Annotated in this window: 61 protein-coding genes and 1 tRNA gene (2 of these 62 running past the window's edge); 40 read left to right on the forward strand and 22 right to left on the reverse strand. The window is 56.1% G+C overall.

Annotated features, from left to right (window positions below; all coding sequences use genetic code 11):
* The 12 genes from ACR3EH_RS00300 to ACR3EH_RS00355 form a co-directional block, all read left to right on the forward strand.
* A protein-coding gene (locus tag ACR3EH_RS00300) for a phosphatidate cytidylyltransferase (RefSeq protein WP_171183304.1) crosses the window boundary here: on the forward strand, positions 1-118 show its 3' portion. The gene continues 665 nt to the left of window position 1, outside the view; only the last 118 of its 783 coding nucleotides appear in the window; its start codon lies off the left edge, out of view; its stop codon occupies positions 116-118.
* Positions 118-1,290, forward strand: a complete 1,173-nt coding sequence (dxr, locus tag ACR3EH_RS00305) for a 1-deoxy-D-xylulose-5-phosphate reductoisomerase (RefSeq protein ID WP_171183301.1) — start codon at positions 118-120, stop codon at positions 1,288-1,290. The genes ACR3EH_RS00300 and dxr overlap by 1 nt, the downstream gene beginning before the upstream one ends.
* Before the next feature lie 4 nt (positions 1,291-1,294).
* Positions 1,295-2,647, forward strand: coding sequence for an RIP metalloprotease RseP (gene rseP / locus ACR3EH_RS00310; protein ID WP_171183299.1), 1,353 nt, complete (start codon positions 1,295-1,297; stop codon positions 2,645-2,647).
* 79 nt (positions 2,648-2,726) lie between these two features.
* Complete coding sequence (locus ACR3EH_RS00315; RefSeq protein ID WP_171090153.1) at positions 2,727-2,870, forward strand: hypothetical protein; 144 nt, start codon at positions 2,727-2,729, stop codon at positions 2,868-2,870.
* 127 nt (positions 2,871-2,997) lie between these two features.
* Positions 2,998-5,358, forward strand: a complete 2,361-nt coding sequence (bamA, locus tag ACR3EH_RS00320) for an outer membrane protein assembly factor BamA (protein ID WP_171090152.1) — start codon at positions 2,998-3,000, stop codon at positions 5,356-5,358.
* A gap of 57 nt (positions 5,359-5,415) precedes the next feature.
* Positions 5,416-5,943, forward strand: coding sequence for an OmpH family outer membrane protein (locus tag ACR3EH_RS00325; protein WP_480634827.1), 528 nt, complete (start codon positions 5,416-5,418; stop codon positions 5,941-5,943).
* 72 nt (positions 5,944-6,015) lie between these two features.
* Positions 6,016-6,489: a 3-hydroxyacyl-ACP dehydratase FabZ gene (gene fabZ, locus ACR3EH_RS00330; protein WP_171183296.1), complete on the forward strand. Its 474-nt coding sequence runs from the start codon at positions 6,016-6,018 to the stop codon at positions 6,487-6,489.
* Positions 6,486-7,271, forward strand: a complete 786-nt coding sequence (lpxA, locus tag ACR3EH_RS00335; protein WP_171183294.1) for an acyl-ACP--UDP-N-acetylglucosamine O-acyltransferase — start codon at positions 6,486-6,488, stop codon at positions 7,269-7,271. Before fabZ ends, lpxA begins: the two co-directional genes overlap by 4 nt.
* Before the next feature lie 4 nt (positions 7,272-7,275).
* Complete coding sequence (locus ACR3EH_RS00340; protein ID WP_171183293.1) at positions 7,276-8,070, forward strand: LpxI family protein; 795 nt, start codon at positions 7,276-7,278, stop codon at positions 8,068-8,070.
* Positions 8,070-9,236, forward strand: coding sequence for a lipid-A-disaccharide synthase (gene lpxB, locus ACR3EH_RS00345; protein WP_171183291.1), 1,167 nt, complete (start codon positions 8,070-8,072; stop codon positions 9,234-9,236). Before ACR3EH_RS00340 ends, lpxB begins: the two co-directional genes overlap by 1 nt.
* Positions 9,229-9,804 (forward strand): hypothetical protein, encoded by a 576-nt coding sequence (locus tag ACR3EH_RS00350; protein WP_171183290.1) that lies wholly within the window; start codon positions 9,229-9,231, stop codon positions 9,802-9,804. The genes lpxB and ACR3EH_RS00350 overlap by 8 nt, the downstream gene beginning before the upstream one ends.
* Before the next feature lie 98 nt (positions 9,805-9,902).
* Entirely contained in the window at positions 9,903-10,448 is a 546-nt protein-coding gene (locus tag ACR3EH_RS00355) for a carboxymuconolactone decarboxylase family protein (RefSeq protein WP_171183288.1), read from the forward strand.
* On the opposite strand, the gene mnmA is transcribed toward ACR3EH_RS00355, so the two are convergent.
* On the reverse strand, positions 10,445-11,590 hold the full coding sequence (gene mnmA, locus ACR3EH_RS00360; RefSeq protein ID WP_171183286.1) for a tRNA 2-thiouridine(34) synthase MnmA: 1,146 nt from the start codon (positions 11,588-11,590) through the stop codon (positions 10,445-10,447). The two genes, ACR3EH_RS00355 and mnmA, sit on opposite strands and share 4 nt — an antisense overlap.
* A 187-nt stretch (positions 11,591-11,777) precedes the next feature.
* Between mnmA and ACR3EH_RS00365 the strand changes: the two genes are divergently transcribed.
* The 5 genes from ACR3EH_RS00365 to ACR3EH_RS00385 all read left to right on the forward strand — a co-directional run bounded on the left by ACR3EH_RS00365 (position 11,778) and on the right by ACR3EH_RS00385 (position 17,512).
* Entirely contained in the window at positions 11,778-12,038 is a 261-nt protein-coding gene (locus tag ACR3EH_RS00365; RefSeq protein ID WP_253762020.1) for a DUF1153 domain-containing protein, read from the forward strand.
* 59 nt (positions 12,039-12,097) lie between these two features.
* Positions 12,098-12,814 (forward strand): response regulator transcription factor CtrA, encoded by a 717-nt coding sequence (gene ctrA, locus ACR3EH_RS00370; protein WP_171183282.1) that lies wholly within the window; start codon positions 12,098-12,100, stop codon positions 12,812-12,814.
* Between the two features lie 123 nt (positions 12,815-12,937).
* Entirely contained in the window at positions 12,938-15,190 is a 2,253-nt protein-coding gene (gene ligA / locus ACR3EH_RS00375; protein WP_171675569.1) for an NAD-dependent DNA ligase LigA, read from the forward strand.
* A complete protein-coding gene (gene recG, locus ACR3EH_RS00380) occupies positions 15,187-17,277 on the forward strand; it encodes an ATP-dependent DNA helicase RecG (RefSeq protein WP_171183279.1) in 2,091 nt (696 codons plus the stop codon). Before ligA ends, recG begins: the two co-directional genes overlap by 4 nt.
* Before the next feature lie 112 nt (positions 17,278-17,389).
* On the forward strand, positions 17,390-17,512 hold the full coding sequence (locus tag ACR3EH_RS00385; RefSeq protein WP_256368419.1) for a hypothetical protein: 123 nt from the start codon (positions 17,390-17,392) through the stop codon (positions 17,510-17,512).
* Between the two features lie 184 nt (positions 17,513-17,696).
* Here ACR3EH_RS00385 and ACR3EH_RS00390 read toward each other — a convergent pair whose 3' ends face one another.
* Positions 17,697-18,335, reverse strand: coding sequence for a MarC family protein (locus tag ACR3EH_RS00390; protein WP_216600394.1), 639 nt, complete (start codon positions 18,333-18,335; stop codon positions 17,697-17,699).
* A gap of 58 nt (positions 18,336-18,393) precedes the next feature.
* Entirely contained in the window at positions 18,394-18,846 is a 453-nt protein-coding gene (locus ACR3EH_RS00395) for an iron-sulfur cluster assembly scaffold protein (RefSeq protein ID WP_171183275.1), read from the reverse strand.
* A 48-nt stretch (positions 18,847-18,894) separates the two neighbouring features.
* On the opposite strand from ACR3EH_RS00395, the gene hisI reads away from it, so the two are divergent.
* Positions 18,895-19,284 (forward strand): phosphoribosyl-AMP cyclohydrolase, encoded by a 390-nt coding sequence (hisI, locus tag ACR3EH_RS00400; protein WP_171183273.1) that lies wholly within the window; start codon positions 18,895-18,897, stop codon positions 19,282-19,284.
* 9 nt (positions 19,285-19,293) lie between these two features.
* Here hisI and gluQRS read toward each other — a convergent pair whose 3' ends face one another.
* The 4 genes from gluQRS to ACR3EH_RS00420 all read right to left on the reverse strand — a co-directional run bounded on the left by gluQRS (position 19,294) and on the right by ACR3EH_RS00420 (position 23,205).
* Positions 19,294-20,175 carry a tRNA glutamyl-Q(34) synthetase GluQRS gene (gluQRS, locus tag ACR3EH_RS00405; protein WP_171183271.1) on the reverse strand — a complete coding sequence of 294 codons (882 nt, stop codon included), beginning with the start codon at positions 20,173-20,175 and terminating at the stop codon, positions 19,294-19,296.
* Positions 20,172-20,786, reverse strand: coding sequence for a class I SAM-dependent DNA methyltransferase (locus tag ACR3EH_RS00410; RefSeq protein ID WP_171183269.1), 615 nt, complete (start codon positions 20,784-20,786; stop codon positions 20,172-20,174). Before ACR3EH_RS00410 ends, gluQRS begins: the two co-directional genes overlap by 4 nt.
* A 37-nt stretch (positions 20,787-20,823) precedes the next feature.
* The gene (trmFO, locus tag ACR3EH_RS00415; protein WP_171183267.1) at positions 20,824-22,164 is read right to left on the reverse strand and encodes a methylenetetrahydrofolate--tRNA-(uracil(54)-C(5))-methyltransferase (FADH(2)-oxidizing) TrmFO; all 1,341 of its coding nucleotides are present in this window, start codon (positions 22,162-22,164) and stop codon (positions 20,824-20,826) included.
* Between the two features lie 255 nt (positions 22,165-22,419).
* On the reverse strand, positions 22,420-23,205 hold the full coding sequence (locus tag ACR3EH_RS00420; RefSeq protein WP_171183265.1) for an enoyl-CoA hydratase: 786 nt from the start codon (positions 23,203-23,205) through the stop codon (positions 22,420-22,422).
* 58 nt (positions 23,206-23,263) lie between these two features.
* Here ACR3EH_RS00420 and ACR3EH_RS00425 point away from each other — a divergent pair, with 58 nt between their 5' ends.
* Positions 23,264-23,707, forward strand: a complete 444-nt coding sequence (locus ACR3EH_RS00425) for a PaaI family thioesterase (protein ID WP_171183263.1) — start codon at positions 23,264-23,266, stop codon at positions 23,705-23,707.
* 61 nt (positions 23,708-23,768) lie between these two features.
* Here ACR3EH_RS00425 and ACR3EH_RS00430 read toward each other — a convergent pair whose 3' ends face one another.
* Positions 23,769-23,996, reverse strand: coding sequence for a DUF1127 domain-containing protein (locus tag ACR3EH_RS00430; RefSeq protein WP_171090112.1), 228 nt, complete (start codon positions 23,994-23,996; stop codon positions 23,769-23,771).
* Positions 23,997-24,095: 99 nt separating this feature from the next.
* On the opposite strand from ACR3EH_RS00430, the gene ACR3EH_RS00435 reads away from it, so the two are divergent.
* From ACR3EH_RS00435 to rpsI, 3 genes are all read left to right on the forward strand, one after another.
* A complete protein-coding gene (locus tag ACR3EH_RS00435) occupies positions 24,096-25,499 on the forward strand; it encodes an aminotransferase-like domain-containing protein (RefSeq protein ID WP_171183261.1) in 1,404 nt (467 codons plus the stop codon).
* Positions 25,500-25,661: 162 nt separating this feature from the next.
* Entirely contained in the window at positions 25,662-26,120 is a 459-nt protein-coding gene (rplM, locus tag ACR3EH_RS00440; protein WP_170324880.1) for a 50S ribosomal protein L13, read from the forward strand.
* 6 nt (positions 26,121-26,126) lie between these two features.
* Positions 26,127-26,612, forward strand: coding sequence for a 30S ribosomal protein S9 (rpsI, locus tag ACR3EH_RS00445; RefSeq protein ID WP_171090107.1), 486 nt, complete (start codon positions 26,127-26,129; stop codon positions 26,610-26,612).
* Positions 26,613-26,679: 67 nt separating this feature from the next.
* Here the strand turns inward: rpsI and ACR3EH_RS00450 are convergent, their stop codons facing one another.
* The 9 genes from ACR3EH_RS00450 to ACR3EH_RS00490 form a co-directional block, all read right to left on the reverse strand.
* Positions 26,680-27,840: an ABC transporter substrate-binding protein gene (locus ACR3EH_RS00450; RefSeq protein ID WP_171183259.1), complete on the reverse strand. Its 1,161-nt coding sequence runs from the start codon at positions 27,838-27,840 to the stop codon at positions 26,680-26,682.
* Positions 27,841-27,865: 25 nt separating this feature from the next.
* Positions 27,866-29,752, reverse strand: a complete 1,887-nt coding sequence (locus tag ACR3EH_RS00455; protein WP_171183257.1) for an AMP-dependent synthetase/ligase — start codon at positions 29,750-29,752, stop codon at positions 27,866-27,868.
* A gap of 5 nt (positions 29,753-29,757) precedes the next feature.
* Entirely contained in the window at positions 29,758-30,531 is a 774-nt protein-coding gene (locus tag ACR3EH_RS00460; RefSeq protein ID WP_171183255.1) for an ABC transporter ATP-binding protein, read from the reverse strand.
* Positions 30,528-31,292, reverse strand: coding sequence for an ABC transporter ATP-binding protein (locus tag ACR3EH_RS00465; RefSeq protein ID WP_171183253.1), 765 nt, complete (start codon positions 31,290-31,292; stop codon positions 30,528-30,530). The genes ACR3EH_RS00460 and ACR3EH_RS00465 overlap by 4 nt, the downstream gene beginning before the upstream one ends.
* Positions 31,289-32,386: a branched-chain amino acid ABC transporter permease gene (locus tag ACR3EH_RS00470; RefSeq protein WP_171675567.1), complete on the reverse strand. Its 1,098-nt coding sequence runs from the start codon at positions 32,384-32,386 to the stop codon at positions 31,289-31,291. The genes ACR3EH_RS00465 and ACR3EH_RS00470 overlap by 4 nt, the downstream gene beginning before the upstream one ends.
* Before the next feature lie 3 nt (positions 32,387-32,389).
* Positions 32,390-33,265 (reverse strand): branched-chain amino acid ABC transporter permease, encoded by an 876-nt coding sequence (locus ACR3EH_RS00475; protein WP_171090095.1) that lies wholly within the window; start codon positions 33,263-33,265, stop codon positions 32,390-32,392.
* 73 nt (positions 33,266-33,338) lie between these two features.
* The gene (locus ACR3EH_RS00480; RefSeq protein ID WP_171183250.1) at positions 33,339-34,367 is read right to left on the reverse strand and encodes an alcohol dehydrogenase catalytic domain-containing protein; all 1,029 of its coding nucleotides are present in this window, start codon (positions 34,365-34,367) and stop codon (positions 33,339-33,341) included.
* Positions 34,368-34,562: 195 nt separating this feature from the next.
* Positions 34,563-35,087 carry a hypothetical protein gene (locus ACR3EH_RS00485; protein WP_171090091.1) on the reverse strand — a complete coding sequence of 175 codons (525 nt, stop codon included), beginning with the start codon at positions 35,085-35,087 and terminating at the stop codon, positions 34,563-34,565.
* Positions 35,088-35,333: 246 nt separating this feature from the next.
* Positions 35,334-35,423, reverse strand: a tRNA-Ser gene (locus ACR3EH_RS00490).
* Positions 35,424-35,606: 183 nt separating this feature from the next.
* Between ACR3EH_RS00490 and ACR3EH_RS00495 the strand changes: the two genes are divergently transcribed.
* The 9 genes from ACR3EH_RS00495 to ACR3EH_RS00535 all read left to right on the forward strand — a co-directional run bounded on the left by ACR3EH_RS00495 (position 35,607) and on the right by ACR3EH_RS00535 (position 42,994).
* A complete protein-coding gene (locus ACR3EH_RS00495; protein WP_253758533.1) occupies positions 35,607-36,389 on the forward strand; it encodes a DUF2059 domain-containing protein in 783 nt (260 codons plus the stop codon).
* Complete coding sequence (locus ACR3EH_RS00500) at positions 36,389-37,189, forward strand: DUF2059 domain-containing protein (RefSeq protein WP_171183246.1); 801 nt, start codon at positions 36,389-36,391, stop codon at positions 37,187-37,189. Before ACR3EH_RS00495 ends, ACR3EH_RS00500 begins: the two co-directional genes overlap by 1 nt.
* Before the next feature lie 209 nt (positions 37,190-37,398).
* The gene (locus ACR3EH_RS00505; protein WP_171183244.1) at positions 37,399-38,013 is read left to right on the forward strand and encodes a 50S ribosomal protein L21; all 615 of its coding nucleotides are present in this window, start codon (positions 37,399-37,401) and stop codon (positions 38,011-38,013) included.
* An 11-nt stretch (positions 38,014-38,024) separates the two neighbouring features.
* Positions 38,025-38,294, forward strand: coding sequence for a 50S ribosomal protein L27 (rpmA, locus tag ACR3EH_RS00510; protein WP_039535512.1), 270 nt, complete (start codon positions 38,025-38,027; stop codon positions 38,292-38,294).
* Positions 38,295-38,389: 95 nt separating this feature from the next.
* Complete coding sequence (locus ACR3EH_RS00515) at positions 38,390-38,998, forward strand: LysE family translocator (protein WP_171183242.1); 609 nt, start codon at positions 38,390-38,392, stop codon at positions 38,996-38,998.
* Entirely contained in the window at positions 38,995-39,531 is a 537-nt protein-coding gene (locus tag ACR3EH_RS00520) for a GNAT family N-acetyltransferase (RefSeq protein WP_171090081.1), read from the forward strand. Before ACR3EH_RS00515 ends, ACR3EH_RS00520 begins: the two co-directional genes overlap by 4 nt.
* Positions 39,532-39,569: 38 nt before the next feature.
* On the forward strand, positions 39,570-40,604 hold the full coding sequence (obgE, locus tag ACR3EH_RS00525) for a GTPase ObgE (protein WP_171675565.1): 1,035 nt from the start codon (positions 39,570-39,572) through the stop codon (positions 40,602-40,604).
* Positions 40,592-41,698, forward strand: coding sequence for a glutamate 5-kinase (proB, locus tag ACR3EH_RS00530; RefSeq protein ID WP_171183239.1), 1,107 nt, complete (start codon positions 40,592-40,594; stop codon positions 41,696-41,698). Before obgE ends, proB begins: the two co-directional genes overlap by 13 nt.
* 33 nt (positions 41,699-41,731) lie before the next feature.
* Entirely contained in the window at positions 41,732-42,994 is a 1,263-nt protein-coding gene (locus ACR3EH_RS00535) for a glutamate-5-semialdehyde dehydrogenase (protein ID WP_171183237.1), read from the forward strand.
* On the opposite strand, the gene ACR3EH_RS00540 is transcribed toward ACR3EH_RS00535, so the two are convergent.
* Positions 42,991-43,587 (reverse strand): histidine phosphotransferase family protein, encoded by a 597-nt coding sequence (locus ACR3EH_RS00540; protein WP_171675563.1) that lies wholly within the window; start codon positions 43,585-43,587, stop codon positions 42,991-42,993. The genes ACR3EH_RS00535 and ACR3EH_RS00540 overlap by 4 nt on opposite strands.
* A gap of 43 nt (positions 43,588-43,630) precedes the next feature.
* Between ACR3EH_RS00540 and ACR3EH_RS00545 the strand changes: the two genes are divergently transcribed.
* The 5 genes from ACR3EH_RS00545 to tsf all read left to right on the forward strand — a co-directional run bounded on the left by ACR3EH_RS00545 (position 43,631) and on the right by tsf (position 47,424).
* Positions 43,631-43,813, forward strand: a complete 183-nt coding sequence (locus tag ACR3EH_RS00545; RefSeq protein WP_050602459.1) for a DUF3553 domain-containing protein — start codon at positions 43,631-43,633, stop codon at positions 43,811-43,813.
* A 103-nt stretch (positions 43,814-43,916) separates the two neighbouring features.
* The gene (gene olsB, locus ACR3EH_RS00550) at positions 43,917-44,672 is read left to right on the forward strand and encodes an L-ornithine N(alpha)-acyltransferase (protein ID WP_171183233.1); all 756 of its coding nucleotides are present in this window, start codon (positions 43,917-43,919) and stop codon (positions 44,670-44,672) included.
* 5 nt (positions 44,673-44,677) lie between these two features.
* Positions 44,678-45,514 (forward strand): lyso-ornithine lipid O-acyltransferase, encoded by an 837-nt coding sequence (gene olsA, locus ACR3EH_RS00555; protein WP_171675561.1) that lies wholly within the window; start codon positions 44,678-44,680, stop codon positions 45,512-45,514.
* 166 nt (positions 45,515-45,680) lie between these two features.
* Positions 45,681-46,472 carry a 30S ribosomal protein S2 gene (gene rpsB, locus ACR3EH_RS00560; protein ID WP_171090068.1) on the forward strand — a complete coding sequence of 264 codons (792 nt, stop codon included), beginning with the start codon at positions 45,681-45,683 and terminating at the stop codon, positions 46,470-46,472.
* Positions 46,473-46,548: 76 nt separating this feature from the next.
* Entirely contained in the window at positions 46,549-47,424 is an 876-nt protein-coding gene (gene tsf / locus ACR3EH_RS00565; RefSeq protein ID WP_171090066.1) for a translation elongation factor Ts, read from the forward strand.
* 381 nt (positions 47,425-47,805) lie between these two features.
* Here the strand turns inward: tsf and ACR3EH_RS00570 are convergent, their stop codons facing one another.
* From ACR3EH_RS00570 to ACR3EH_RS00580, 3 genes are all read right to left on the reverse strand, one after another.
* Positions 47,806-48,561, reverse strand: coding sequence for an autoinducer binding domain-containing protein (locus ACR3EH_RS00570; protein WP_171183226.1), 756 nt, complete (start codon positions 48,559-48,561; stop codon positions 47,806-47,808).
* The gene (gene aroQ / locus ACR3EH_RS00575; RefSeq protein WP_171090062.1) at positions 48,558-49,007 is read right to left on the reverse strand and encodes a type II 3-dehydroquinate dehydratase; all 450 of its coding nucleotides are present in this window, start codon (positions 49,005-49,007) and stop codon (positions 48,558-48,560) included. The genes ACR3EH_RS00570 and aroQ overlap by 4 nt, the downstream gene beginning before the upstream one ends.
* 129 nt (positions 49,008-49,136) lie before the next feature.
* Positions 49,137-50,132, reverse strand: coding sequence for an NADPH:quinone oxidoreductase family protein (locus tag ACR3EH_RS00580; protein ID WP_171183224.1), 996 nt, complete (start codon positions 50,130-50,132; stop codon positions 49,137-49,139).
* Positions 50,133-50,281: 149 nt separating this feature from the next.
* On the opposite strand from ACR3EH_RS00580, the gene ACR3EH_RS00585 reads away from it, so the two are divergent.
* Positions 50,282-51,100, forward strand: coding sequence for an SDR family oxidoreductase (locus tag ACR3EH_RS00585; protein WP_171183222.1), 819 nt, complete (start codon positions 50,282-50,284; stop codon positions 51,098-51,100).
* 14 nt (positions 51,101-51,114) lie between these two features.
* Positions 51,115-52,149: a phosphotransferase gene (locus ACR3EH_RS00590; RefSeq protein WP_171183220.1), complete on the forward strand. Its 1,035-nt coding sequence runs from the start codon at positions 51,115-51,117 to the stop codon at positions 52,147-52,149.
* Positions 52,150-52,167: 18 nt separating this feature from the next.
* Here the strand turns inward: ACR3EH_RS00590 and ACR3EH_RS00595 are convergent, their stop codons facing one another.
* Positions 52,168-52,779 (reverse strand): 2-hydroxychromene-2-carboxylate isomerase, encoded by a 612-nt coding sequence (locus tag ACR3EH_RS00595; protein WP_171183218.1) that lies wholly within the window; start codon positions 52,777-52,779, stop codon positions 52,168-52,170.
* A gap of 196 nt (positions 52,780-52,975) precedes the next feature.
* On the opposite strand from ACR3EH_RS00595, the gene ACR3EH_RS00600 reads away from it, so the two are divergent.
* Both ACR3EH_RS00600 and ACR3EH_RS00605 read left to right on the forward strand, forming a co-directional pair.
* Positions 52,976-54,208, forward strand: a complete 1,233-nt coding sequence (locus ACR3EH_RS00600) for a serine hydrolase domain-containing protein (protein WP_171183216.1) — start codon at positions 52,976-52,978, stop codon at positions 54,206-54,208.
* A gap of 52 nt (positions 54,209-54,260) precedes the next feature.
* Positions 54,261-54,874, forward strand: partial view of an acyl-CoA thioesterase gene (locus ACR3EH_RS00605; protein WP_171183214.1) — the 5' portion only. 256 nt of this gene lie beyond the right edge of the window; the window shows 614 of its 870 coding nt (coding positions 1-614); the start codon lies at positions 54,261-54,263; its stop codon lies beyond the right edge, outside the window.

A 54,874-nucleotide genomic window follows, 5' to 3' on the forward strand; every position in this document is an offset into this window, starting at 1 on the left:
AGACAGTTCAAATCTGATCCCGGGCCACGGTGGCTTTCTGGATCGCTTCGACGGCATGATGGGCGCTGCTTTATTTGTTCTGATCGCAGGGTTGTTTTACGCGCCAGGTGGTATGTAATGCGCAAAGTAACTGTTTTGGGGGCCACAGGATCGATTGGGCAAAATACAATTGATCTGATCGCCCGCGCGCCAGACGACTACGACGTTGTGGCTCTAACCGGTGGTGCGAATATCCAGCAATTGGCCGACGATGCGCGCCGCCTTGGGGCCAATCTGGCCGTGACAGCGCATGAAGATAAGTTGGACGACCTGCGCAGTGCACTTGCAGGTAGCGGCGTGGAAGTGGCGGCTGGATCGCGTGCTATTGCCGAGGCCGCGGCGCGCCCGGCGGACTGGGTTATGTCGGCCATTGTAGGTTCAGCGGGCCTTGCGCCGGGGATTGAAGTGCTCAAACAAGGGGCGACGCTGGCGCTAGCCAATAAGGAAACGCTGGTTTGCGCTGGGGCACTGGTTCTGGAAACAGCCAAGGCCCACGACGCGCGGTTGCTGCCCGTCGATAGCGAGCACTCGGCCGTGTTTCAGGCGCTGGTCGGCGAAGACATCGATGCGGTCGAGCGCGTGATCATTACGGCAAGCGGCGGAGCCTTTCGGGACTGGCCGCTGGAAGACCTGGCCAATGCAACGGTTGAACAAGCGTCTAGCCACCCGAATTGGGACATGGGCCAACGCATTACAATCGACAGCGCGTCAATGTTCAACAAGGCGCTGGAAGTCATAGAAACCAAAGAATACTTTTCGGTCTCCCCGACGCAGATCGAAGTTGTAGTTCATCCGGAATCCATCGTGCATGCGATGGTTGGATACCGGGATGGGGCGGTGATTGCCCATTTGGGCGCACCCGACATGCGCCACGCCATTGGCTATGCCTTGCATTGGCCCGAGCGCCGCAACCTTCCTGTGGAACGGCTTGATCTTACGAAACTGGGCCAACTGAACTTCAAGTCGCCGGACCTGACGCGGTATCCTGCACTGAAACTGGCTTGGGATGTCATGGATCGCGGTGGTTTGGCGGGCTCGGTTTTCAATGCTGCAAAAGAACGGGCGCTGGATCATTTCATTGCACGCCATATCTCATTTACGGATATGGCCGATGCGGTTGCTGCCGTTCTCGACAGATTTGACGCATCAGACGGCCTTATTGATGCCGAGATGACCCTTGATAACGTGCAGAAAACGGACCATTTGGCACGTCAATGGGTCGATGACACCGTGGTGGAACGAGCAGGATAGAATTTTGGACGTACTTTCGCTGATCCCTCAATTTGGCAATCTTCTTTGGACGATTGTTGCCTTCGTCATCGCCTTGTCGGTCATCGTGGCCGTGCATGAATACGGCCACTATATCGTGGGCCGGTGGTCGGGCATCCATGCCGAAGTGTTCTCGATCGGGTTCGGTCCGGTCCTGTGGAGCCGCGTCGACAAACGAGGCACGCGCTGGCAGATCGCGCTGCTCCCATTTGGCGGATATGTGAAATTCCTGGGTGACGCCAATGCTGCGTCTGGCAAGGATGAAGAGGCGATGGGTGAAATCGCCACCCAAAGCCCGGAAGAGTTGCGGCGCACCATGCACGGAGCCCCTCTGTGGGCGCGGGCTGCCACCGTGGCGGCTGGACCGGCGTTCAACTTTGCCATGTCCATTTTGGTTTTCGGCATGATCTTCTGGTCTCAGGGCGTGTCGCGCGAACCCTTGACCGTGGCCTCCCTACAGCCTTTGCCGGGAACGGTACAGGAACTGCAGGAAGGTGATGTGATCACCGCAATCGCTGGTATTCCGACGCCGGACTACGATGAAGAAGGCGCCTGGCAGGATTTCATCGACGCGTTGCCGGTGCAACCGGTTCTGGATTACACGGTCATTCGCGATGGACAGACACTGGACGTTCAGGCCCCCTGGATGTTCCCACCGCTGATCCGTCAGGTTGCCCCGCGCAGTGCGGCTATGGACATTCAGTTAGAGCAAGGTGATGTGATCACCGCCGTAAATGGCGAACCGATCTTTGCTTTTGATCAGCTGAAGGATTTTGTCGAAAGTTCGGATGGGCGCGTTTTGCTATTGAATGTATGGCGGGACGGCTCGGATCTTGAGTTCGCGCTTGCCCCACGCCGTACGGATGAACCAAAGCCGGAAGGCGGGTTTGTCACACATTGGCGGATCGGGATCATCGGCGGCATGATGTTGGAGCCCGCCACCGAGCCCGCCGGTTTTGTGGATTCACTGCGTGGCGGCGTCGTTCAGACCGGCCGTATCATCGAAGGGTCTCTGTCCGGCATGTGGCACATGATTACGGGAGCGATCAGCACCTGTAACATTTCCGGGCCAATCGGGATTGCTGAAACCTCGGGTGCAATGGCCAGCCAGGGGGCGCAGAACTTCATCTTCTTTATCGCGGTCCTGTCGACGGCTGTCGGTTTGTTGAACCTGTTCCCGATCCCGGCCTTGGATGGCGGTCATCTGGTATTCTACGCGTATGAAGCGGTCGCCGGAAAACCACCCAGTGATGGCGCGCTGAGGATTCTTATGGGGCTGGGGATCACTATCATCCTTACGCTCATGCTGTTCTCGGTCAGCAACGATCTGTTCTGCTAAATGTGGCGGTTGGTGCAAGTTTAGGCCGCATTCCTGCCTCAATTCATGGCTATACTTTTTGCGTTGAAAGGGTATCGCCATGACCAAAGCGCTTAAAAAATCGTACCAGGGGTTCAGCTTTCTTTTCATGCTGAACCGTGACGTATTGTTGAGCTTTGCCATGACAGCGCTGGCGTTGACTGGCGCAATGTATCTGGCCGGGGTTTATCTGGCCGGATTCTGATTCTCACCGAAATGCAGAAAGCTTGCTGTGCGGCGTCGCGCTGGAATGCTTCTATTTCGCCTTTTGACAAGCTCATTTAATCTCGTTACTCAGCATTAAAGTCTTAAAATTCTGGGTAGAGCACAAAATGACTGACAGGCGAGACGCGGGCACATCCTGCGGGGGGCAAATGCCGACAAACAATATTTTGTGGCAGGCGCTAACGGTTCTTTTCCTTTTTGTTGCGGCGTGTTTGGTGGCTTTTCCGAATGCAGCGCAGGCGCAGAACTTCACGATCAATTCGTTTCAGGTGGAAGGCAATCGCCGGATTGAAACGGGTACGATCATCGCCCGAACCGGAATCGAACCTGGACAAACAGTCAGCGCTGGTCAAATCAATGATGCCTATCAGCGTTTGCTTGACAGTGGTGTATTTGAAACAGTCGAGCTGACGCCGCGTGGCACGACTCTGGTGATCGAAGTTCAGGAATATCCTACGATCAACCAGATCAGCATTGAAGGAAACGCACGCGTCAAAGACGATGTTTTGCTGGACGCCATCGAGTCTGAACCGCGCCGAGTCTTTACCCCTCAGGCGGCGGAAGCAGACGCCGACCTGATCGCCGAAATTTATTCTGCGCAAGGCCGGGTCGCGGCAACAGTCATCCCGCGGATCATCCGCCGCAGTGACAACCGCGTCGATCTGGTTTTCGAAGTATCGGAAGGCACCACCATCGAAGTTGAACGCGTTAGCTTTGTTGGCAACCGCGCCTTCTCGGATCGCCGGTTGCGCCGTGTTCTCGAAACCAAGCAGGCGACGTTCCTGCGGACCTTCTTCCGCAATGATACATTTATCGGCGACCGCATCGAATTCGACAAACAGGTCATTCGCGATTTCTACCTGTCGCGCGGCTATGTCGATTTCCGCGTAAACAGCGCCAATGTGGAATTCACCCGTGAACGCGACGCCTTCTTCCTGGTGATGAACGTCACCGAAGGGCAGAAATTCTCGTTCGGCAAGATCACAACTGTCAGTGAAATCCCCGGCGTGAATGCGGCTGAATATCAGGATGCACTGAAGATCAAGCCGGGCGTGACTTATACGCCATCGCTGATTGAAAACTCGATTGCGCGTCAGGAACGTCTGGGCGTCAAACAGGGTGTGGACTTCTTGCGGGTCGAACCTCGCATCACGCGCAATGATCGCGACCTGACACTGGACGTCGAATTCGTTCTGACAAAAGGGCCGCGCATCTTTGTTGAGCGGATCGACATTGAAGGAAACACCACCACGCTGGACCGTGTCATCCGACGTCAGTTCGACACTGTAGAAGGCGACCCGTTCAATCCGCGCGAAATTCGTCAGGCGGCCGAGCGGATCAATGCTCTGGGCTTCTTCGCCACCGCAGATGTCGAGCCGCGCGAAGGGTCTTCGCCCAGTCAGGTGATCCTAGATGTGGATGTTGAAGAACAACCGACAGGCTCGCTTAGCCTTGGTGGTAGCTACTCGGTCACGGACGGTTTCGGGATTGCAATCGGCCTGAACGAATCCAACTTTTTGGGACGTGGTCAAAACCTGGGTCTGACCATTTCAACCGCGCAGGACTCTGAGCAGTATGCCATAAGCTTTACAGAACCCTATCTTTTAGGCCGCAAATTGCGTTTTGACTTGGGGCTGGGGCTGTCGGGAACGAACTCTGGTTTTGCCAGCTATGACACAAGCTCGCTGTTCTTCACGCCGCAGCTGACCTACGCCATCGGCGAGTTGTCATCGCTGCGCTTGCGCTATGGTTGGGATCGCAGCGAGATGACCCAACAGGACAACGAAACCAATGGCGCCGTTATTTCGTCCGAAATTGCGCAAGGCAAAAGAACCTCTAGCTCGTTGGGTGTATCTTACGTGTATGACAGCCGACTCGGTGGTCTGGATCCGAATTCCGGTGTTCTGTTCGAGGTTGGCGTTGATGCGGCCGGTCTTGGAGGAGACAACAAGTACTTCAAAACCACAGCGCGCGGTATCGCACAAACCCGTGTTTGGAACGAAGAAGTCGTGCTGCGGGCGACCATGGAATTGGGCGCACTGCATTGGAGAGGCAACGACTTCAGCCGTACTGTCGACCGTTTTGTATTGGGCCCGAACACCTTCCGTGGCTTTGAGCCCGCTGGTATTGGCCCACGTGACTTGTCCAACGGTCAGGACGATGCCATCGGCGGCAACTACTACTGGGTTGCCCGGTTCGAAACCGACTTCCCGCTTGGCTTGCCAGAAGAACTGGGTCTGCGCGGTGGTTTGTTCTATGACGTCGGCAACCTCTATAACATCGACGATGTGAACACGGCAGGCGCAACTATTGTGGGTGCGAGCGGATCAATCCGCCATGTGATCGGCATTTCGGTTCTGTGGGACACGCCGTTTGGGCCGCTGCAGTTCAACTTCTCTCAGCCTCTCAAGAAAGAGTCCTTCGACAAGGAACAGAATTTTGACTTTACCATTCAGGCTCGGTTCTGATCCCAGATGCTGAACATGCTCGTTAGTATAGCACGGGGCCCATTACGGGCCCTGTGTGTGTTTTCGGCCCTTATGATGCCGCTTGCATTGGACGCGCAACAACTTGGCGTGCCGCAGGCCAGCGTCGTTACGCTTTCCAGCGAAGAACTTTTTGCCGACTCGGCTTTCGGGCAGCGCGTTCTGCGAGAGATCGAGGTTGAAAGCGCTTTGTTGGCAGAAGAAAACGAACGGATTGTGGTCGAGCTGAGCCAGGAAGAAAAGGAACTGACGGAACAGCGCGCGACCTTGCCCGCTGAGGAATTCCGCCCGTTGGCCGAGGCTTTTGACACTAAGGTTCAGTCCCATCGAGAAGGCCAGCGCGCCAAGCTGGACGCATTGGCGCGGCGCAGCGAAGAAGCGCAACAGACTTTTTTTGAGATCGTGCGCCCAATTCTTGTTGATCTGCTGCGCGAGTTCGGTGCCAGTGTGATGATCGAACGGTCGAATGTGGTGGTTAGTACGACAGACATTACCGAGGCTGCGATCGCTCGCATCGACGCCGCAATCGGTGATGGCAGCACGCTGCAAGAAGGCAATGGCGAATAGGGTCGCTTGCTCTTGGAATGCGGTATTGTTAACCACGCGCAAAAGAAACATCCAAAACGGGATACCTGATCAATGACCACGGAAACCAAAAGCGCCGACATTCAGCTGATCCAAAGGATCTTGCCGCACCGCTATCCGTTTTTGCTGGTCGACAAGGTCGTGGACATCTCGGGCTATCAGTCGGCGCGCGGCATCAAGAACGTGACCATGAACGAGCCGCACTTTCAGGGGCATTTCCCAGGCACACCGATCATGCCGGGCGTCACAATTGTTGAGGCCATGGCCCAGACCGCAGGTGTAATGCTGGGTGTTGGCATGGACGTCATCGACACCGAGCTGCTGATCTATTTCATGAGCATCGACAAGTGCAAGTTCCGTCGCAAGGTTGTACCCGGTGACGTTCTCCAGATGCATGTTGAAACCGTGCGCGGCAAAAAGGGCGGCAAGCTGTTCAAGTTCAGCGGCCGGGCCACTGTTGAGGGCGAAGTGGCGGCCGAGGCCGAATTTTCGGCCTATGTAGATTGGGACATGGAAAAAACGACATGAGCGGAATCCATCCCAGCGCAATTATCGAAGAGGGCGCGCAGATCGGGCAGGACTGCTCGATCGGTCCATTTTGCTATGTGGGTGCGCAGGTCAAACTTGCGGATCGGGTTGAACTGAAATCCCATGTGGTCGTGACCGGTGACACTTCGATTGGTGAAGATACTGTTATCTTCAATTTCTCGGTGATTGGTGAAATTCCTCAGGACCTGAAGTTTGGTGGCGAAAACACCCGTCTGGAAATTGGTCAACGTAACCGGATCAGGGAACATGTGACGATCAACACCGGTACCGACGGTGGCGGCGGTGTGACGCGGATTGGCGACGATTGCTTGTTTATGGCGGGCGTTCACGTGGCGCACGACGTGCAGATCGGCAACCGGGTCATCATGGTCAATCATGCAGGAGCAGCCGGTCACTGTATCGTGGAAGACGATGTGATCGTCGGCGGCATCTCGGGATTGCATCAATGGGTGCGCGTCGGGCGTGGCGCGATCATCGGGGCGCTGACCATGGTGCCCAAAGACGTTATTCCCTACGGTCTGGTGCAGGCCTCACGTGGTGAGCTGGACGGCTTGAACCTTGTAGGTCTGAAACGCCAGGGTGTTTCGCGCGAGGATATCTCGGCATTGCGCGCGGCCTTCAAGGAACTGTCCGAGGGCGATGGTACCTTCATGGACCGCGCCAGCCGGATCGGCGAAGGCAATGAAAGTGATTACGTGCAACGGATCGTTGATTTTGTCACCGGCCACAGTGATCGCTCATTCCTGACACCAGGGAAATAAACCCATGCTGGCGTTGATTGCGGGAACAGGGGCATTGCCAACCGAAGTTGTGGCTCAGCTCGCCGACCGACCTTTGATCTGCGCAATGGAAGGGTTTCCACCTGACGATCTGACCGTGGACATAGAATTCCCGCTGGAGCAGCTGGGCAGCTTCATTGCCGATCTCAAGGCGCGGGGCGTGACGCAGATTTGTCTGGCTGGTGCAGTTCAGCGCCCGCCCATCAACCCAAGCCGCATTGACGCAGCGACCCTGCCGTTGGTTCCGGTGATCCAAAAGGCGATCATGTCCGGGGATGATAGCGCGTTGCGTGCGGTCATCGGAATCCTTGAGGATGCTGGGCTGCAAATGCGCGCCGCACATGACATTGCGCCCGGTTTGCTTCCGCCTTTGGGCTGTCTGACGGATGCGCAACCCTCTGAGGCTGACATGGCCGATGCAGACCGTGCGGCTGGTATTCTGCGCGCAATGGGGGCTGCTGATACCGGACAGGCATGTGCGGTCTCTAAAGGTCAGGCGCTTGCGATAGAAGGGATATTCGGCACTGCCTGGATGCTGAAGTCTTTGACCCAACGACCAGACACGGGTGGAGGCATACTGTTCAAAGGGCCCAAACCCGATCAAGACCGGCGCGCCGATCTACCTGCCATCGGACCCGATACCGTCACAGACGCGGTCGCGGCCGGGTTGACCGGGATCGTATTGGAAAAAGGCGGCGTGCTTGTCCTGAGGCAAGAGCAGGTCATTGCAGAATGTAACCGACTGGGTCTGTTCCTTTTCATCCGCGAGCGGGCAGCCTGATGCGCGTCTTTCTGGTCGCCGGAGAACCTTCGGGCGACCGGCTGGGTGGCGCGTTGATGGAAGGCTTGAAAACTCTGGTCCCAAATGTGGAATTTGACGGGGTCGGTGGCCCGTTGATGGAGGCACAGGGCCTCACAAGCCAGTTCCCTATGTCTGAACTGTCGGTCATGGGGCTTGTCGAAGTTCTGCCGAAGTTCTTTCATCTCAAGCGTAGGATCTCCGAGACTGCGCAGGCCGTTCTGGACACGAACCCAGATGTGTTGATCACCATCGACAGCCCGGATTTCAGCCTGCGTGTGGCCAAGATCGTAAAGGCCGCAAGCAACACCCGCACGGTTCACTACGTCGCCCCAAGTGTGTGGGCCTGGCGACCGGGGCGGGCCGACAAGATGGCCAAGGTTATAGACCATGTGCTGGCGCTGCTGCCGTTTGAGCCGCCGTATATGGAACGGGCAGGGATGGAGTGCGACTTTGTCGGCCATCCGGTGGCCAGTGAACCGGTTGCCACTCGGGACGAGATCGCCGCATTTCGGAGTCGTTTTGATCTGGGAGACGCGCCGATCCTTCTGGCTTTGCCCGGATCACGTCGGGGAGAGATCGAACGGCTTGCGGAGTCCTTTGCTGGCGCATTGCGGCTGTTTGCCAAGGACCATCCGGGCTACCGCGTGGTGATCCCGACAGTTGGTGCGACAACGGACCTCGTGAAAGACTTGGTCACGGACTGGCCCGGAGACCCGGTTGTGCTGGACCCACGCCACGAAGACGCGGATCAAGCACTGGCCAACAAGCGTTCCGCGTTTGGCGCGGCCAGTTTGGCGCTTGCGGCGTCAGGGACTGTGTCACTTGAGCTTGCTGCGCAGAACACGCCGATGGTCATTGCCTACAAGCTTAACTGGCTGACACAGAAGATGGCTGAACGGATGGTCAAACTGGACACCGTAACGCTGGTCAATCTGGTGTCAGATACGCGCGCGGTGCCTGAATGTCTGCTGGATGACTGCCGACCCGAAAAGATCGCTCACGCCTTGCACAATGTGATCAACGCCCCGGATGCGCAGCAGCTTGCCATGAGCCTGACCATGGACCGATTGGGCCGAGGTGGCGAAGCCCCCGGTCTGCGGGCAGCACGGGCTGTATTGGAAAGAATGCAGGTCCACAATGCTTGATCATGCGCTGTTCGCGGTGTCTGCCGGGATTGCGATGGTGTCCACCAATCTCGACAATCTGGCTGTCTTGCTTGGCCTGATATTGGTTATGGAGCAACGCCGCGCCATTTTAGGTTTTGCGGTCGCACAGACACTTGTTCTGACTCTGGCTTTGACCGTGGCGTTGGGGTTGAACCAAAGCGGTGTGCCCTTCTGGATTGGGTATCTGGGCATCGTACCATTGGCATTTGGCTTGCGTGGTATTTGGAAGCAATTTCGGGAAGAGGAAGTGGAAGAGGCAGAACCGAAAGGTGCCGTAACCTCGGTCGTCACGCTTTTCCTGAGTCTCTCGATCGACAGTTTTGCGGTTATGACCCCTCTGCTTGCGGACTCCGCGCCCTCCTATCGCGTGGCAGCACTGGTTGGTGCGGTAGCGGCCGCCGCCGGTCTGATCGCTGTTGCGACATGGGGGGCGCCCCGCGCCAAAAGCCTCGGCCCTCGTGTCGCACGTCTGGATCGGATCGCTCCTTACATCATGGTCTGCGTTGGGCTTTACATTCTCTTTAACTCGCCCACAGATATTGTGTAGCAGGTTCAAGACGCGCCCGTGTCGCGCATAAGTGATCTCAGCCCGGTTGTTGCAGCGGCGTGGGCCTGAGATATCTTGATCGAAAAAGGAGCTTAGCCATGACCCGCATTCCCCCGTTGTTGGATCATGAGATGACGGAAGAAGCACGCGCGTCCCGTGAAGCTTTGGGCGCGTATGGCCCGTTCGACAATTGGGCTCGCGTGGCTGCCTATTGCCCGCCCGTTCTGGACCATGTCACCGGAATGCTGACCACGTTGCGCGAACAGCAGAACCTGCCACGCCGCGCACTGGAATTGGCAATGGTAACGGTGTCAAAGCTGAATGCTTGCGACTACTGCGTTTCCCATCATACGCCGCTGCTAACGGTCGCGGGCCTTAGCTCGGAAGGGGCTGCGCGCCTCCCGGATGTCGAGGATCATCCTGAGCTGGATGCCTGTGACAAAGCTGTTGTGCGTTATGCCGAAGCCGTGACAACACGGTCCGGTCGTATGCGGGACGCCGAAGTGTCCGACCTGCGAGAATGGTTCAGCGATGCACAGATCGTTGAATTGACCTGGCGCATCGCGTTGTGCGGAGCGTTCAACCGGTTCAACGATGCGCTGCAAATCCAGATCGAGTCTGAGGTCGAACCTGTATCGGCTTAGTATCCGCGCCAGATCCAGCCGCCGCCAAAAATGCGGCTGCCTTCACTTGCATAAAACACACAAGCCTGACCCGGAGAGATGCCTTCTTCCGGCGTCAGCAGTTCAACTTCTGCTGATGTGTCGGACAGCGGACGAATGATGGCTTCACGCGGCGGGCGGGTTGAACGAACTTTGACCTTCAGGTGCCATTCATCGCGCGAGGTAAAAGGTTCATCGCCCAGCCAGTTGATCTCGCGCACCGGTACAACGCGGGTGGCCAGCATCTCTTTGGGGCCGACAACAACCTGTTTCTGGTCGACGTCCAGTTTGACGACGTAAAGCGGTTCGCTCAGGCCACCGATGCCAAGGCCGCGCCGTTGCCCGATGGTGTAATGGATCACACCGTCGTGCTGCGCTAGAACGCGGCCATCGGCGTGTACGATTTCGCCGGGTTCCGCTGCACCGGGGCGAAGCTTTTCGATGACACTGGCGTAGTTGCCATTGGGTACGAAACAGATGTCCTGGCTGTCAGGCTTGTCCGCAACGGACAACCCGTATTGCGCCGCCATTTCACGCGTCGCGTCTTTGGACGGCAAGTGGCCCAGAGGAAAACGCAGGAAGTCCAACTGTTCCGGCGTGGTCGAGAACAGGAAATAAGACTGATCGCGGTTCGCATCCTCTGCGCTGTGCAGTTCCGGCCCGTTGGGGCCCATCTTGCGCTGGATATAGTGACCGGTGGCCATGCAGTCGGCCTCGAGATCTTTGGCAGTCTCCAGCAGATCCTTGAATTTTACCCGTTCATTGCAGCGAATGCAGGGCACAGGGGTCGCGCCCGCCAGATAGCTGTCAGCAAATTCGTCGATCACGGCGTCTTTAAAGATGTTCTCATAATCCAAGACGTAATGCGGAAAGCCACGCTCCTCGGCCACACGGCGCGCGTCGTGGATATCGATCCCGGCGCAACACGCGCCTTTCTTGGCCAAAGCCGCTCCGTGGTCATAAAGCTGCAACGTAACCCCAACGACGTCATACCCCTGATCCGCCAGATAGGCCGCCACAACCGAGCTGTCGACGCCACCGGACATCGCAACAACCACCCGCGTTTCCGAGGGCGGTTTAGCAAAACCAAGCGAGTTCAGCGGGGTCTCGGTATCGAGGGCCATGATCAGTTCCGTTTCGGGTTAAGGAAGACCGCCGGAATATAAGAAAATTCTACACATTCTCAAGGGGCGGTTTCATGCGGTCTTAAGTAGCCTGATGTCAGTAACGGAGCAGGAAGAAAAGGGTTGAAAGATGTTTTTGCACAAAGTTGAGGGCCCAAGGTCCGTGACACTGCCCGATGGGTCCGTTTTGACACGCGCGGATCTGCCGCCTGCAAATACGCGCCGCTGGGTGGCCTCACGCAAGATTTTGGTTGTGCGTGGCGTGCTTTACGGCCTGATCGGCTTGTCTGATGCCAAGAAAAAGTACGGGATCAGTGATGAAGAGTTCAACAGCTGGGTGTCTCTTGTCGCTGAACATGGTGTCGAGGCGTTGAAGGCCACCGCTTTAAAAAAAATCGACAACCTAAGGGAGAGTGTGAAAAATGATTCAACGGTAACGTCAGATTAACCATTCTTGTTCAGGTTTAATTTTAATTGGAATTGTTGACCGAATTGGAGCAGTGAAAAATGCGCGTACTTCTTGTCGAGGATGATCCGACCACGTCTAAAAGCATCGAATTGATGCTGACCCATGCAAACCTGAACGTTTATGCTACGGATCTTGGCGAAGAAGGCATCGATCTGGCGAAACTCTATGATTACGATCTGATTTTGCTGGATCTGAACCTGCCGGACATGAACGGGCACGAGGTTCTGCGTCAGTTACGCATCGCACGTGTTGAAACACCGATCCTGATTCTTTCAGGGGCCGATGATACCGAAAGCAAGATCAAAGGCTTTGGTTTTGGTGCAGATGATTACCTGACCAAACCCTTCCACCGCGAAGAGCTGGTGGCGCGTATTCATGCCATTATCCGCCGGTCGAAAGGGCATTCGCAATCTATCATTCATACCGGTCGGGTTGCGGTAAACCTGGATGCCAAAACCGTGGAAGTGGATGGAAAAACTGTTCACCTGACCGGCAAGGAATACCAAATGCTCGAACTGCTCAGCTTGCGTAAGGGTACGACCCTCACCAAAGAGATGTTCCTGAACCACCTCTATGGCGGCATGGATGAACCTGAGCTGAAGATCATTGATGTGTTTATTTGCAAACTTCGCAAAAAGCTCAGCAACGCAACAGGCGGCGAGAATTATATCGAAACCGTCTGGGGGCGTGGATATGTGCTGCGCGACCCGCAAAGCAACAGTTTGGAAGAAACACGGATGGCTGTCGGCCTCTGATTTGAACCACCTGTGCTGTCGGCGGTCCGGGGCAGCACATTGCACTCACGGCTCAGCACGTCTGGACCTGGCCATGACCTCGCCCTATCACTGAGGTCCAAGAACGCGTGACAGGGCGAGGCCATGAGCAACTCAATCTCCATTTCTGATCTGACCGAAGACCAAGCACGCGCCGAACTGGCGCGTCTGGCGGATGTGTTGTTGCGGGCGAACACGCTCTATCACGGTGCAGATGCACCCGAGATTTCGGATGCCGAATACGATGCACTGAAACGCCGCAACTCAGAAATTGAGGCACGATTCCCTCACCTTAAACGCGATGACAGCCCGTCAGAGCAGGTGGGTTCTAAGGCGGCAGACGGGTTTTCGAAAGTCACGCATGCTGTTCGAATGATGTCGCTGGGCAACGCCTTTGATGACGAAGACGTGGCTGATTTCGACAGATCCATTCGAAAGTATCTTGGCCTGAGCGCGCAGGAACCCCTTTCTTTCACGGCTGAACCAAAGATTGACGGTCTGTCGCTGTCCTTGCGCTATGAAAAAAGGCTGCTTGTGCAGGCGGCCACACGAGGGGACGGTGAGGTCGGCGAGAACGTGACCGCAAATGCACGCACCGTCTCAGGTATTCCTCAGCAATTGGACCACGCGCCCGAAGTTCTTGAGGTCCGCGGTGAGGTCTATATGTCTCATGCCGATTTTGAGGCACTGAATGCCCGGCAAGCAGAGCGGGGCGGTAAACCATTTGCCAACCCGCGTAACGCAGCGGCCGGATCTTTGCGTCAATTGGATGCGGAAATCACGCGATCCCGTCCCCTGAAGTTCTTTGCTTATGCCTGGGGTGAAGTGTCTGAGCCTTTGGCGGGCACGCAAATGGAAGCGATTGATCGGCTCAGGTCGCTTGGGTTTTCAACGAATGACTTGACCCGTCTGTGCGCAACAACCCAAGACATGTTGGAGCATTATCGGGATATTGAAGCGCAACGCTCTACCTTGGGCTACGACATTGATGGGGTTGTCTATAAGGTCAACGATCTGTCCTTTCAGGCGCGCTTGGGGTTCCGCTCGACCACGCCGCGATGGGCCGTTGCGCATAAGTTTCCTGCTGAACTGGCCTGGACGAGGTTGGAAGCAATCGACATTCAGGTCGGTCGCACGGGTGCGCTCAGCCCTGTGGCTCGGTTGCATCCGGTGACTGTGGGCGGGGTCGTGGTATCCAACGCCACACTGCATAACGAAGATTATATCGCTGGGCGTGATGCCAAAGGCGGTACGATCCGCGACGGCAAAGACATTCGTGTTGGCGACTGGGTGCAGGTCTATCGCGCGGGTGACGTGATCCCAAAAGTGGCAGACGTAAATCTGACGAAGCGCCCCTCTGATGCTCAGCCCTTTGCCTTCCCGACGCTCTGCCCCGAATGTCACAGCGCGGCGATCCGCGAAGAAGGTGACGCGGTGCGCCGCTGTACGGGTGGTTTGATCTGCCCGGCGCAAGCGGTGGAAAAACTCAAACATTTCGTGTCGCGAAAGGCGTTTGACATCGAAGGCCTGGGTGCAAAGCAGATCGAAATGTTCTACGATGATCCGGTGCTGTCGATTAATTCCCCTGCGGAAATCTTTACGCTTGAACAGCGTGACAAGGGGAATCTGGCCCGGCTGAAAAACCGCGACGGGTGGGGGGAAACCTCGGCCGGAAACCTGTTTGCAGCGATCGATGAAAAGCGAACCATTCCGTTTGCTCGGCTATTGTTTGCTTTGGGTATTCGCCATGTGGGCGAGGTTGGCGCGCGTGATCTGGCGTTATATTACCGCGAGTGGGATGCCATGGCACAAGCGCTGGATGCTGCGCGCCCGGCGGCTTTGGCGCAACGCCAAGCTGATGAGGCAGAAGACGCCGAGCGGGCCGCAGCACTGGCTGAAGGTCGTCGTGCCCGCGTTAAGGAAGTGCGCGATGCAGCGATTGTCGCAGCTCGCGTACCAGCAGAGGCCAATACCGCATGGTCCGATCTGATCGGTATCGATGGGATCGGAGCAACGCTTGGGCTGTCTCTGTCAGATGCGTTTGCAAATGCGGAAGAGCGGCGTGCGTTTGATACACTGCGGCAGGAGTTGACCGTTATCGCACCCGATGCACCTGCGTCCGACAGCCCGGTCGCAGGCAAAACGGTTGTTTTCACAGGAACGCTGGAAAAGATGACGCGCGCCGAAGCCAAGGCCAGGGCCGAAGCTTTGGGTGCAAAAGTTTCTGGCTCTGTCAGTAAGAAAACCGATATTCTGGTTGCCGGCCCCGGAGCCGGGTCGAAGGCGAAGAAAGCGGCGGAGCTTGGGATCGAAACGTTGGATGAGGATGGCTGGCTGCAGCTGATCGAAGGCGCATGAGCGGACGGCCTGAACAGCTTTTCCCGCTGTTTGCGGGTTTGGAAACACTTGAGGGTGTTGGTCCCAAAACCGCGCAGGTTATGGCGCAGACCGGCGTAGAAAGCCCGCGCGATGTTTTGTTCGGGTTGCCATATGCGGTGGTTGATCGGCGCAGGCGCGATACGATTCAGGGTGCTGATCTGCCGGCTACATTGACTGTTGAGGTGACTGTTGGCGCTCATCGTCCGTCGCGCAACAAGGGAGGAGCTTATCGCGTTCATGTCGAAGACAGTCAGGCCGATTTCCAGCTGGTCTTCTTTCATGCGCGTGGAGACTATTTGAAAAAGCTGCTTCCGCAGGGATCGCGCCGGGTAATTTCAGGCAAGTTGGAATTGTTCGACGGCATGGCCCAGATGGTGCATCCGGACCATATGTTGCCGGTCGAACAGGCCGGAGAGATTCCGGAATTCGAACCTGTCTATCATCTGACACAAGGGCTGACCCAGAAAACGGCGTTCAAGGCCAGTCGCAGCGCGTTGGCGCGGGCGCCTGAGCTTGAGGAGTGGATCGACCCCGCTCAGGTGGCGCAACAAAATTGGCCGGATTGGGCTTCAGCCATTCGCGCCGGTCACAATCCGCAGGGGGCGGATGACGTCGCCCCGTTTGCACCTGCGCGGCAGCGTTTGGCGTATGACGAATTGTTTGCACATCAGTTGACCCTGGCATTGGCCCGTCAACGAGAGCGCAAATCCCGAGGTATAGTCAGCTTCGCGACCGGAAGATTGCAATCCAAGGTGCTGGCCAGCCTTCCGTATCGCCCGACCGGCGCTCAGAGCCGGGCGATTGATGAAATCGCGGCTGATATGGCATCTGAATCCCGCATGAACCGTTTGCTACAGGGCGACGTTGGTGCAGGTAAGACACTGGTGGCGTTTATGGCACTGCTGATCGCCGTCGAAGCCGGTGGGCAGGGTGTGATGATGGCCCCGACTGAGATTCTCGCGCGTCAACATCTGGAAGGGTTGCGCCCATTGGCCGAAGAGGCCGGGGTGGTTTTGGAACTGCTCACCGGACGTGACAAGGGGACCGAGCGTCGTGCCAAGCTTGAGGCGCTGGAACAGGGTAATATTCAGATTCTGGTCGGTACTCATGCCGTGTTTCAAAATGACGTGGAGTTCAAGGCTCTGCGCTTGGCTATTGTGGACGAACAGCACCGGTTCGGCGTTCGGCAACGGATGGAACTGTCGGAAAAAGGGCAGGGTGCGGATGTTCTGGTGATGACGGCGACACCGATCCCGCGCAGCCTGGCGTTGGCGCAATACGGGGACATGGATGTCTCGGTTCTGGACGAAAAGCCGCCCGGGCGAAAACCGATCAAAACGGCGATTGTCAGCACGCAGCGTATGGACGAGGTCGTGTCGCATCTGCGCCGCGCGATCGAAGAGGGGCGGCAATGTTACTGGGTTTGTCCTTTGGTGGATGAATCCGAGGTTTCGGACCTGACCGCCGCCGAAGATCGGTTCAAACGGTTTCGCGCTATTCTGGGAGAAGGCGTGGTGGGGCTGGTCCATGGTCAGATGCCACCCACCGATAAAGACGCTGCCATGAGCGCCTTTCAGAACGGTGACACCAAGGTTCTGGTGGCGACAACTGTGATCGAAGTTGGGGTCAATGTTCCCAACGCAACGATCATGGTGATCGAACGGGCCGAGATTTTCGGGCTTGCACAGTTACACCAATTGCGAGGGCGTGTGGGGCGTGGCGACGCAGACTCGACCTGCCTGCTGATGTACCAACCGCCGCTCAGCGAAGGTGGGCGCAAACGGCTGGAGGTTTTGCGCGAAACCGAAGATGGGTTCCGCATTTCCGAAACCGATCTTGAGATGCGCGGGGCCGGGGATCTGATCGGGACCGCGCAGTCCGGCCTTCCTAAGTTCCGTATCGCTGATCTTGAACGTCAGGCCGGGTTGATGGCTGTCGCCCAGTCGGATGCGCGGGCTTTGCTGAATGCGGACCCTAAACTGACGTCGGAACGGGGCCGCGCCGCGCGTGTTCTTTTGTGGCTGATGAAACAGGATCAGGCAATCCGTTTAATTTCAGTAGGTTAGACTAGATGTTCTGAAAAGTTCACAAATGTTCTCAAAAAGTTCTTTACCGACTCGGGTAAATGTGAGAACAAAAGGTCAACAAAGGATTAAAACTCTGACCGGAGGTGACCCTATGCTGACCCAGATCAAGACCGCTTTCAGCCGCGCGCAATCGACCATCCTGCAGGATGCGGTTGGCGTGATGTCTCTGGTCGTGATCCTGATGGTCACGTTGCACCTGCCTGTTGGTTTTTAAGACTTTCTGCCTGCGATCTCGTGCCGAAAAAACCGCGCTGTCATCCCCATTTCAGTCAAGGGTGACCTGCCTGTCCCAAACCCCTTGAGGGGCCATGCCTCGGCCCCGCGCGGTGAACCGGACCCCACGCGAGACACGCAATGCCTGCCGCCGCCCTTTCGCCCGGAAGGTGCGGCGGTTTTTTTTACAGCTGTCCGGTTTTGAAAATCTCAAGCAGCGCGGACAGAACAGAGTTGACCGCAACCGAGGCCAGGATCATCCCCATGATACGGCTGATGATCGCCGCGCCCGAGTGCCCGATCCAACGGATGATCGGCTCTGCCAGAAGCATCAGAAAGAACGCAACCAAAAGCACCGAAAGCATCACCAAAGCGGTGATCCCCTGATCGGCAGCGCTGTAGCGGTGATTGTCTGTCAGGATGACAATAGCCAGCATCGCTCCGGGTGAGGCCAAGGACGGGACCGCCAATGGGAAGATTGCCGGATTTTGCTTGTGGTATTTGTCTTCCAGATCGTCTTCCGCCTGACGTTGTTCTACGTCCTGCTTGCTTTCACCAAAGATCATGGTCAGCGCAAACAGGAACAGGATGATGCCACCCGCGACCTGAAAGGAATTCAGGCCGATATCCAACGCTTCGATAAGCAGTTGCCCAAAAACGAGGAAGAACAACAAAACCCCGGCACTGATCAACGATGCCAGTAACGCGGTCTTGCGCCGGGCTGCGGCGCTTAGGCCCGCGGTAACAGCGATAAACACGGGAATTGTGCCGATCGGGTCGATAACGACCCAAAGCGTTACAAAATGCTCAAGCAGATTGTCCAAACCCATCCCTCCTAAAACCTGGTCAGAGGGGTAACGGGTTTACCCTAGTTTGCCAAGTTCACGCGCAATGCGCCTGTTCGGCCTGTGCCAGCGCCTCGGCTGTGGCGTCCAACGCCAACAGGATCGACGCATGTCGGTTTTTGTAGTCGCGTGCGGGCATCAGAACTTCCAGCCCGTCAAACGGTGCATCCGGGGCAGGGCCGTCTTTTTTCAACATGCGCGTCAGTTGATCGCGCGCGGCTTCAACCTGAGCACGCGTTGCACCAATGATCGCGTCCCCGACAACTGCTGCCGATGCCTGGCCCAAGGCACAGGCTTTTACGTCCTGACCAAAGGCGCTGACCCGACCATCGTCAACCTTCACATCCACAGTCACAGTCGAACCGCACAACGGCGAGCGTTTCTTTACCGTCGCATCCGGGTTTTCCAGCCGGTCAAGATGCGGAATATCCGCAGCCAGCGCCAGGATGCGCCCGGAATACAGCTTAATCAGGTCGTTCTCGCCGCTCATGGCTTTCCCTCGTCGTGTGTTCCTCATACATAGTGGCCAGCCCACCGGATGCAAAAGGTTTTTGAGATGACTGATCCCGTCGTGTTCGATGTATCGACGCTGAAATATAACGAAGCGGGCCTGATCCCGGCCATTGCGCAGGATGACGCGTCAGGCGAAGTCCTGATGATGGCCTGGATGAATGCTCAGGCCATTGAAAAGACACAGGAAACGGGCAGGGTGACCTATTGGTCGCGCTCTCGTCAGTCTTTCTGGATCAAAGGCGAAACCTCGGGCCACGTGCAGGAGCTGGTGGATTTTCGGATCGATTGTGACCGCGATTGCCTGTTGGTTCTGGTACGCCAGACAGGGGCTGCCTGCCACACCAACCGCCGGACCTGTTTCTATACTGCTGTTCGTGATGGCACTGAAACTGAACTTATGGCCCCGATGGAATAAGACTAACGGTCAAAGACCGACCATGCGTCGAATGTCTGCAGGGCTGTGGCCTTCCGCCCTGTATTTCGAAATCGCACGGGCATCGTCCCGTTTCGCCAGGCGTTTGCCGGCTTCGTCGCGGATCAAATCATGGTGCAAATACGCAGGCGTGGGTAAATCCAGCAATGCCTGCAATAGAACGTGGATGCGCGTGGCTTCGAACAGATCCCGCCCCCGGACCACATGTGTGATGCCTTGCGCTGCGTCGTCAAGGACAACGGAGAGGTGGTACGATGTCCCCATATCACGGCGGGACAATACAACGTCGCCGATTGTGTTTATTAGCTCATCGGGGGTGAAAGTGATGGTGCCCGTTTCACCATCTGGCCCTGAGCCAAGTTCGATGAACTGAAATCTGGACCGGTCGTTGATCGCTTGACACGCCTTGGCAATGTCCAGCCGTAGTGGCTCGTTCCGTGGTCGAGGATGCTGACTTAAGTCTTTGTTGTGATGAGCTTTTCGGCACGTTCCGGGGTAGATTATTCCGTCAGGTCCATGTATTGGAGCACCTTCCTGCGGAGCACTGGCAGCGGCGGCAATATCTTTTCGGTTGCAAGTGCAGGGAAACAAGAAACCCTGTCCCCAAAGACGATCTAAGGCCTGGTCATAGACCCCCATACGGTCCGACTGACGCACAACCGGCTTTGGCCATGTCAGGCCAAGCCATGTCAGATCGTCATAGATCTGATCCTCCCAATGCTGTCTTGAACGAGACTGATCGATATCCTCGATCCGCAGCAGGAACTGACCACTTTCAGCTGTGGCCATGTCGCTGGCCAGCAACGCGGAATAAGCGTGTCCCAGATGAAGTGGCCCGGTTGGTGAGGGCGCGAAGCGCGTCAGGAAAGTCACGCTTTTTCTAATACATATACGTCAGAGTTAAGGTTAATTCCGGGCAGATGTGGCCCGTGTTCACGAAATAGCAAACGTGCGGCCCCCATGTCGACCCAATCGGTGATGCGGCAGGTGTATGTGTGATCTGCCAGCGCGTGATCATTCAGAGAAAACGCAAACAACCCTCTTTTGGGTAAAGCATGCATCAACACGTCGATTGTCTCTGCAGGGGCTGCGCCCTGACCGATGACACCGATGGCCGTGATAACTGAATATGCACCACGCTTGAGCGGGGCTGGTTTGGTGATATCAAAGCCGGTCAACGCTCTGTAAACACCTTTTGCCTTTGCTTCTTCCAGCATTTTTGGGGTGGGGTCCATTCCGTCGATAAGCTCGAATCCGACTGCGCGCAAAGCCTGACCGGACAGTCCGGTTCCGCATCCAAAGTCCAGAATCTGGGTTTCAGGGTGGGGGTGGGCAGACCACAAAGCCGCCGCCACACGAGTCGGCGTGACGTATCCGTGATCTTCGATTTCTTTATCGTAGGTCGCGGCCCAGTTCTTGTAGTGCGATTCTGTCTCTTGTGGGGTGTCGAGGCTGTAGGTGCTGTCTAGGAACTTGTCGGTCATAAAAGCATGCTAGGCCGAGACAGCATTGTGCGTCCAGTCAGCAGTGGTCCAACCAGGTTTGCCATTCGGCCTTGGCCCTGTCGGTGTAGGCTTTGTACCGGTCCTTGCGGCCGCGCCGTCCGCCTTTTAGACCGTCGACGGGGCGGAACAGACCAAAATTCACATTCATCGGCTGAAACGTCTTAGCTTCGGCCCCGCCGGTTATGTGGTGGATCAAAGCGCCCATTGCGCTGTCCTGCGGGACGTCCGGCAAGTCACGCCCCAGAATCTCAGCCGCAGCTAGACGCCCGGCCAGTAGCCCCATCGCGGCGCTTTCGACATAGCCTTCAACACCGGTGATCTGTCCAGCAAACCGGATGTTGGGTTTAGATTTCAACCGCATTTGCGCGTCAAGCAGTGTGGGCGAGTTGATGAACGTGTTGCGGTGAATGCCACCCAACCGGGCGAAACTTGCGTTTTCCAGGCCGGGGATCATGCGGAATACGTCGGTCTGGGCACCATATTTCATCTTGGTCTGGAAGCCCACGATATTGAACAGGGTGCCCAAAGCATTGTCGCGGCGCAGTTGCACCACGGCATGAGGTTTCACGTCCGGTGCGTGTGGGTTGGTCAGGCCAACCGGCTTCATTGGACCATGGCGCAAGGTTTCGCGCCCGCGTTCTGCCATGACCTCGATGGGCAGGCAGCCGTCAAAATAACCAGCGGTTTCCCCTTCATGGAACTCGGTCTTGTCGGCGGAAAGAAGCGCGTCGATAAACGCCTCATACTTGTCGCGGTCCATCGGGCAGTTCAGATAGGCTGTGCGCTCTTCCTCGGTCTCGCCTTTGTCATAGCGCGACTGCATCCAAGCCTTCGACATGTCGATGCTTTCGGCATAGACTATGGGCGCAATGGCATCAAAGAAGGCCAACGCCTCAGCGCCTGTTTCCGAGCGGATCGCTTCGCCCAGAGCAGGCGAGGTCAGCGGGCCGGTTGCAAAGATCCACTGGCCGTCATCGGGCAGGGTGGTCACTTCTTCATCCGTGACCGATACACGCGGATGGGCGCGGAGTTTTGCGGTGACGCTTTCGGCAAAAGGATCACGATCCACTGCCAGCGCCCCTCCGGCGGGCAGGCGATGGGCGTCGGCCGTTGTCATGATCAACCCGTTGGCAGCCCGCATTTCCCAATGCAGCAGGCCCACAGCGTTCTGCTCGTCATCATCTGATCGGAACGAATTCGAGCACACCATTTCAGCCAGGTTTCCGGTCTGATGGGCAAAGGTGCCAACCGTGGGGCGCATCTCGTGAATCACCACATCGACGCCTGCCTCAGCGGCTTGCCATGCGGCCTCGGACCCGGCCATTCCGCCGCCTACAATATGCAAAACTTGTGTCATGCGCTGCCACATAGGGCAGACCACAATCGGGCGCAACTCGGGCGGTACAAAATTGCCAAATTTACAGGAGGGGTCTTGGGGTCGCCGCTGCGGGAATGTCAGCGCTGGTGAGAGAGACCAGCTGGAGGGACCTTCCGCCCACGGCGACCCAAAAGTGTCCTGAGGCCTCAGCCTCGACCCAGCTTTGCCACAGAGTCGCCGTTTTGAAAAGTGCTAAAATCAAAACAGTGGCAAAAAATGTGCAAAATAATTGCCTCATTGGGTCCAATTTGGGGGGCGCTTTTCGATAAAGGCGGAAATGCCTTCTTCTGTGTCCCGGTGCAACATATTCTGCGCCATTACCTCTCCGGTATAGGTGTAGGCCTGATCCAGGGGCATTTGAAGTTGTTGATAAAACGCCTCTTTTCCGATTTTCACGGCAACGCCAAGCTTTGAGGCTACAAGCTCAGCCAATGCATTGGTCTCGTGTTCAAGCTGCGATTCCGGGACGACGCGGTTGATCAGTCCAAGCTCTGCGGCTTTTTCGGCCGAAATGAACGCACCCGTAGTCAGCATCTCGAAAGCCTGCTTTCTGGGGATGTTGCGGCTGAGCGCCACCATCGGAGTCGAGCAGAACAACCCGATATTGACCCCGTTCACGCCAAAACGCGTACCCTCGGCTGCAACAGCCATGTCGCAGGTCGCAACCAGTTGGCACCCGGCGGCGGTGGCGATGCCATGGACCTGAGCGATAACGGGTTGAGGAATCGATTGGATCGACATCATCATCCGGGCGCAGCGCGCGAACAAGTCCTGGAAATAGGCTTTGCCACCGTCTTCGGACTGACGTCCGGCTGTCATTTGCTTCAAATCGTGCCCGGCACAGAAAGCTTTCCCAGCGCCTGACAGGATTACTGTGCGGATGGATCTGTCATCGCGCAAAGCGTCAAGTTCATCCTGAAGCGCGGCCAGCATCTCTTCGCTCAGCGCGTTCAAGCGCTCGGGCGCGGTCATTGTAAGCCGTGCCACCGCGCCAGTGTCGTTACGTTCCAGAATTGCCATCTTGCCCTCCGATCCCAAGTTGGGCCAACTCTAGGTCGGGAAGAGCAGGAGGGAAAGTATGGCTTTGGCAATGAACCGGGATGAACTGTCGCAATACCTAAAAGAGGTGTTTCCCCAGGTGCATAAGGATTTCGTTGTCGAAGAATTGGCCGAAGAAAACATTACCATGCGCCTTGTGGTGCAGGATCGGCACCTGCGCCCCGGAGGTACGGTTTCAGGCCCGTCCATGTTCGGTTTGGCCGACGTCAGTGTCTATGCAATGATTTTGGCGCGAGTGGGGCGGCAATCTTTGGCTGTGACGACCAACAGTTCATTGGATTTTCTTCGCAAACCTACAGGTGGCGCCGATCTAATTGCGACATGCCGATTGCTCAAACTGGGTCGAACATTGGCCGTCGGCGATGTGTTGATTTTTTCTGAAGGCATGGACAAGCCGGTTGCGCGGGCGGCAATGACGTATTCCATTCCACCTGCAGGCTCGGCCGCGGCGCGGTTCGGATAAAAAAGACCGGGGACAGGCCCCGGCCCAGGAGGAGGTCCCAAAAATTGGGACTGGGGATGATTTAGATCTGCCAGAAGTAGCGTTTTACTTCACGGTCCGCCTGCATGCGGGTAAGGCCAACGTCTTTCAGCAACCTGTCATCCAAATTGCCCAAATTGACGCGACTGCGGCGGCGGCGTTCCCATTGAGTGACCGCAGCCGCAAACCGCACGGCCAGCACAGCGATCAGCGGCAGCCGGGGGCTGGCGTTCAGCAGCATAAGGGCGGGGTTGTGCATTGTGCGTGTCATCTCGGAGTTCCTTTCAAATTGTATTGACACAAAGCAGTAACGTTCGGTACAAGAGATTGATACATTCAATATTGTGTCAAAAGCAAAGGAAGAATTGTAATGGATACAATTTGGCCGGATGTGTTGCCGAAAGCTAAGGGGCCAAAGTATACACTGGTTGCCGACACAATACGAAAGGCAATTGAGAGCAAGGCGTTAGACATTGGAACTAAGCTGCCGCCGGTGCGTGAACTGGCGTATCGATTGCAAATCACGCCGGGGACGGTGGCACGGGCCTATACGATTTTGACGGATGAAGGCTTGCTAAAAGCTGAGGTCGGACGTGGTACATTCGTGGCCCCACCGAAATCGCCGATTCTGGATGATGTCTGGTCTCGTCAGCTGCATTTGGCCGAAGCACAGAGTGCCAATCACGTCAGCCTGTTCAGTCCAAGGCTGGCGGATATGGGGCAGGTGTCGTTGATACGGGAGTGTTTGCAGAAAGTTGCGCAGTCCGATCCGGCTTTGTTCATGAACTATCCAACCCGCGATGCCTATAAGCCCATGCGCCAGGCGGTGGTCGAGTGGCTGTCGGATTTGCCGTTGGGTCCGCTGACGGATGACGACATCGTTTTGACTCATGGCGGTCAGAACGGATTGTGTCTTGTTTTTCAAAGCATCCTTCAAGGTCCCAAACCGGTCGTTCTGGTCGAAGACCTGTCCTACGCGGGCTTTCGCCGCGCCGGTGAATTGATGCGGGCCGAAGTGGTCGGCATTCGGATGGACAAGTGGGGCATTGATCCCACTGCGATGGAGCATGTTTTGCGGCAGACACCCGCGCAGGCGATTTGCGTTTCGCCCGAGGTGCAGAACCCTACCGCGCTGCACACCCCGCTTGAGCGGCGCAAAGAAGTGGTTGAAGTCGCGCGAAAATTCGATGTGCAGATCGTTGAAGATGATTGTTACCGAATGGGTGAGGCTAAAGAGCCCAGCTATCGTGCCTTGGCGCCCGAGCGGGGCTGGCATGTCTCGTCGATCTCAAAAGTGCTGACGCCATCGCTGCGCGTCGGGTTCGCTATTGCGCCGAAAGAGCGAAGTGTGGATCTTAGGCGCTCGGCAGAGTACGGGTATTTTGGGCTGGCGCAGCCGTTGGCAGAGCTCACCCGATTGCTTTTGTCTGATCCCCGTACACGGCAGATCGCCAAAGATGTCAGGACCCGAATGGGCGAATATGTGCGCGTCACGGTGAATGCGCTGGGTGGTTTTGACCTGACGTGGGCACCAGACGTACCGTTTGTCTGGCTAAACCTGCCATCTGGGTGGCGGGCAGCAGCCTTCAGCCGGGCGGCAGAGCGGGAAGGAATACAATTGCGTTCGGCGGACGAATTCGCCCTGCGCGATGGCCGTGCACCAAATGCGGTTCGCATTGCGATGAACGGGCATGTCTCGTTGCAACGGTTCGAGGATGCAATGCTTCGGCTGCGTGCGTTACTGGACAATCCACCCGAGCAAATCAGCGTTTAGGTTGGGGTAAAATAATACCTATTTTGCAAGACATTGTTTTACAACGATAAAAACTGATTTGCTGTGCTTGACGTGCGCGCAAGCACCCCATAGAACCCCTCCATCGAATTCGGGCCGCTCTGTCTTGGGGCGGTCTTTCACATCAAACAGGACTATCCTGCCATGAAAACCTTTTCTGCAACACCTGCAGACATCGACAAGAAATGGATCCTGATCGACGCCGAGGGCGTTGTTCTGGGCCGTCTTGCTTCGATCGTCGCCATGCGCCTGCGTGGCAAGCACAAAGCGTCGTTCACCCCGAACATGGACATGGGCGACAATGTCATCGTGATCAACGCTGACAAAATCCAGATGACCGGCAAGAAGCGCGAAGAAAACTTCTACTGGCACACTGGCCACCCGGGCGGCATCAAGTCGCGCACCAAACAGCAGATTCTGGAAGGTGCACACCCCGAGCGCGTTGTGACCCAAGCGGTTAAGCGCATGCTGCCGGGCAATCGCCTGTCGCGTCAGCAAATGACCAATCTGCGCGTTTATGCCGGTGCCGAGCACCCGCACGAAGCCCAGGCCCCCGAAGTTCTGGACGTCAAGTCCATGAACAAGAAAAACACCCGGAGCTAATGACCGATGGCTGATCAGATCAATACTCTCGAAGAGCTGAGCGCCGTCGCAGGCGTTGAAACCGTGGCCGAAGAAGTCATCGTGCGTGAACCCGTACGCGACGAGCTGGGCCGCTCCTACGCCACCGGTAAGCGTAAAGACGCTGTTGCCCGCGTTTGGATCAAGCCAGGTTCTGGTAAGGTCACCGTGAACGGCAAAGACCAGGACAAGTATTTTGCGCGTCCGGTTCTGCAGCTGATCCTGCGCCAGCCGTTCCAGGTTGCTGGTGTTGAAGGTGAATTCGACGTTGTCGCAACCGTAAAAGGCGGTGGCCTGACCGGTCAGGCCGGTGCGGTCAAGCACGGCATCTCGAAAGCGCTGCAACTGTACGATCCGAACCTGCGTGGCGCTCTGAAAGCCGCAGGCTTCCTGACCCGCGACAGCCGCGTTGTGGAACGTAAGAAATTCGGTAAGCGCAAAGCCCGCCGTTCGTTCCAGTTCTCGAAGCGTTAATCGCCGGGACGATCCAAAAACAAAGGGCTCGCATCTGCGAGCCCTTTTTCGTTGCGTTTATGGTGTCTTATTCTTCGTAGACCAATTTCCACGCGCCGTCTTCAACGACGTTTACGAATACTGTGTCCGCGCCTTGATGATCATCAGGCCCATAGGTGATGTGGTTGCCGACCAGATCGTCCTGATAATCCAGCGACTCCATGGCTGCGATGAAACTGTCATGGGTCAGATCCGGACCTGCAGCCTCCAGCGCTTTGACCATCATCTCGGCGGCGGAATAGCCCAGCATTGCAAACCCAACCGGATCTTCACCCGTGGCGGCCTTGTACTCTTCAATGAACGCGGCGGGGGCGGGCTCATCGGCGCGGGCCCACAGGTCCTTCCACGAGGCGGCGGCATAGAAGCCGTCGGTCACGCCACCGGGAACCTGCGCGACAACAGTCAGGAAACTGGCCGAAGTGCCCAGGAATTTCATATCCGTCAGGCCCATCTTCTTGGCAGTACCCACCACAGTGATCGCCTGACGAACGCCCAGCGCCATCGTGACAATGTCACAGCCTTCTTCCTTGAGTTTGCTGAGCGAGCCCACGAAATCGGTCTCGTCTGGCTTATGCGTCGTCTCGGATCCAAATGCGATCCCGGCCTCTTCAGCCCCGGCTTTGCTGCCTTCCAGTATTTCCTCACCGAAATCGGTGGGCAGGTACATGCTGCAAACGGTTTGCGACCCAAATTCTCCGGCGAGGTATTTCACGCCAATGCGGGCTTGATCATAGTAGGTCGAGAATGATGTGAACTTGTTGCGCATCGGCTCTTGCAACATCTGCCGCGCGGCTGTCAGGGGGGCAACGTTGGGAATTCCCTTTGGATCCAGCAGATTGAAGCCCGCCATGTTCATCGGCGTGCCCAGTGATTGCAGCATCGCAAACACTTTGTCCCGGTTCAGCAGTTTGTTGTAGCCCTGCATGGCCCGCGGCATCTGATAGCCATTGTCTTCGACGACATATCGAATTTGTCGCCCATGCACGCCACCGGCTGCATTGACGCGGTCAAACACGACATTTGCGCCTTTGGTGGCCGGAACGCCTACGGCTGCGAATATACCACTCAGATCGTTGACCGATCCGATCACGATTTCTTCGTCGGTTACGCCTTGGGTTTGCGCCAAACCCATAGTCGCCGAGGCGGTCAAGGCCGTGGCGACAGCCAATAGTTTGAATGACTTTCTCATTTCTCTCCTCCCGAAATTCCCTTGTCTAACTGTACATGTCTTCAATCAGATGTCCGTGTTTCTTTTCCACCAAACCCCGTTTCAGCTTCATCGTAGCGGTCAGTTCATCGTCTTCGGCCGTCAAAAGCACGTCGATGAGACGGAAATCCTTGATCTGTTCGACCCGTGCAAATTGGGTATTCACAGCTGCAACTTCGGCGCCGATCAGATCGCGGATCTCGGGCGCGGCACAGAGTGAGGCGAAATTCGAAAACGGAATTTTGCGGTCCTGTGCATATTTCTCGACATTTTCCTGATCAATCATGATCAGGGCCGTCAGGTATTTACGCCTGTCACCAATCAGGATCGCGTCAGAAACATAGTGGCTGAACTTCAACTGGCTTTCGATTTCGGCCGGGGTGATGTTCTTACCGCCTGCGGTGATGATGATGTCTTTCAGGCGGCCGGTGATGGTGACAAAGCCATCCTTGTCGATATGCCCCATATCCCCCGTGCGCAGCCAACCATCGGCGGTAAATGTCTCGGCCGTTTTGGCGTTATTGCGCCAATACCCCTGAAAGATGTTCATGCCTTTCAGCTGGATTTCACCATCTTCTGAGATACGGATGTCGCAGCCTTCTACGACTTGACCGATGGTCCCGATCCTGTTGCTTTCAACGGTGTTGAGCGTGGCCAGCCCGGCGGTTTCAGTCATCCCAAAACCTTCGACCAAAGGTACTCCGATGGCCCAATACCATTTCAGCAAGTCAGTCGAAATCGGTGCAGCTCCGGTGCCGCCACGACGCAGTTTGTCCATACCCAGCATACGGCGCAGGTTCTTCAGAACCAGTTGATCCCATATCCAGAACTGCACCGCGATACCGATCGGAACGCGTTTACCTGCCGCCCTGTATTCGGCGCGGCGCACGCCAGCTTTCAATGCCATCCCAAAGGCGGCCCGGCCCAACGGTGTGGCCTCCTGCGTCAGAATTTGCACATGTGCATAAATCTTTTCCCACACGCGCGGCACAGCCGTGAAGGTCGAGGGCGAGACCTCTTGCAGGTTCGCAAATACGGTTTCCGGGCTTTCCGCGAAATTCACCGTGCATCGGGCTGCCAGTGGGAAATAGACCGACACGTCCCGTTCCAGAATATGACACAGCGGCAGGAAGCAAAGCTGCTCATCACTGGCCAGAACCGGCAAGGCCCGCGCGCCGGATTCAATGGCAGCAAGGATATTCTCGTGGCTCAGCATCGCGCCCTTGGGCTGTCCGGTAGTGCCGGAGGTATAGACAAGCAGGGCGGTATCCTGCGGTTTAGCTAGCGCGATTTCGGCCTCAAACCGCCGGGGATCGGCTGCTTCTACCTCTTGGCCAAGAGCGTAGAGGTCGTTGATCATCATGCAGCGCGGGTGTTTGAGGTCGTGCAGACCTTCGTCTTCCAGAATGATAACCTTGATCAGGTCCGGAACTTCGGATTCGATTTCCAGAAACTTGTCCAGATGCTCTTCATCTTCGACAATCAGGAATTTGCTGCCGCTGTCATTGATCAGGTATTGCAACTGACTGGCTGAATCGGTGGTGTAAACGCCCGAGGCTATCCCTCCGACGCCCTGAATACCCATGTCGAACCAGGCCCATTCCTTGCGGTCTTCGGAGAGGATCGAGACCACTTCGCCACGCTCCAACCCCAGTTTCCGTAGCGCCAAACCAATCCATTTGGCGTGTTGCCAGTAATCGGCCCAGGAATAGGATTTCCAGATGCCCAGATCTTTTTCCCGATGCGCGTTGCGTTCGCCCAGCTCGGCGCAGCGGTGTTGAAACAGCTCGCTTATGGTGATGCAGCCGTCCACCCGCAGCGGCCTTTGACCTGTTGTTTCGTTAAAGCGCACGCCGTTGATTGTTATCTGCGGGGGCAGGGGGCTGGCGTCCATCCGACTTACCTCCACGTCTTTTTCCGTTTCCAGCGCCGGTTTTCCCGCGCGCCGTCTTCACGCACACCAAGATAGAAGTTCTGGATGTCCTCGGATTTCAACAGAGCCTCGGCGCTGCCGTCCATAACGATGCGTCCAACCTCCATCACATAGCCATGATGGGCCAGATCCAGTGCCGCATGGGCGTTTTGTTCGACCAGCATCATGGTCATCTGCTGTTCTTGGTTGAGGCGTCCGAGGATCTCGAAAATCTCTTGCACCAGCATCGGCGACAGGCCCAGTGATGGCTCATCCAGCAACATGATACGAGGACGGGCCATCAGCCCACGTCCAATCGCCAACATTTGCTGTTGACCGCCTGACAGGGTGCCAGCCTCTTGCCCGCGGCGGTCTTTGAGAACCGGGAAGTAACTGAAGACCAGTTCACGATCTTGCTCGATCTGGTCTTTGTCCTTGCGGGAATACGCACCAAGGCTGAGGTTTTCATCAACAGTCAGAAGGGGAAAGACCTCGCGCCCTTCGGGAATATGCACGATCCCGCGTTGCACAACCTTATGTGGTTCTGCCCCCTGAATGTCTTCACCATCAAAGGTAATTTGTCCCTTTTCCGGGTCCATCACACCCGAGACGGTTTTCATCAGCGTCGTTTTTCCCGCGCCATTGGCCCCGAGGATCGACACGATCTGCCCCTCGTGCACATCCAATGACACCCCGCGAATGGCCATGATGGGGCCATAAAAGCTTTCGACATTGCGTATTCTCAGGATCGGCTCAGTCATGAAGCTTTCCCCAGATACGCTTCGATAACGGCCGGGTGAGCCTGCACTTGTGCAGGAGAGCCCAGTGCCAATTCCGCGCCGTCTGCCATCGCCAAAACCCGATCTGACACGCCCGAGACCAGGCCCATGTCATGTTCCACCATCAGCACGGTGATGCCCATCTGACGCCGGATGTCATCGATCCACCACCGCATGTCACTGGTTTCTTCGACTGAAAGGCCCGAGGCGGGTTCGTCCAACAGCAGCAGTTTGGGATCAGTTGCCAGTGCGCGCGCGACCTCAACCACTTTTCGCACGCCATAGGGCAGCCCTGCGATCATCTTGTCGCGATAGGCCTGAAGATCGAGGAAATCGATGATCTCTTCAACCTTCTCGCGGTTTTCGATTTCCTGCCATCGGGCAGACGGAAGGAACAACAGCTCAGACAGCAGATTTGTTTGTCGATGCCGATGCCGCCCAACCAGAAGGTTTTGCAAAACGGTTGCGTGCTCGAACAGTTCAATGTTCTGAAACGTCCGCGCCACGCCATAAGCTGCAACGCCCGAGGGTTTGACACGCAGCAGATCATGGCCGTCGAATCGGATCGACCCGGCATAGGGCTCGTAGAACCGCGAGATCAGGTTGAATACGGTCGATTTGCCAGCACCGTTGGGGCCGACGATGGCAAAAACCTCGCCCTCCAGCACTTCGAACGACAGGTTATCAACCGCAGTAAGGCCACCGAACTTCAGGGTAACGTTTTCAAACTCCAGCAGGCTCATCTCAGACGCTCCGTCTTCAGATAAGATTTTTGCCGTTTGAACATGTCTTTGCGGTAGAAGGGGAACAGCTCGAACCAGGTGCGAATCTTGAGCCAGCGGCCATAAAGCCCCATGGGTTCGAACAGGATGAAGGCGATCAGGATCATGCCAAAGATGCCGAATTCAAGGCCCGGAATGGCAACTGTGTTGCCGCCGAACAAAGCTCCGGCATATTCTTTGGAGATTGACAGGAACTGAGGCAGGAACCCGATCACGATCGCACCCAGAAATGCCCCGTGGATCGAACCCAGTCCGCCGATCACGATCATCATCAGCAACTGGATCGAGATCAGAACATTGAAGGTTTCGTTGTTGAAGGCTCCGGCAAACAGCCCCATCAGTGCTCCGGCCCAGCCTGTGATGGCACAGGACAAGGCGAATGAGATCATCTTGGTCCGCGCTATATCAATACCCATCGCCTGTGCCGACACCTCAGAGTCGCGAACCGCGATAAAGCTGCGCCCTAAAGGCGCGCGCAGCAGGTTGATATAGCCCAACGTCACAAGGACAGCGACGGTCAGAACCAACCAGAAGAACAGATCCGGCGTACCCCAGCGGTCTACCAAATGGCCAAAGATCTCGACCCCGCCGACATACTTGCCCGCGACGCCCCCGGTGATGGGTTCGGAGAGGACTATGATGTCATCCATCAGGATCGAAAGGGCCATGGTGAAGATGGCCAGATAGATACCGTGCAGCCGCAGGGCAGGGATGGCGACTGTCACACCTGCAATGCCGGTTAGAATTCCGGCCAGCGGGAAGGCGATCAGAAAAGGAACACCTGCTTCGATCAGGGCAACATTGGCATAGCAGCCAAAAGCCAGAAAAGCGGCATGTCCCAGACTGACCTGCCCGGTATGCCCGGTCAGGATCATCAGGCCCAGCCCTGCTATGGCCCAGATCAGAACGTTTGTCAGCTCGCCCAGATAGAACGCGTCCAGCCACCATGGGGCCGCTGCAACGACGGCCAGAAGGATCAGGTAAAGACACAGTTGATACCGGTCTTTCCAAGGTCGGATATCCTGCATGTAGTTGGTTTTGAATACAATCCGCATGATTCAGACCTTTTTGACCCGAACCTGACTGAACAGCCCGTTGGGCCGGAAAATCAGCACGGCCAGCAGTAAGGCATAGGGCGCGACCTGGCTGTAACCCGCGGCGATATAGCGGCTGGCAAAAGGTTCGATCACGCCAACGATAAGCCCTCCGGCCAGAGCACCGGGCAGACTGCCAAATCCACCGATCACTGCTGCTGCAAAAGCCTTGATCCCCAGCAATCCGGTGGTCGGGTCCACCGCGCCCTTGGCGGCAAACAGGATACCGGCGATCCCGGCAACGACCCCGGCCAGTGCCCAGATAAAGCCCTGAACGCGTTTGACCGGAATGCCCATGTAGTAGGCCGCCAATTGGTTTTGCGACGCGCCCTGCATCGCAAGGCCCAGCTTGGTGCGGCTGAAAAAGACATAAAGCGCCCCGGTCAGAAGGATCGTGACAACAATTACCGCCACATCCTCCATCCCCAGTACCAGACCGCCAAAACGAACCTCTTTACCGGCAAGCGGGTTTTGCAACGTTTGCGGTTCATGCCCCCAGATCAACCCCGCAACAAAGCGGATCACGAACCCCAAAGCGATGGTCAGGATGACGACTGCGGTCTGGCTTTCACCGAACAATCGACGGATGATCAGTCGATCCAGCAGATAGCCTAAGGCACCCATAATCCCCAGTGAGATCGGTAGGGCCATCCAGAAGGGCAGGCCCATATACTCTGTATTTGTCAGGCCGATGGTCACAAAGGCCCCCAGCATCATGAAATCACCCTGCGCGAAATTCACCGCTTCGGTCGCCTTGTAGATCAGAACAAAGCCAAGCGCGATCAGGCCATAGACGCAGCCATTCGCCAGTCCGCTGATCAGCAGCTGTGCGTTATCCAAACTTTCCTCCCTCTAACGAGCAACAGGTGCCGTCAGCCTCACGCAAGTCTTCGGGGTGCGTGGGGTTCTTCTACTATGGCGTGATTATCACCTTTCCGTCACTCTTTTTCAGCGCATTGGCTAAATTTGGCACCAGATCTCTGAGTGTAAGGTGTTCAGAAACATCTGTTTTCCAGCGCCCGTCTGCAAAACGCGCCTGAACCTCGGCCACCACCCGCATCTGATCCGCTGGTGGCGTCGACATCATCCATTGCGTCAGCCAAAACCCTTCGATCCGCTTGCCCATAAAGATCAATTGGCCGGTCTGGGTAAGGGTCGGCGCTTCGGTCGAAAGCTTGCCATAGGTGATCCAGCGTGCACGGTTTGGCATGGTACAGAACAACTGCTCCGAAAGCTGGTCAGTCACGGCGTCAAGAAACACGCGTGGCTTCATGGATGTGCTCAGTCCGGCAAATTGCTCAACAACATCTGAATCTGTCGTCACCAGGACTTCGGCGGCGCCAAGGCTCTTCAACGTTGCAACAGTCTCAGCGCGCCGCACGAGCGCTATGGGTTTCAGCCCGAGATCGCGGCCAAGGCTGCACATGAGCTTTCCGAGCTGGCTGGTTGCAGCAGACACGACAAACGCGTCGCCGTCGACCTTGGCCATGTCCACCATCGCCATCGCGGTCAGCGGATTGACAATTTGCGCGGCCCCGTCGTCGTCTGAAATATCCGGCCTCAGGGGGATACACATCTGCATCTGAGTGACGTTATATTCAGCCCACGCACCGGACCCAGCAGCGACAAATGCAACGCGCTGACCTTGCAGGGCTTCGGCACCTTTGCCGGTGGCCACAACATCACCACATCCTTCGAAACCGGCTGGGGATCCCTTTACTCGGGGTTGGCCATACTCACCCTTGATGAAGTGCAGGTCGGATGGATTGACGGATGCGGTGCGCAGTTTGATCAAAACCTGACCCGGACCAGGCTGTGGTACAGGTACTTCTGCGGGTTCAAGCCATTCGGCTGCATCCGCGATCACCGGTCCGCTGGATGTGCCGGAATATCCGTCATGCTTCAAAATGGTGGCAAACATGGTGTGCGGCAAATCTGTCATTTGGTCATCCTTGACTAAACTGGAGTGACACGCGCCGTATCGAAACAAATGTTCAAGAAGGCATGGCGCGGGTAGGGTGTCAGAATGAGCCAATCAAAAGCCGCTTAGGGCGTCAATTCAATGCCGAAATAACGTGGGGGCATCCAAGATGCCCCCGAAGAGTGGGACTTACCCAAACGGGCAGCCCCATTTATTTTATTGTTGGGTCAGCAGGTTGGTCAGTTCCTGAATTTTCTGAGCGATGGTTTCAGGCGATGCTTTGATGTCATTCACGATCTTGATCGCTTGCTCTTTCAGGTCCGCTGCCAATGTGCTTTCTTCTAGCGATGTCATGATGCCGTCATAGTCGAAATTGGCAGGGTTCAACTTGCCTTCCGCGATCCAGGAGTTCAGCAGCTCTTGCCCTTGTCCAGTCAGAGCAGCGACCTGATCGCTTGCTTGTTGCGCGGCTTCTGATGCCTGATCGGCAACAGAAGATGCCGCCTCGGATGCCTGTTCAGTCAATGATGAAGCCGCTTCCGAGGCTTGTTCTGTGGCGGCGTCAACCGCGTCGGAGGCGGCGTCTTGTGCCGCAGTGGCAGCATCGGCCAATGCGTCACTGGCGTCTTCGGCTGCTGACTGCAAACGTTCAGCCGGAGTTGGTTCCGGTTGGTTTAGGTAATAATATCCGCCAACGCCGATTGCGGCGAGGACAATGATCAAAATTAGAGTACGCGACATGTGAATCTCCTTTGGAATTTGTGTCGCTGGGATGATCCAAAACTAACGCAATAACAAAGGGGAAATCTTGTGAAGTCTCGGCAAAACAGAGGATTGAGCCGGGCTGTGCTGATCGGGCGTGTCGAACCCGGCAAGATCACGCTGCTTTCGGGACATACCCTTCAGGACTGCGCTGCGATCCGCCATTGATGTCGCGCGACAGGGCAAGTATTCGCTGCGCCCGGTTAACATAGCCAATTTGGATAATGGCGGAGAGACAGGGATTCGAACCCTGGGTGGGCTTGCACCCACAACGGTTTTCGAGACCGCCCCGTTCGACCACTCCGGCACCTCTCCGCGGGGGTCTGTGAGGGGGGGATTTAGTGAGGAACGGGCGGGGGTGCAAGCAGAAAATTCCAGAATTTGACAAAGCCGGGTTTTTCCATTGCCAGCGGACGGAAAACGCCTACTCTGAATACTATGACACAGCCTGCACACCGCTTTGCTTTTCTGTTTTTGGCGCTGCTCTTGGCGTTTTTTATGGCTGCTGCTCCTTTGTTTGCGGCCAACCGGGAACGGATCGAAGCGTTTCTGACAACAACCGGATTTGATGTCGCGCTGGAAAGCATCGCGTTGAGTTCTCGGTCCGCACCGCAAATGCTGGGCATCGACCCGGACGGGTTCGGCTCGGACTGGTCACGTCTCACGGATGAGGTATTTGACGTCGAAGCTATGCATCAAACGGCGGTTTCCATTCTTGAGGAAACGCTGAGCGAAGAGGCATTGGCGCACGCAATTGAGTTCTACGCGTCCGACCTGGGGCAGCGTTTGGTCGAAGTTGAAAATGCGTCTCATATGAACGCGGATAACGAAGCCAAGCAATTTGAAGGCCAGCAAATCATCTCGGATCTGATCAAAGAAGGGTCACAGCGGGTCGAAAGCTTCAAGCGAATGAGTGCGGCCATCGATTCGACCGATACAGCGCTTCGAGCATGGCAGGAGATACAGTTTCGCTTCCTGCTGGCGGCCAGCGCATCCGGCGTCATCGAATTGCAAATGGATGCAGAAGATTTGCGAGAGCTTTTGAAAAGAAACGAGCCCGCTCTGCGTCAATCGCTTCAATTGTCCAGCCTTGCAGGCGCGGCTTACACGTACAAGGATTTCTCGGACGAGGACGTGAACGCCTATGTCGATGCGTTGGAACAGCCCTTGATGCAGGAAGTTTATGAACTTCTGAACGTCATACAATTCGAAATCATGGCCCGACGGTTCGAGGTTCTTGCCTCGCGGATGGCAGAATTGCATCCCGCACAGGATATTTGATGCAGCGGTTCGCTCAGGTTCTGGTCTTTGTCCTTTTGGGGTCGCCCGCGTTGGCGAACGAAAAGATAGACCGGTTGGCTCAGGCCATGCACCTGCCCGACGTGATGGAGATACTGGTTCAAGAAGGGCAAGAACACCGGAAAAACCTGGATGAAACCATGCTGAGCAACACTGGTGGGGCGCTCTTTGAAGCTCAGGTCAATGACATCTATGATCCCATGTGGATGCAAGATCACCTGACTGAAGCGTTCGAGACAGGTATGTCGGATGCGCAGCTTGATCAGGCCATTGTGTTTTTTGAGAGTGATCTGGGTCAAACAATCGTAACACTTGAAAACTCGGCCCGTCAGGCGATTTCGGATCCGACAATCGAAGAAATGGCGCGCGACGCGTTTGAAGAAACCGCACGCACAACAACGCGGTTTGCTTTGGTTGAGGAATACATCGAAGCGAACAATCTGGTTGAGAAGAACGTTCAGGGGTCTTTGACGTCAGATTATAACTTCTTTCGCGGTCTGGATGTGGATTCAAGAGCAGACACTCAGGACTTACTGTCAGAGCTTTTGTCGCAGAAGGACAGCAGGACAGCAGACACCGAAGCGTGGCTTTATGCCTTTCTACTGCTGGCATATCGCCCGTTGGACGAGGCGCAAATGCGAGAGAATATAGCTTTTTCCAGAACGGAGACCGGACAAGCGCTGAACGACGCGTTGTTTGATGGGTTTGATCGTATGTTCAACGATATTTCCTACCAGTTGGGACAAGCGGTTGCCCGTGCTCTCAGGGCGTCTGACCTTTGAGGTTGGTTTGGTGTTGACTTTCTTCTGCAATCTATGGATAAGCGCGCATCCCGGCCGGTCATCCGCGCCGGGTCTCGTTATTATTTGACCCTTAAGATACATCGAAAGGGTCTGTCACACAGCCCGAAAAGGGCGCGCTGTTCGAGGTGGCTTAAGCCAGAAACGCCCGAAAGGGGACCACAGAACGCGGGTATGAAAAGGAAAGACGCATGTTTGCGGTCCTCAAGACTGGCGGCAAGCAGTACAAGGTTCAGGCGGGCGATATCCTCCGCGTTGAAAAACTGGCTGCCGACGCAGGTGAAAAAGTTCAATTCAACGATGTTCTGATGCTGGGCGGTGACGCGCCGGTTGTTGGCGCACCTTTCGTTGAAGGCGCAGGCGTACAGGCCGAAGTGATCGAACAGATCAAAGGTGACAAGGTCATCAAATTCGTCAAGCGCCGTCGTAAGCACAGCTCGAAGCGTACCGTTGGCCACCGTCAGAAGCTGACACTGGTCAAGATCACCGACATCCTGTCGTCGGGCGCTGACAAGTCGGGCATCAAAGCTGCAACCGGATCAGCTCCGGCTGGCGAAGCAGCACCTGCTGCAAAGCCTGCCAAGAAAGCAGAAGCCAAAGCAGAGGCACCCGCCGCTGCTGCTGCCGCTGACGATCTGACCAAGCTGAACGGTGTCGGTCCTGCCGCTGCCAAAAAGCTGGTTGAAGCCGGTATCGAGAGCTTTGCCGCTCTGGCCGCCTTGTCGGATGAGCAGATTGCTGCTATCGACACCATCAAAGTGAAACCCGAATGGGTTGAGCAAGCCAAAGAGCTGGCTCAGGGCTAAGGAGAGAGAGAATGGCACATAAAAAAGCTGGCGGTTCCTCCCGTAACGGTCGCGACTCAGCTGGTCGCCGCCTTGGCGTGAAACTGTATGGTGGCCAGGCAGCCATCGCAGGCAACATCATCGTACGTCAGCGCGGCACCAAGTTCTGGCCGGGCGAAGGCGTAGGCATGGGCAAAGATCACACCATCTTTGCAACCACCGATGGCGCCGTGAAGTTCCACAAGGGACTCAAAAACCGCACCTTCATTTCGGTCCTGCCAGTGGCGGAGGCCGCAGAGTAAGCCGAGACCCAGAAGGTTAATAAAAAATTCATGGGGGACCGGCAGAAAATGCCGGTCCCTTTTTCGTTTTAACACAGTCGTGATCCAAAGAGCCGATGACCGTTGCAACCACCAGCTTCCTAATCTTTGCCGCCTCGCAGGTTGGCACGCCGGGACCGGCCAATATGGTCCTGCTGGGAACAGGTGCGCGCTATGGTTTCCGGGCGGCCCTGCCGTTTGTTGCCGGTGTTGTTCTGGGCAAGCAGTTGATTATCTGGCCGGTAGGCTTCGGCCTCATGCAAATTGGGGAACAAGCGCCATTTGTGTTTTCTGCGCTGAAATACGCCTCTGCTGGTTATGTGTGCTGGCTGGCTTGGAAGATTGCCAATCTTCGATTGTCGCGGGATGGGGCAGGTGGTTCGGTACCGGGGTTCTGGGCCGGACTGATCGTGCATCCGCTGAACCCCAAAGCCTGGGCCATGATCATTGCCGGGTTTACCGGTTTCGTCGCGGCTGGCACGTCCAGTTTGGACGCAACGTTCACGATCGCTCTTTGTTTGTTCATCTGCCAGGTTGTTTTGCACCCGATCTGGACCTTCGCAGGCGATAGAATTGCCCATGCGGTTGAAGGTCGCCCTGCGGAAAAATATCTAATGTGGACGTTGGCCGGGCTTACGGTTGCGTCCGTCCTTTTTGTGTTGTTCGGAGGAGGAACACACCAATGAAGCTTGAAGCAATAATAAATCAGCCGGTCATAGAAACCGAGCGGTTCGATCTGCGCCCGCTGCGCCGTTCGGACATGGGACTGATCGAGCACTATGCGGGGGATGAGCGCGTGGCACGCATGACCACAAGCATCGCGCATCCGCTGGCGCCCGGCTCGACCGAGGCTTTTGTCACCCGTTCGATGGCAGAAGACCGGGACGAAGATGTCTGGGTGATGGATGCAATCAAGGACGGCGGCCCGGAACTGATCGGCCTGATCACACTGAAACGACTGGATCGGAATCAGTCCGAGGTCGGATATTGGGTTGCGCCGATTTATTGGAACACGGGCATTGCATCTTTGGCCGTTGAAGCATTGGTCAATGCCAACCCTCTGCAGAACGCGACCATGTTTGCCAGTGTGTTTCAGGACAACCCCGCCTCGGCGCGGGTGCTGACCCATTGCGGGTTCCAGTATCTGGGTGACGCGGAAAGCTATTCGGTGGCGCGTGATGCGAATGTGCCCACCTGGACTTACAGTAAAAAACTCTGACTTGTGGCCGATGGGGCCTTTGCAGTAGGGGACAGACCATGAAATTTCTCGATCTTGCAAAGGTCTACATCCGGTCCGGGGCCGGAGGTAGCGGCTGCGTCAGCTTCCGACGCGAAAAATACATCGAATACGGCGGTCCCGATGGTGGGGACGGCGGCAAAGGCGGGTCTGTGTGGGCCGAAGTTGCGGACGGGTTGAACACCCTGATCGACTTTCGCTATCAGCAGCATTTCTTTGCCAAGAACGGCCAGCCGGGCCGGGGCCAGCAGCGTACCGGTAAGGACGGCGACGATATCGTTCTGCGTGTGCCTGTTGGTACTGAAATTCTGGATGAAGACGAAGAAACCGTCATCTGTGATCTGACCGAAGTTGGACAGCGCGTGCTGCTGGCCAAGGGCGGCAACGGCGGGTTTGGAAACCTGCACTTCAAATCCGCCACCAATCAGGCACCGCGCCGGGCCAATCCGGGGCAGGCGGGGATCGACCGTACCATCTGGCTGCGGCTTAAGCTGATTGCGGATGTGGGATTGCTGGGTATGCCCAATGCGGGCAAGTCTACTTTTCTGGCAGCTACATCGAACGCACGCCCTAAGATTGCGGATTATCCCTTCACCACGTTGCACCCAAATCTGGGCGTCGTGGGAGTCGACAACGTTGAATTCGTAGTTGCCGACATTCCCGGCCTGATCGAAGGCGCGCATGAAGGGCGCGGCATCGGGGACCGGTTCCTTGGCCACGTTGAACGCTGTGCCGTACTGTTGCATCTGGTTGATGGCACCTCTGAGTCAGTTGCCGAAGATTACCGGACAATTATTCACGAGCTTGAAGCCTATGGCGGTGAGCTGGCTGAAAAACCTCGGATCACCGTTCTGAACAAGGTCGACGCGCTGGATGACGAAGAGCGGGAATTGACCAAAGCTGAACTGGAGGAAGCCGTGGGCGGCCCCGTCATGACCATGTCGGGTGTGGCCCATCTGGGCGTGACCGAGGTTCTGCGCGCGTTGCGGGCGCAGATCGACGACAATCGCGTGCGCCATAAACCCGCTGAGGAGGCGCAGCCTTGGCAGCCCTGACCTCTGCCCGCCGTCTGGTGGTGAAAATCGGATCCGCTTTGCTGGTGGATCGCGACACCGGTTTGCTTCGGTCGGACTGGTTGACCTCGTTGGCGCAGGATGTGGCCTGGCTTAAGGGGCAGGGGACAGATGTCATTTTGGTCTCTTCCGGGTCAATCGCGTTGGGCCGCGGTGTATTGCGGTTGCCGATGGCTGCATTGCCTTTGGAGAAATCACAAGCCGCCGCCGCAGTGGGTCAGATTCGTCTGGCGCGGGCCTATGAAGAAGCTTTGACCCCGCACCAGATAACGACGGCGCAGGTGCTGGTGACGCTTGAGGACAGCGAGGATCGCCGCCGCTATTTGAACTCACGGGCCACTCTGGAAACTTTGTTGGGTCTTGGGGTTGTTCCGATCGTGAACGAAAACGACACGGTTGCCACGGATGAAATCCGATATGGTGACAATGATCGTCTGGCTGCGCAAATTGCTGTAACGGTCGGGGCCGATCAACTGATCCTGCTGTCCGATGTGGATGGGTTCTATTCCGGTAATCCGAACGAGGACGCCGCAGCCACCCGGTTCGAGACCATTGATCGGATCACACCCGAGATTGAGGCCATGGCGGGTGATGCAGGTTCGGGCCTGTCCAAAGGTGGGATGAAGACAAAACTGCTGGCTGCCAAGATGGCCACGGCTGGTGGCTGCGCGATGGCAATTACTGAAGGGTCGGTGTTGAACCCGCTGAAATCGCTGGAAAACGGCGCGAACTCAACGTGGTTTACGGCCACGCTGGACCCGCACGCCGCCCGCAAACGTTGGATCTCTGCGATGAAACCACGCGGAGAGATCACCGTGGATGATGGGGCCGCCAATGCTCTGGCCAATGGCAAAAGCCTGCTACCTGCGGGTATAGTCGAGGTGACTGGCGATTTCGGGCGCGGCGATCCTGTCGCCGTTCTTGACGCCAAAGCACGGCGACTGGCTCAGGGCATCAGCCGATACACCGCGCAAGAGGCGGACGCGATCAAAGGGCGCAGGTCTTCTGAAATTGAGGCAACGCTGGGCTACCCTGGCCGCGCAGCCTTGATCCACCGGGATGATCTGGCCCTGTAAGCACTGAAAAAGACGACCTGAAAGGCACGCGATATGAAAGATTTCGACAGCATTCCCGCTCTGATGGCCGATCTTGGGAAACGCGCCAAAGAGGCCTCGCGTGATCTGGCGTTTGCAAGCGCCGAGCGTAAACACGCTGCATTGATTGCCGCTGCGGATGCGGTTTGGGCTAATCGTGAACAGATCATCGAAGCGAACCAAAAAGACCTGGAGTTTGGCCGTGACAAGGGCCTGAGCCCGGCGATGATGGATCGGCTGATGCTGGATGAGACCCGCATTCAGGGCATGGTCGACGGGCTGCGCACCGTGGCTGATCAGGCGGACCCGGTGGGTGAGGTTCTGGCCGAATGGGAGCGCCCCACTGGATTGAAGATTCAGCGGGTCCGTACGCCTTTGGGCGTCATTGGCGTGATCTATGAAAGCCGGCCCAACGTGACCGCTGATGCCGGTGCGCTGTGTCTGAAGTCCGGCAATGCTGTCATCTTGCGCGGTGGGTCCGAGAGTTTTCATTCTTCAGCTGCAATTCATGAATGCCTGGTCGAAGGTTTGAAAGCGGCCAACCTGCCCGAGGATGCAATTCAATTGGTACCCACACGAGATCGCGCAGCAGTGCAGGAATTGCTGACCCTGACCGATTATGTCGACGTCATCGTTCCGCGCGGTGGCAAGGGGCTGGTAGGGCTGGTGCAGCGCGAGGCCCGTGTGCCGGTCTTCGCTCACCTCGAAGGCATTGTTCATATTTACATCGACAAAGCTGCTGATCCGCAAAAGACGCTGGATGTCGTGCTGAACGCAAAGACCCGCCGCACAGGCATCTGCGGAGCCGCCGAATGTTTGCTGATCCATCAAGACGTTGTTGAAACACTGGGGCGCAGTGTGATCGAGGCCCTGCTGGCCGCAGGTGTCGAGGTTCACGCCGAAGGTGCTTTGGCAGTCGAAGGTGCACAGGCCGCAACGTCAGAGGATTGGGGAAAGGAATTCCTTGATAGTGTGATTGCTGCGAAACCCGTTGAGGATATTGACGCAGCGATTGCCCATATCCGGAAATTCGGGTCCAACCACACCGATTGCATCATGACCGAAGACGATGCGGCAGCAGCCCGATTCTTTGAACGTCTCGACAGTGCTATCCTGATGCACAATGCCTCCACCCAGTTTGCAGATGGCGGTGAGTTCGGTATGGGCGCGGAAATCGGGATCGCCACAGGCAAGATGCACGCGCGCGGCCCGGTGGGTGCGGCGCAACTGACCAGTTTCAAGTATCTGGTTCGTGGGGACGGAACGACCCGGGCTTAGAACCTGAGCGAAACGCGCGTTGCGGTGGTTTCTGCCGCGACGCGACGCCCCATCGTCTTGGCTGTTTCCGGCAACAAGGCAAACTGTACCTGCGCGGGTGTCAGTTTGTTAGGGAAACGTTCTGTGACCACGTGTTTCCACAAGTCGCTGTCCACATTCAGCTTGTCGGCGGAACCGGTCACATTCCAGTTCGCGCCTTGACTTGTGACGTCGACGGTGCCCCCCAGAGGCATAGCGCTTTCGCAGCACATTAATGCCAAAAAGTCCAATTTGACCTGATTGCGCGGAACAGGCTCGGTCAGGTTCCAGTTGACCCGCACACGCCCGGCACGTTCGACGTCATTCAGCAGTTCGGTGATTTCGGCCCGCCCGAGCGGTTGGTCGCTGGCGGAACCAAAGGCTACGCGGAAAAAGCGAATACGCGCGCCCGCACTGCCAACACTGCCCGAGATCAGCTCCATCTCGGGGCCTTGAACAGCGCCAACCATATCCAACAGCTCAAGCCCGTTGGTGATGGCCCCGATCGGGCTGATCAGATCATGGCAGATCCGAGAGCCGATCAACTCGGCCAGGTTGACGTCCGAAGCGCCCATGCGTACCTCCTGCTGTATCTGCCGCCGGATTCAGGAGCCCCGCATGACAGACATGAATGCCATTCTTGCACCGGGCATGTTTGTCCGCCACCCGGATTTTCCCGAATGGGGCGTTGGACAGGTTCAATCCAACATCGCAGGCAAGATCACCGTGAACTTTCGCGAGCAGGGGAAAGTGGTAATCGACGGAACGCGCATCGCCCTGATGCCGGTCTTTGATCCGTGAAACTAGTTTAGGAAAGGTTAACAACTCTGACCAAACCGCCAGTTGTTGCCTTCGATTGGCCAACTGCGGTATCAGCTGCGAAAAGAAAAACGGACGCATCATTATGCCGGATACAGGCCCATCCTTTACCGTCAAGCTGGCCGAAACCGAGGCAGAGCTGCAGGCTGCGCAACGTCTGCGTTATGACGTCTTTGTGCGTGAACTCGGTGGTGGTGGCGATTTGGTGGATCACGAGGCGGGGTTAGAGAGAGACCGGTTTGACCCCTATTTCGATCACATGTTGGCCTATGACGACGGCACTGACGAAATCATTGGCGTTTACAGGATGTTACCGGGTGAACGTGCAGCAGAGGTGGGCCAATTCTATTCAGAAGATGAATATGATCTGACGGTTTTGAAAAACAGTGGCCGCAAGTTGCTGGAACTGGGCCGGTCCTGTGTGCATCCCGACTATCGTGGTGGCACCGCCATGTATCATCTTTGGAACGGGCTGGCGGCCTATGTCACGGAACGTGAGATCGAAGTGCTGTTCGGGGTCGCAAGCTTTCACGGCACGGACGTCACAACGCTGGCGCAACCTTTATCCATGTTGCATCACAACCATCTGGCTCCGCCCGAATTGCGGGTGCGCGCGCAGCCTGACGTTTTTCAATCCATGGATCTGGTCGCTAAGGACGACTTGGACAGGCGGGCGGCCATGGTTCAGGTGCCTGCTTTGATCAAAGCTTACCTGAGACTTGGCGGTTTTGTGGGTGAAGGCGCCTTTATCGATCACAAATTTAACACCACCGATGTGTGCCTGATACTTGACACTGCGCGTTTGAACGACCGACAGCGCCGTATCTACAGCGGGGCCTGACATCTGTGAACGATCCGCTTTGGAACAGTGAGGATGAACCCGATCCGATCGACCTTGGAGTGATTGGTTGGCTGTTGGTATTCCTTCGAGGACTGCCTCTGGCCGTTCTGGTCTTTGGTGGCTTGATCGTGCTTTTGGCCGTACGAATGGTTGAGTATCCGTTGTGCGGGGTGCGCAGACCCGTCACGCCTTTCATCACGCAATTTGTGTGCCGGAACGCATTTCGCATTCTTGGCATGGGATTCCGAACCTCTGGCGTGTTGATGCAAGAGCAGGGGGCGGTGGTCGCCAATCATACCTCTTGGTTGGACATTTTTGCCCTGAACGCGCGTAAGAGGGTCTATTTTGTATCCAAGGCCGAAGTCGCGAAATGGCCCGGAATCGGATGGTTGGCCCGCGCCACCGGCACCGTGTTCATCCAACGGGATCGTGCAAAAGCCAAAGAACAGACCAAACTGTTCGAGACCCGCCTGAAAGCGGGCCACAAGCTGTTGTTCTTTCCCGAAGGTACTTCGACGGATGGATTGCGGGTTTTGCCATTCAAAACAACGCTTTTCGCTGCGTTCTTCGCAGATGAGTTGCGCGACTTCATGTATATCCAACCGGTTTCGGTTGTTTTTCATGCGCCCCAAAAGCAACCCAAACGGTTTTACGGCTGGTGGGGCGATATGGAATTCGGCCCGCATTTGCTCAAGACACTTGGGGCGCGCAGGCAGGGTTCTGTTGAGCTGATTTATCACGCTCCGGCAAAGGTTAGTGACTTTGAAAACCGAAAGGCACTGGCGGCACATTGCGAAGAGGCGGTCAGGCACGCCCATGCTTTGGCTTTGCTTGAAAAATAAGGGCAATTGGCCCTTGCACTGCATCAAAACCTGCCGTATACGCGCGCCATTCAAACCCGCAGGCGGGGTTTGGGCTTTTTGAGGGAGACATCCTCATCAAGACCGCCGGTTGGAGCATCCGCTTCTTTCACCCCCGCCCAGGCGTAAACCGGAAAAGGAAAATAGCATGGCTCTTCCCGAGTTCTCCATGCGTCAGCTGCTGGAAGCTGGCGTTCACTTTGGTCACCAGACACAGCGTTGGAATCCCCGCATGGGCCCGTTCATCTACGGCTCGCGCAATGGCATCCACATCATGGACCTGACCCAGACCGTTCCGATGCTGGACCAGGCTCTGCAGGCTGTTCGTGACACCGTTGCCAAAGGTGGCCGCGTTCTGTTTGTTGGTACCAAGCGTCAGGCCGCTGGCCCGATCGCTGAAGCGGCTGAAAAGTCGGCTCAGTACTACATGAACCACCGCTGGCTGGGCGGCACGCTGACCAACTGGAAAACCGTTTCCCAGTCGATCAACCGTCTGAACCAGATCGACGAAGCCATGGAATCGGGCGCCGAAGGCCTGACCAAGAAAGAGCGTCTGGGCATGGAACGTGACCAGGCCAAGCTGCAAGCTTCGCTGGGCGGTATCCGTGAGATGGGCGGCGTTCCTGACCTGCTGTTCGTCATCGACGTCAAAAAAGAAGCACTGGCCATCGCCGAAGCCAACAAGCTGGGTATCCCGGTTGTGGCTGTTGTCGACACCAACTGCTCGCCCGATGGTGTTGACTACATCATCCCCGGCAACGACGACGCAGCGCGCGCAATCTCGCTGTATTGCGACCTGGCCGCACGTGCCGCTCTGGACGGCATGACCGCTCAGATGGGTGCTGCTGGCGTTGATCTGGGTGCCTTTGAAGAAGCACCGGTTGAAGAAGCCGTTGCTGAAGAAGCGCCTGCCGAAGCAGAAACACCTGCTGAAGCGTAAGCTGCCCGTCACGTAATTGACATATGGGGCAGGGTAGACCTGCCCCAATTCCGTTTGAATTGAGGAGAGCCAAAAGATGGCAATCACAGCAGCAATGGTTAAAGAACTGCGCGACTCGACCGGCGCAGGCATGATGGACGCAAAAAAAGCGCTGACCGAAACCGGCGGCAACATGGACGAAGCCGTTGACTGGCTGCGCACCAAGGGCCTGGCCAAAGCGGCCAAGAAATCGGGCCGTACCGCAGCAGAAGGTCTGGTTGCAGTTCACGTGAACGGTGGCAACGGTGTTGCTGTCGAAGTGAACTCGGAAACCGACTTTGTCGCGAAGAACGCTGAGTTCCAGGAAATGGTTGGCAAGATTACCTACGCTGCTGAAGGCGTCGACAATGTCGAAGCTCTGCTGGCTGCTGATCTGGGTGGAAAATCCGTTGCAGACACCATCACCGACAAGATCGCCACCATCGGCGAAAACATGTCGGTACGCCGTATGTCCAAACTGTCGGGCGACACTGTTGTGTCCTACGTCCACAATGCGGCCACCAACGGCATGGGCAAAATCGGCGTTCTGGTTGCACTGTCGGGCGGCGACGAAGCCATCGGCAAGCAGGTTGCGATGCACATCGCAGCTGTGAACCCTGCTGCTCTGTCTGAGGCCGACATGGATCCGGCTGTTGTCGAAAAAGAAAAGCAGGTTCAGATGGACATTGCCCGCGAGTCCGGCAAGCCGGAGCAGGTGATCGAGAAGATGATCGAAGGCCGTATGAAGAAATTCGTCGCCGAATCGACCCTGCTGAACCAGTCGTTCGTTGTGAACCCTGACCTGACCGTAGAAGCAGCGGCCAAAGAAGCGGGCGCAACCATCACTGGCTTTATCCGTCTGGAAGTTGGCGAAGGCATCGTGGTCGAAAAAGAAGACTTCGCAGCCGAAGTTGCCAAGGCCGCTCAGGGCTAAGCACGCTATCGGGAAAGGCTCCACTTGGGGCCTTATCTCTGCAAAACGAAAGGGTTACGCTGTGCGTAGCCCTTTTTGTTCGCGCAAATTAATACGCGCTGAACGTGTGCTTTTTTGTCGTCTGAGGATGATATGGAGGGCCCCGCTTGATGGGGATGGTCGGGGCCCCCCAAAATTCCGACACAGGTACGCGGACAAATAGGCGCCCCCTTGTCAGAGTGATCGGAGAGCTCTGAAATTGCAAAGATCCAATCGAATGTTCCCTGGCTAAAGCCACCACTCACGGAACACTCTCACTTTGCAACTTTTTCGCCGGATTTGAAAAGTAGTGATTTCCTTACCTAGGGTAAACTGACGCGAGATAGCGTCAAAATCTAGCGGTCAGGCTTCCATTATGAACATCTGGTTGTGTAGCGATGCCTTGAGAACGGCTTGTGCCGTGGTTTCGACCGACAATGCCTCGCGCGCGAGTCGGAGGTGCTTTTCAACCGTGGCAGAAGTCAGCCCCATCAGCAACGCGATGTCTTGTGTGGTTTTGCCGTCGCCAACCCATTGCAAAGCTTCTCGCTGCCGTTTCGTCAAAGCACGGTTTGGAGGGCTGAAGGGCAAAGTGAGAATTTTCAGATGCGCGACGTTGTTCATCAAAAGAATGTCCTCGCCATGCTCTTGCCAGACTGCGTCGATCTCTTCCTGGCTCATCCCGTTTTGAGCAGAAAGTGAGATTGCGCCTTTGGACCGCATGGAGACAGAGTTGAAACTGACTGTATAGCCAGCCACAACACCCATGGACTTGTTGAACTCGAACACTTTGCGTTCTTCGTTCGTCAAAGTTCCGCTGGCGTTCATGTCCTGAATCATTTTCCAACTGGCAGCGCCTTCATTGTCCAATGCCCATTTCAACATGGGAGCATGAAAATAAAGGCCGCCCTTCAGGAACCCGTCCACATAAGCGCGCTTGTGATTGGTCAGAATAACAAAATCTTCGGGGTCGCCCAAAGACGTCGCCGTTCTGTAGACCGTATATCCATAGATCAGGCGATCGAACCCGAATTTTCCCATTTGACGACAATGCGCATCCCACAGGTCTTCCATGGTCTTAGTATAGCTGACGTACCGCAGATATTCGTTGAGTGTCATGCCGCGCCACCTGCTTTCAAATGCGCAGCCAGTGCATCCAGAGCCAGAATGTAACCTTTCGCACCGAACCCGCAGATCTGACCCAGAGCAACCGGCGCGATATAGGATTTGTGCCGGAACGGTTCGCGGGCATGAATATTGGAAAGATGTACCTCAACCAATGGCAGTTCGACCGAGGCAATCGCGTCCATCAACGCAATCGATGTGTGTGTAAAGGCACCGGCGTTCAGAACAAGGCCTGATTGCACGCCACGCGCGGCATGGATTGCGTCAAGCAACACACCTTCGTGGTTGGATTGCAGATGCGTGACATCCAGCCCAACAGACGCGCCATGCTGCACGCATTGTTCTTCGATCATATGCAGAGTTGTGCTGCCGTAGACCTCAGGTTGACGCGTGCCAAGCAAGTTGAGGTTCGGGCCGTTTAATACCAGTACTTTATGCATGTCTTCACAATCCCCATTAGTGGTTCATAGACATCTAAAGGCCGAGTTGTCTACCTGGCTTCACACAACAAAGCTTCGCCTGCGGCTTTGGTGCAAGACTTGTACAAAAGCTGTATTTTCGGGTTTAGCTCATTCCATCGTTATGACCAGTTTTCCAAGCACAGATCGCTGTGACATCTGCTCAAGCGCCTCAGAGGCGCGTGCCAGGGGAAACCGGGCACTGATACGGGGTTTTATTGCCCCGGATGCATGAAGGGCGAACAGATCAGAAATATTCCGAGCATGACCCTTGGGGTCGCGGAAAACGGACGCACCCCAAAAGACGCCCACGATCTGGCATCCTTTCAACAAAGGCAGATTTAGGGGGATTTTGGGAATTCCTGCCGGAAATCCAACCACAAGATAGCGCCCATTCCACGCCATGCAGCGCAAGGATGGTTCGGCCAGAGCACCACCCACCGCATCATAAACGACATCCACCCCATTGGGTCCGGCGATTTTCTTGACCTCGGCAGAGAAAGCCTTTTGCGCGTCTTTGTCCAAATCATGCGGATAGATGATGACCTCATCTGCTCCAATCTGGCGGCAAAACGCGGCCTTTTCAGACGATGAAACGCCCGCGATCACTTTGGCACCCATGGCTTTACCAAGTTCAATGGCAGCAGATCCAACACCACCGGCTGCGCCTAACACCAATAGTGTTTCGCCTGTCTTCAGGTCAGCCCGGTCTTTAAGTGCGTGATAGGAGGTGCCATAGGTGAAAATGAAACAAGCAGCGTCTTCATATGGCATGCTCTCAGGAATTTTGATGGCAGTGTCCGCCCGGATCGTCGCGTGGGTCGCAAAGCCATCATGCCCTGTAAGGGCAAGAATGCGATCGCCGACCTCAAATCCAGTTACGTTTTCGCCCAATGCCAGCACTTCGCCTGCGATCTCACCGCCGGGAGCAAAGGGGCGTGGCGGTTTAATCTGATACAAGTCCCGGATGATCAATGTATCGGGAAAGTTCACACCTGCAGCTTTAACAGCAACCAAAAGTTGGCCTTTTCCAGGTTGAGGGTCGGGCAGGGTGGTCAGCTCCAGTGTTTCGGGTCCGCCCGGTGCGACGCTGAGTAATGCTTGCATACGACCTCTGTTCAGCCTGTAACGTGTCTTTGGGAAGTTTTGGTGCCGCTTTAAAGTTTGTCAACGTGAACGACGACCGCCTGCCGTAACGGTAACAGGTGGATCACGGCAAGCTCTGACCGGCATCAACAATAGTGAGGAGCACCAGAATGACGCCAGACACCCTATTTTCGCTTGAGGGCAAAACCGCACTTGTCACAGGTGGCGCAACAGGCATCGGGCGTATGGCGGCCGAGGCGCTCGTGCGAGCAGGCGCGCGCGTTTTGATCGCCTCGCGCAAAGGGGACGCCTGCGCCGAGGTTGCGGCTGAGCTGAACGCGTTGGATGCGCCGGGACACGCCGAGGGCTTTGCAGGCGACATAGGTAGCGAGGCCGGTATAGCCAACCTTGTATCTGACATTCAGAAGCGAACAGAAACGCTTGATATTCTTATGAATAACTCGGGTGTATCGTGGGGTGCGCCACTGGGGCAGTTTCCTTATGACGCCTGGGACAAGGTGATGTCTGTCAATGTGACGGGGATATTCGAACTGACCCAAAGGCTTTTACCCTTGCTTATGAAATCGGGAACCGCCGACGATCCCGCCCGTGTTGTCAATGTGGGGTCTGTGATGGGTGAAGTGCCCATGGGGGACGGGGCCTATAGCTATTCGGCGTCTAAAGCTGCGGTTCTGCATCTGACAAAGATCATGGCAAAAGAGCTTTCTCCATACCACATCACCGTCAACGCACTGGCACCGGGGCCGTTTGTATCCCGGATGACAGCGTTTGCCACAGCGGATGAGACCACACGGGACAAAGTTGGAAAATCCGTCCCGCTGGGCCGGGTCGGACGTGACGAAGACATTGCAGGGTGCATGCTGTTTCTGTGCGGCCGGGGCGGCAGCTATGTGACCGGAGCCGTAATTCCGGTTTCCGGCGGGATCAATGTGGTGACGGCTGGTAATATTTTTGCAGAAGCCTTGTGATCGGAAGATAAGCCATGAGCAATGACACCAATCTCGATCTGGCTGCCGTGGATACGTATCTCAGCGCGCATCTTTCAGGATACAAAGGACCGTTGGAGGCAACCAAATTCACGGTTGGGCAGTCCAACCCGACATTTGAGCTTCGATCGCCCGAAGCCGCCTATGTGCTGCGGCGAAAACCTCCGGGTGTGCTGCTGAAATCAGCCCATGCTGTTGACCGCGAGTTCAGAGTGCAACGCGCGCTGTCAGGCAGTCAGGTTCCGGTGCCTGAAATGTTCCTGTTGTGCGAAGATGACACTGTAATCGGTTCAGCGTTTTACGTGATGGAACGTTTGCACGGCAGGGTCTTTCCCGAACCAACCCTGCAAGGCGAAAGCAATGAAACGCGCACTGCTGTGTTGAATGAAATGAACCGGGTGCTTGCCGGTTTGCATATGGTCGACATCGATGCTGTCGGTCTGTCCGATTTTGGACCTGCTGGTAACTACTACGAGAGGCAGATATCGCGTTGGACCAAGCAATATCGCGCGTCCGAAACGTCGGTGATTGAAGACATGGATGCTTTGGCATCCGAACTTGAAAGTTCAGTTCCCGCGGATGATGGGCAGCGCACCTTGGTGCACGGGGATTATCGCATCGACAACCTGATGTTTGCGCCGGACGGCACGGATTGCATTGGAGTGTTGGATTGGGAATTGTCAACAATTGGCCATCCATATGCGGATCTGGCCGCCGTGATCATGCAATGGCAGCTGCCACCGGGCAAACAGGGGCGGGGTCTGGCGGGGATAGATCGCGCCAGCCTGGGTCTGCCCAGTGATCAGGATTTTGTCGCCCAATATTGCAAGCGACGGAGTTTGCCGGGCATTGACAACTTCGGGTTCTACCTGGCCTTCAACTTCTTTCGAATGGCCGGCATTTTGCAGGGCGTCTACAAGCGCGCTTTGGACGGAAATGCCTCGGACCCGGAGCGGGCCAAGGCCTATGGTGCCTACGTTCCACTGTTTGCGCGGCACGGGCTGGAGGCGCTGCGAAGCACATTCAATTGACTGTGTAAGCCTTGGAAATCAATCGCTTTGTGCTCTCTCTAACTCTACCTTTACGTTCGGCAGGCTGTTCTTGCCAAAAAACATCTCGGTCCCGACGAACACGGTAGGCACGCCAAAAACGCCGCGGCGAACATTGGCCTTGGTTTGATCTTTCAGGTCTTGTTTGACATCGGGGCCGGTCATGGCTTCACGGATTTTGCGCACAGGCAATTCGTTTTCGTGCAGGATGTCGACAAGCACCGCCAGTTCGTCGACCTTTTGCCCATGCACCCAAATCGCATCAAAAATCGCGTTTATGTACTTGGTCTCCCAAGATTTACCTTTCGCAAAATGAGCTCCGCGCATTGCGAATTTGGTGTTCATAGGGAAATGCGGGCTCATGTGAAAACTCAACCCACGTCGCCGCGCAAAGCGGTGAAGGTCATGGGTCAAATAGGCGGTTTTCTGACGGTTTTCCGAAAACGCTTGAAACGGGCTTTGATTGTGGGTCGCCTTGAAGACGATCGGCAGAAGAACAGGAACGTAATTAATCTCAATATCGTATTGCGCGGCCAGATCCGGCAGCACTTTGTGAGCCAGAAAGGCATTTGGGCTGCAAAAGTCGTAAACGAAATCAATGCTTTGCGTCATGGTGATCCCTTCCATCCGCTTCGAGGCTCTGTTCGGATCATCACACTGCGAATCCGAGATAGCCGCAGTCTAACACTTCAATGCAGGGCAAGCTTGCGTCGTCTGAGGCGAAACCATGGGTAAGTTAAATTTTCGCTGTTAACTCAGGCTTCAAACCGACACACTCAAAAAAGCTAATCTGATGAAAGAAGGTCTTATGCCTCTACAGCCAGTGATGTTTGATCAGTCGCGCCTGGATCGAATTCGGGTCTGGATGGATAGCTATGTCGAGCAAAGGAAGTACGCAGGATCCTCGTTTTTACTTCGTCAAAACGGGTCCGAAGCGTTCTTTCATGCAAGTGGTCTCAGGTCAGTGGAAAACGATCTGCCATTTGAGCGTGATACGTTGGTGCGCATCTATTCGATGACAAAGCCGATTACATCCGTTGCCTTGATGATGTTGGTGGAACGCGGTCTGTTTCATTTGGACGCCCCATTGTCCGACTTCTTACCTGAATTCAAAGAGATACGAGCGCTTGTTCCAGAAGCCAAATCCATAGATCAGACCGAAGATACCCCAGCACCAACTCTGCATCAGTTGCTGACGCACACCAGCGGTTTCAGCTATCCGTTCAACCCTGGAATTCTGCCCGAAGCTATGGATGAGCAGGATCTCATGTTCAAGCCAAATCAAGGGCTTCTGGCAGATCGTGTGCACGATTTGGCTGGTCTTCCGCTCGCATTTCAACCAGGCACCCGCTGGGAATATTCGGTCGGCACCGATGTTCTGGGCCGGGTGATCGAGGTTGTCTCTGGGCAGACGCTAGCGAAGTTCTTTGAACAGCATATCTTTGAACCGTTGGGCATGCGCGAGACCGGTTTTACGGTGTCATCTGGGGCAGGGGACCGATTTGCCTCGCTCTACACACCCCTTGCTGGGGACGCCATGGCGCTGAACTCAGCCAATCAAGGTGATGAGAGCCTGCGATTGGTCGATAGTTGTGCCGGATCACCGTTCTTCGAAACCACGACGTTTTCAGGCGGCGGCGGGCTGATCTCGACGCTTGATGACTACGCAAAGTTCGCAAATATGCTGCGTAATCGCGGTATTGGTAACGGCCAGCGCCTGCTTGGGCCAAAGACCATCGAGTTCATGATGCGCAATCATTTGCCGGGGGACATCGCCTCGATGGGGCCAAAAAGTTTTGCTGAACAACCAATGGAAGGGATGGGTTTTGGCCTTGCAGGGTCGGTTGTATTGAATCCCGGACGTGTCCGGGTGCCCGGTTCGATTGGGGATTTCAGTTGGGGCGGGATGGCTTCGACCTATTTCTGGATCGATTGGCAGAACGACCTGACGGCCGTTTTCTTCACCCAGTTGTCGCCATCCAGCTCATACCCATCCCGTGCTGAGCTTAAGGCACTGGTTCATGCGGCCATGATTGAATGATCTTAACCGGGCTGGTACCCAAGGCGCGATTACCTAACTTTACAGGCTTAAAATGAACGAAGCGGAACGTGTCTTACTTGATCTTCTGGATATTGAACGACTGGAAGTTGATTTGTTCCGAGGCACGGGTTCGGGTGGTGAAACGCCGACACGTATCTTTGGCGGACAAGTCATTGCACAGGCTTTGGCAGCCGCGTATCGGACAGTTGAAGACCGCTTGTGCCATTCTCTTCATGCCTATTTTATCCGACCGGGCGATCCTGAAATACCTGTTATTTATCAGGTTGATAGGGCGCGAGATGGAGGTTCTTTCACAACGCGTCGCGTGGTTGCCATTCAGCACGGCAAACAAATTCTGAACATGTCTGCGTCCTTCCATGTTCAGGACGAAGGTTGGGACCATCAGCATCCAATGCCATCTGTGAAGGCACCCGAAACCTACCTGTCCCGCTCCGAGCTGCGGCAATCCTATGTTGACCGTGTGCCCGAGCGCTTGCGCGGTGAGTTACTGCGTGAACGCCCGATCGAGGTGCGCGATGTGGATCCTTTGGATCCGTTTACGCCAAAAGTTTCTGACGACCGGAACCAGACCTGGTTTCGTATGGCTGCAGCGGCTTCGGCCGACGCGAAAACGCAGCATCTTTTACTGGCCTATGCATCCGATAT

The sequence above is a fragment of the Ruegeria sp. BG7 genome, assembly GCF_056535685.1.

What these genes read in the sequence shown, in the direction of transcription:
- ACR3EH_RS00465 (WP_171183253.1), bottom strand. Translation starts at nt 31,292, where the DNA reads ATGAGCCTGCTGGAGTTTGAAAACGTTACCCTGAAGTTCGGTGGCCTT.
- ACR3EH_RS00585 (WP_171183222.1), top strand. Translation starts at nt 50,282, where the DNA reads ATGACGCCAGACACCCTATTTTCGCTTGAGGGCAAAACCGCACTTGTC.
- rpmA (WP_039535512.1), top strand. Translation starts at nt 38,025, where the DNA reads ATGGCACATAAAAAAGCTGGCGGTTCCTCCCGTAACGGTCGCGACTCA.
- ACR3EH_RS00600 (WP_171183216.1), top strand. Translation starts at nt 52,976, where the DNA reads ATGCCTCTACAGCCAGTGATGTTTGATCAGTCGCGCCTGGATCGAATT.
- ACR3EH_RS00570 (WP_171183226.1), bottom strand. Translation starts at nt 48,561, where the DNA reads ATGACACTCAACGAATATCTGCGGTACGTCAGCTATACTAAGACCATG.
- olsB (WP_171183233.1), top strand. Translation starts at nt 43,917, where the DNA reads ATGCCGGATACAGGCCCATCCTTTACCGTCAAGCTGGCCGAAACCGAG.
- ACR3EH_RS00535 (WP_171183237.1), top strand. Translation starts at nt 41,732, where the DNA reads ATGAAAGATTTCGACAGCATTCCCGCTCTGATGGCCGATCTTGGGAAA.
- ACR3EH_RS00590 (WP_171183220.1), top strand. Translation starts at nt 51,115, where the DNA reads ATGAGCAATGACACCAATCTCGATCTGGCTGCCGTGGATACGTATCTC.
- mnmA (WP_171183286.1), bottom strand. Translation starts at nt 11,590, where the DNA reads ATGGCCCTCGATACCGAGACCCCGCTGAACTCGCTTGGTTTTGCTAAA.
- ACR3EH_RS00315 (WP_171090153.1), top strand. Translation starts at nt 2,727, where the DNA reads ATGACCAAAGCGCTTAAAAAATCGTACCAGGGGTTCAGCTTTCTTTTC.
- ACR3EH_RS00395 (WP_171183275.1), bottom strand. Translation starts at nt 18,846, where the DNA reads ATGAGCGGCGAGAACGACCTGATTAAGCTGTATTCCGGGCGCATCCTG.
- obgE (WP_171675565.1), top strand. Translation starts at nt 39,570, where the DNA reads ATGAAATTTCTCGATCTTGCAAAGGTCTACATCCGGTCCGGGGCCGGA.
- ACR3EH_RS00520 (WP_171090081.1), top strand. Translation starts at nt 38,995, where the DNA reads ATGAAGCTTGAAGCAATAATAAATCAGCCGGTCATAGAAACCGAGCGG.
- ACR3EH_RS00505 (WP_171183244.1), top strand. Translation starts at nt 37,399, where the DNA reads ATGTTTGCGGTCCTCAAGACTGGCGGCAAGCAGTACAAGGTTCAGGCG.
- ACR3EH_RS00425 (WP_171183263.1), top strand. Translation starts at nt 23,264, where the DNA reads ATGGCTTTGGCAATGAACCGGGATGAACTGTCGCAATACCTAAAAGAG.
- dxr (WP_171183301.1), top strand. Translation starts at nt 118, where the DNA reads ATGCGCAAAGTAACTGTTTTGGGGGCCACAGGATCGATTGGGCAAAAT.
- ACR3EH_RS00515 (WP_171183242.1), top strand. Translation starts at nt 38,390, where the DNA reads ATGACCGTTGCAACCACCAGCTTCCTAATCTTTGCCGCCTCGCAGGTT.
- ACR3EH_RS00545 (WP_050602459.1), top strand. Translation starts at nt 43,631, where the DNA reads ATGACAGACATGAATGCCATTCTTGCACCGGGCATGTTTGTCCGCCAC.
- ACR3EH_RS00460 (WP_171183255.1), bottom strand. Translation starts at nt 30,531, where the DNA reads ATGACTGAGCCGATCCTGAGAATACGCAATGTCGAAAGCTTTTATGGC.
- lpxA (WP_171183294.1), top strand. Translation starts at nt 6,486, where the DNA reads ATGAGCGGAATCCATCCCAGCGCAATTATCGAAGAGGGCGCGCAGATC.
- ACR3EH_RS00355 (WP_171183288.1), top strand. Translation starts at nt 9,903, where the DNA reads ATGACCCGCATTCCCCCGTTGTTGGATCATGAGATGACGGAAGAAGCA.
- ACR3EH_RS00500 (WP_171183246.1), top strand. Translation starts at nt 36,389, where the DNA reads ATGCAGCGGTTCGCTCAGGTTCTGGTCTTTGTCCTTTTGGGGTCGCCC.
- tsf (WP_171090066.1), top strand. Translation starts at nt 46,549, where the DNA reads ATGGCAATCACAGCAGCAATGGTTAAAGAACTGCGCGACTCGACCGGC.
- bamA (WP_171090152.1), top strand. Translation starts at nt 2,998, where the DNA reads ATGACTGACAGGCGAGACGCGGGCACATCCTGCGGGGGGCAAATGCCG.
- lpxB (WP_171183291.1), top strand. Translation starts at nt 8,070, where the DNA reads ATGCGCGTCTTTCTGGTCGCCGGAGAACCTTCGGGCGACCGGCTGGGT.
- recG (WP_171183279.1), top strand. Translation starts at nt 15,187, where the DNA reads ATGAGCGGACGGCCTGAACAGCTTTTCCCGCTGTTTGCGGGTTTGGAA.
- ACR3EH_RS00595 (WP_171183218.1), bottom strand. Translation starts at nt 52,779, where the DNA reads ATGACGCAAAGCATTGATTTCGTTTACGACTTTTGCAGCCCAAATGCC.
- ACR3EH_RS00430 (WP_171090112.1), bottom strand. Translation starts at nt 23,996, where the DNA reads ATGACACGCACAATGCACAACCCCGCCCTTATGCTGCTGAACGCCAGC.
- ligA (WP_171675569.1), top strand. Translation starts at nt 12,938, where the DNA reads ATGAGCAACTCAATCTCCATTTCTGATCTGACCGAAGACCAAGCACGC.
- trmFO (WP_171183267.1), bottom strand. Translation starts at nt 22,164, where the DNA reads ATGACACAAGTTTTGCATATTGTAGGCGGCGGAATGGCCGGGTCCGAG.
- ACR3EH_RS00470 (WP_171675567.1), bottom strand. Translation starts at nt 32,386, where the DNA reads ATGCGGATTGTATTCAAAACCAACTACATGCAGGATATCCGACCTTGG.
- fabZ (WP_171183296.1), top strand. Translation starts at nt 6,016, where the DNA reads ATGACCACGGAAACCAAAAGCGCCGACATTCAGCTGATCCAAAGGATC.
- ACR3EH_RS00410 (WP_171183269.1), bottom strand. Translation starts at nt 20,786, where the DNA reads ATGACCGACAAGTTCCTAGACAGCACCTACAGCCTCGACACCCCACAA.
- hisI (WP_171183273.1), top strand. Translation starts at nt 18,895, where the DNA reads ATGCAAAAGGTTTTTGAGATGACTGATCCCGTCGTGTTCGATGTATCG.
- ACR3EH_RS00580 (WP_171183224.1), bottom strand. Translation starts at nt 50,132, where the DNA reads ATGCAAGCATTACTCAGCGTCGCACCGGGCGGACCCGAAACACTGGAG.
- ACR3EH_RS00495 (WP_253758533.1), top strand. Translation starts at nt 35,607, where the DNA reads ATGGCTGCTGCTCCTTTGTTTGCGGCCAACCGGGAACGGATCGAAGCG.
- ACR3EH_RS00485 (WP_171090091.1), bottom strand. Translation starts at nt 35,087, where the DNA reads ATGTCGCGTACTCTAATTTTGATCATTGTCCTCGCCGCAATCGGCGTT.
- ACR3EH_RS00350 (WP_171183290.1), top strand. Translation starts at nt 9,229, where the DNA reads ATGCTTGATCATGCGCTGTTCGCGGTGTCTGCCGGGATTGCGATGGTG.
- aroQ (WP_171090062.1), bottom strand. Translation starts at nt 49,007, where the DNA reads ATGCATAAAGTACTGGTATTAAACGGCCCGAACCTCAACTTGCTTGGC.
- ACR3EH_RS00480 (WP_171183250.1), bottom strand. Translation starts at nt 34,367, where the DNA reads ATGACAGATTTGCCGCACACCATGTTTGCCACCATTTTGAAGCATGAC.
- ACR3EH_RS00435 (WP_171183261.1), top strand. Translation starts at nt 24,096, where the DNA reads ATGGATACAATTTGGCCGGATGTGTTGCCGAAAGCTAAGGGGCCAAAG.
- ACR3EH_RS00385 (WP_256368419.1), top strand. Translation starts at nt 17,390, where the DNA reads ATGCTGACCCAGATCAAGACCGCTTTCAGCCGCGCGCAATCGACCATC.
- rpsI (WP_171090107.1), top strand. Translation starts at nt 26,127, where the DNA reads ATGGCTGATCAGATCAATACTCTCGAAGAGCTGAGCGCCGTCGCAGGC.
- ctrA (WP_171183282.1), top strand. Translation starts at nt 12,098, where the DNA reads ATGCGCGTACTTCTTGTCGAGGATGATCCGACCACGTCTAAAAGCATC.
- ACR3EH_RS00540 (WP_171675563.1), bottom strand. Translation starts at nt 43,587, where the DNA reads ATGGGCGCTTCGGACGTCAACCTGGCCGAGTTGATCGGCTCTCGGATC.
- rplM (WP_170324880.1), top strand. Translation starts at nt 25,662, where the DNA reads ATGAAAACCTTTTCTGCAACACCTGCAGACATCGACAAGAAATGGATC.
- ACR3EH_RS00455 (WP_171183257.1), bottom strand. Translation starts at nt 29,752, where the DNA reads ATGGACGCCAGCCCCCTGCCCCCGCAGATAACAATCAACGGCGTGCGC.
- ACR3EH_RS00340 (WP_171183293.1), top strand. Translation starts at nt 7,276, where the DNA reads ATGCTGGCGTTGATTGCGGGAACAGGGGCATTGCCAACCGAAGTTGTG.
- ACR3EH_RS00450 (WP_171183259.1), bottom strand. Translation starts at nt 27,840, where the DNA reads ATGAGAAAGTCATTCAAACTATTGGCTGTCGCCACGGCCTTGACCGCC.
- ACR3EH_RS00420 (WP_171183265.1), bottom strand. Translation starts at nt 23,205, where the DNA reads ATGGCAATTCTGGAACGTAACGACACTGGCGCGGTGGCACGGCTTACA.
- rpsB (WP_171090068.1), top strand. Translation starts at nt 45,681, where the DNA reads ATGGCTCTTCCCGAGTTCTCCATGCGTCAGCTGCTGGAAGCTGGCGTT.